The 57671-nt window shown below is 42.8% G+C and carries 59 protein-coding genes and 1 tRNA gene (2 of these 60 running past the window's edge); 42 read left to right on the top strand and 18 right to left on the bottom strand.

Annotated elements, in window-relative coordinates:
* Nucleotides 1-22 carry the end of a DUF6427 family protein gene (locus AM279_RS14385; RefSeq protein ID WP_054408728.1) on the top strand. The gene continues 908 nt to the left of window position 1, outside the view, so the window shows 22 of its 930 coding nt (coding positions 909-930); its start codon lies beyond the left edge, outside the window; it ends in the stop codon at nucleotides 20-22.
* Here the strand turns inward: AM279_RS14385 and upp are convergent.
* Nucleotides 17-670, bottom strand: coding sequence for a uracil phosphoribosyltransferase (upp, locus tag AM279_RS14380; protein ID WP_054408727.1), 654 nt, complete (start codon nucleotides 668-670; stop codon nucleotides 17-19). The genes AM279_RS14385 and upp overlap by 6 nt on opposite strands.
* A 67-nt stretch (nucleotides 671-737) precedes the next feature.
* On the opposite strand from upp, the gene AM279_RS14375 reads away from it, so the two are divergent.
* From AM279_RS14375 to AM279_RS14355, 5 genes are all read left to right on the top strand, one after another.
* Nucleotides 738-1343, top strand: a complete 606-nt coding sequence (locus AM279_RS14375; protein ID WP_054408726.1) for a DUF4254 domain-containing protein — start codon at nucleotides 738-740, stop codon at nucleotides 1341-1343.
* Nucleotides 1344-1383: 40 nt separating this feature from the next.
* Nucleotides 1384-2439, top strand: coding sequence for a glycosyltransferase family 9 protein (locus AM279_RS14370; RefSeq protein ID WP_054408725.1), 1056 nt, complete (start codon nucleotides 1384-1386; stop codon nucleotides 2437-2439).
* A gap of 134 nt (nucleotides 2440-2573) precedes the next feature.
* Entirely contained in the window at nucleotides 2574-2759 is a 186-nt protein-coding gene (gene tatA, locus AM279_RS14365; RefSeq protein WP_054408724.1) for a twin-arginine translocase TatA/TatE family subunit, read from the top strand.
* A gap of 309 nt (nucleotides 2760-3068) precedes the next feature.
* The gene (locus AM279_RS14360; protein ID WP_054408723.1) at nucleotides 3069-3629 is read left to right on the top strand and encodes an NADAR family protein; all 561 of its coding nucleotides are present in this window, start codon (nucleotides 3069-3071) and stop codon (nucleotides 3627-3629) included.
* A 560-nt stretch (nucleotides 3630-4189) separates the two neighbouring features.
* Nucleotides 4190-4948, top strand: coding sequence for a hypothetical protein (locus AM279_RS14355; RefSeq protein WP_143090393.1), 759 nt, complete (start codon nucleotides 4190-4192; stop codon nucleotides 4946-4948).
* Nucleotides 4949-5006: 58 nt separating this feature from the next.
* Here AM279_RS14355 and AM279_RS14350 read toward each other — a convergent pair whose 3' ends face one another.
* Nucleotides 5007-5408 carry a DUF5684 domain-containing protein gene (locus tag AM279_RS14350; RefSeq protein ID WP_054408721.1) on the bottom strand — a complete coding sequence of 134 codons (402 nt, stop codon included), beginning with the start codon at nucleotides 5406-5408 and terminating at the stop codon, nucleotides 5007-5009.
* 340 nt (nucleotides 5409-5748) lie between these two features.
* Nucleotides 5749-7869: a Tex family protein gene (locus AM279_RS14345; RefSeq protein ID WP_054408720.1), complete on the bottom strand. Its 2121-nt coding sequence runs from the start codon at nucleotides 7867-7869 to the stop codon at nucleotides 5749-5751.
* Between the two features lie 118 nt (nucleotides 7870-7987).
* Here AM279_RS14345 and AM279_RS14340 point away from each other — a divergent pair, with 118 nt between their 5' ends.
* From AM279_RS14340 to AM279_RS14300, 10 genes are all read left to right on the top strand, one after another.
* The gene (locus tag AM279_RS14340) at nucleotides 7988-8710 is read left to right on the top strand and encodes an HNH endonuclease (RefSeq protein WP_054408719.1); all 723 of its coding nucleotides are present in this window, start codon (nucleotides 7988-7990) and stop codon (nucleotides 8708-8710) included.
* Nucleotides 8711-8752: 42 nt separating this feature from the next.
* Nucleotides 8753-8899 (top strand): hypothetical protein, encoded by a 147-nt coding sequence (locus AM279_RS20680; RefSeq protein WP_160316455.1) that lies wholly within the window; start codon nucleotides 8753-8755, stop codon nucleotides 8897-8899.
* Nucleotides 8896-9384: a DUF6882 domain-containing protein gene (locus tag AM279_RS14335; protein WP_054408718.1), complete on the top strand. Its 489-nt coding sequence runs from the start codon at nucleotides 8896-8898 to the stop codon at nucleotides 9382-9384. The genes AM279_RS20680 and AM279_RS14335 overlap by 4 nt, the downstream gene beginning before the upstream one ends.
* Nucleotides 9385-9440: 56 nt before the next feature.
* Nucleotides 9441-9830 carry a hypothetical protein gene (locus AM279_RS14330; protein WP_054408717.1) on the top strand — a complete coding sequence of 130 codons (390 nt, stop codon included), beginning with the start codon at nucleotides 9441-9443 and terminating at the stop codon, nucleotides 9828-9830.
* A 66-nt stretch (nucleotides 9831-9896) separates the two neighbouring features.
* Nucleotides 9897-10319, top strand: a complete 423-nt coding sequence (locus AM279_RS14325; RefSeq protein WP_054408716.1) for a hypothetical protein — start codon at nucleotides 9897-9899, stop codon at nucleotides 10317-10319.
* 136 nt (nucleotides 10320-10455) lie between these two features.
* Nucleotides 10456-10806, top strand: coding sequence for a type II toxin-antitoxin system RelE/ParE family toxin (locus AM279_RS14320; RefSeq protein ID WP_054408715.1), 351 nt, complete (start codon nucleotides 10456-10458; stop codon nucleotides 10804-10806).
* Entirely contained in the window at nucleotides 10796-11125 is a 330-nt protein-coding gene (locus AM279_RS14315) for a helix-turn-helix domain-containing protein (protein ID WP_054408714.1), read from the top strand. The genes AM279_RS14320 and AM279_RS14315 overlap by 11 nt, the downstream gene beginning before the upstream one ends.
* 88 nt (nucleotides 11126-11213) lie before the next feature.
* On the top strand, nucleotides 11214-12077 hold the full coding sequence (locus tag AM279_RS14310) for a tyrosine-protein phosphatase (RefSeq protein WP_054408713.1): 864 nt from the start codon (nucleotides 11214-11216) through the stop codon (nucleotides 12075-12077).
* Nucleotides 12078-12160: 83 nt separating this feature from the next.
* A complete protein-coding gene (locus AM279_RS14305; RefSeq protein WP_054408712.1) occupies nucleotides 12161-12541 on the top strand; it encodes a PH domain-containing protein in 381 nt (126 codons plus the stop codon).
* A 196-nt stretch (nucleotides 12542-12737) separates the two neighbouring features.
* Complete coding sequence (locus AM279_RS14300; protein WP_143090394.1) at nucleotides 12738-13262, top strand: hypothetical protein; 525 nt, start codon at nucleotides 12738-12740, stop codon at nucleotides 13260-13262.
* A 56-nt stretch (nucleotides 13263-13318) separates the two neighbouring features.
* Here AM279_RS14300 and AM279_RS14295 read toward each other — a convergent pair whose 3' ends face one another.
* The 3 genes from AM279_RS14295 to AM279_RS14285 all read right to left on the bottom strand — a co-directional run bounded on the left by AM279_RS14295 (nucleotide 13319) and on the right by AM279_RS14285 (nucleotide 15407).
* Entirely contained in the window at nucleotides 13319-13882 is a 564-nt protein-coding gene (locus tag AM279_RS14295) for a helix-turn-helix domain-containing protein (RefSeq protein WP_054408710.1), read from the bottom strand.
* A 234-nt stretch (nucleotides 13883-14116) separates the two neighbouring features.
* Entirely contained in the window at nucleotides 14117-14548 is a 432-nt protein-coding gene (gene rpiB, locus AM279_RS14290) for a ribose 5-phosphate isomerase B (RefSeq protein ID WP_054408709.1), read from the bottom strand.
* A gap of 619 nt (nucleotides 14549-15167) precedes the next feature.
* A complete protein-coding gene (locus AM279_RS14285; protein WP_054408708.1) occupies nucleotides 15168-15407 on the bottom strand; it encodes a putative signal transducing protein in 240 nt (79 codons plus the stop codon).
* A 120-nt stretch (nucleotides 15408-15527) separates the two neighbouring features.
* Between AM279_RS14285 and rnr the strand changes: the two genes are divergently transcribed.
* The 7 genes from rnr to AM279_RS14250 all read left to right on the top strand — a co-directional run bounded on the left by rnr (nucleotide 15528) and on the right by AM279_RS14250 (nucleotide 22569).
* Nucleotides 15528-17714, top strand: coding sequence for a ribonuclease R (gene rnr / locus AM279_RS14280; protein ID WP_054408707.1), 2187 nt, complete (start codon nucleotides 15528-15530; stop codon nucleotides 17712-17714).
* A 227-nt stretch (nucleotides 17715-17941) separates the two neighbouring features.
* Nucleotides 17942-18613, top strand: coding sequence for a head GIN domain-containing protein (locus AM279_RS14275; protein ID WP_054408706.1), 672 nt, complete (start codon nucleotides 17942-17944; stop codon nucleotides 18611-18613).
* Nucleotides 18614-18874: 261 nt separating this feature from the next.
* Nucleotides 18875-19531, top strand: coding sequence for a GIN domain-containing protein (locus AM279_RS14270; RefSeq protein WP_054408705.1), 657 nt, complete (start codon nucleotides 18875-18877; stop codon nucleotides 19529-19531).
* A gap of 66 nt (nucleotides 19532-19597) precedes the next feature.
* Nucleotides 19598-20245, top strand: coding sequence for a GIN domain-containing protein (locus AM279_RS14265; protein WP_054408704.1), 648 nt, complete (start codon nucleotides 19598-19600; stop codon nucleotides 20243-20245).
* A gap of 115 nt (nucleotides 20246-20360) precedes the next feature.
* The gene (locus AM279_RS14260; RefSeq protein WP_054408703.1) at nucleotides 20361-20996 is read left to right on the top strand and encodes a GIN domain-containing protein; all 636 of its coding nucleotides are present in this window, start codon (nucleotides 20361-20363) and stop codon (nucleotides 20994-20996) included.
* A gap of 56 nt (nucleotides 20997-21052) precedes the next feature.
* A complete protein-coding gene (locus tag AM279_RS14255; RefSeq protein ID WP_054408702.1) occupies nucleotides 21053-21700 on the top strand; it encodes a GIN domain-containing protein in 648 nt (215 codons plus the stop codon).
* A gap of 179 nt (nucleotides 21701-21879) precedes the next feature.
* Complete coding sequence (locus AM279_RS14250; RefSeq protein WP_054408701.1) at nucleotides 21880-22569, top strand: LysE family translocator; 690 nt, start codon at nucleotides 21880-21882, stop codon at nucleotides 22567-22569.
* A gap of 114 nt (nucleotides 22570-22683) precedes the next feature.
* Here the strand turns inward: AM279_RS14250 and AM279_RS14245 are convergent.
* Together AM279_RS14245 and folB are read right to left on the bottom strand one after the other, a co-directional pair.
* A tRNA-Cys gene (locus AM279_RS14245) sits at nucleotides 22684-22754 on the bottom strand.
* 127 nt (nucleotides 22755-22881) lie between these two features.
* On the bottom strand, nucleotides 22882-23241 hold the full coding sequence (gene folB, locus AM279_RS14240; RefSeq protein ID WP_054408700.1) for a dihydroneopterin aldolase: 360 nt from the start codon (nucleotides 23239-23241) through the stop codon (nucleotides 22882-22884).
* Nucleotides 23242-23406: 165 nt separating this feature from the next.
* Here folB and AM279_RS14235 point away from each other — a divergent pair, with 165 nt between their 5' ends.
* The 6 genes from AM279_RS14235 to AM279_RS14215 all read left to right on the top strand — a co-directional run bounded on the left by AM279_RS14235 (nucleotide 23407) and on the right by AM279_RS14215 (nucleotide 27095).
* Entirely contained in the window at nucleotides 23407-25092 is a 1686-nt protein-coding gene (locus tag AM279_RS14235; protein ID WP_054408699.1) for a glutamine--tRNA ligase/YqeY domain fusion protein, read from the top strand.
* Nucleotides 25093-25625: 533 nt separating this feature from the next.
* Complete coding sequence (locus tag AM279_RS14230) at nucleotides 25626-25955, top strand: YtxH domain-containing protein (protein WP_054408698.1); 330 nt, start codon at nucleotides 25626-25628, stop codon at nucleotides 25953-25955.
* 15 nt (nucleotides 25956-25970) lie between these two features.
* Nucleotides 25971-26327 carry a hypothetical protein gene (locus AM279_RS14225; protein WP_054408697.1) on the top strand — a complete coding sequence of 119 codons (357 nt, stop codon included), beginning with the start codon at nucleotides 25971-25973 and terminating at the stop codon, nucleotides 26325-26327.
* A gap of 2 nt (nucleotides 26328-26329) precedes the next feature.
* Nucleotides 26330-26569, top strand: a complete 240-nt coding sequence (locus tag AM279_RS14220; RefSeq protein WP_054408696.1) for a DUF6327 family protein — start codon at nucleotides 26330-26332, stop codon at nucleotides 26567-26569.
* Nucleotides 26570-26706: 137 nt separating this feature from the next.
* Nucleotides 26707-26847 (top strand): hypothetical protein, encoded by a 141-nt coding sequence (locus AM279_RS20675; RefSeq protein ID WP_160316454.1) that lies wholly within the window; start codon nucleotides 26707-26709, stop codon nucleotides 26845-26847.
* A 2-nt stretch (nucleotides 26848-26849) separates the two neighbouring features.
* Nucleotides 26850-27095, top strand: a complete 246-nt coding sequence (locus tag AM279_RS14215; protein ID WP_054408695.1) for a hypothetical protein — start codon at nucleotides 26850-26852, stop codon at nucleotides 27093-27095.
* Nucleotides 27096-27164: 69 nt separating this feature from the next.
* On the opposite strand, the gene AM279_RS14210 is transcribed toward AM279_RS14215, so the two are convergent.
* The 3 genes from AM279_RS14210 to AM279_RS14200 form a co-directional block, all read right to left on the bottom strand.
* Nucleotides 27165-27485: an EF-hand domain-containing protein gene (locus AM279_RS14210; RefSeq protein WP_054408694.1), complete on the bottom strand. Its 321-nt coding sequence runs from the start codon at nucleotides 27483-27485 to the stop codon at nucleotides 27165-27167.
* Between the two features lie 110 nt (nucleotides 27486-27595).
* On the bottom strand, nucleotides 27596-28591 hold the full coding sequence (locus tag AM279_RS14205; protein ID WP_054408693.1) for an SPFH domain-containing protein: 996 nt from the start codon (nucleotides 28589-28591) through the stop codon (nucleotides 27596-27598).
* Nucleotides 28592-28748: 157 nt separating this feature from the next.
* A complete protein-coding gene (locus AM279_RS14200) occupies nucleotides 28749-29534 on the bottom strand; it encodes a hypothetical protein (RefSeq protein ID WP_054408692.1) in 786 nt (261 codons plus the stop codon).
* A 54-nt stretch (nucleotides 29535-29588) separates the two neighbouring features.
* On the opposite strand from AM279_RS14200, the gene AM279_RS14195 reads away from it, so the two are divergent.
* Complete coding sequence (locus AM279_RS14195) at nucleotides 29589-30257, top strand: hypothetical protein (RefSeq protein ID WP_054408691.1); 669 nt, start codon at nucleotides 29589-29591, stop codon at nucleotides 30255-30257.
* 32 nt (nucleotides 30258-30289) lie between these two features.
* Here the strand turns inward: AM279_RS14195 and gltX are convergent, their stop codons facing one another.
* The gene (gene gltX / locus AM279_RS14190) at nucleotides 30290-31804 is read right to left on the bottom strand and encodes a glutamate--tRNA ligase (RefSeq protein WP_054408690.1); all 1515 of its coding nucleotides are present in this window, start codon (nucleotides 31802-31804) and stop codon (nucleotides 30290-30292) included.
* 227 nt (nucleotides 31805-32031) lie between these two features.
* Between gltX and AM279_RS14185 the strand changes: the two genes are divergently transcribed.
* The 8 genes from AM279_RS14185 (at nucleotide 32032) to AM279_RS14150 (ending at nucleotide 44049) form a co-directional block, all read left to right on the top strand.
* Entirely contained in the window at nucleotides 32032-35382 is a 3351-nt protein-coding gene (locus AM279_RS14185) for a DUF4175 family protein (protein WP_054408689.1), read from the top strand.
* Nucleotides 35375-35800 (top strand): rRNA maturation RNase YbeY, encoded by a 426-nt coding sequence (ybeY, locus tag AM279_RS14180; RefSeq protein WP_054408688.1) that lies wholly within the window; start codon nucleotides 35375-35377, stop codon nucleotides 35798-35800. Before AM279_RS14185 ends, ybeY begins: the two co-directional genes overlap by 8 nt.
* A gap of 30 nt (nucleotides 35801-35830) precedes the next feature.
* Entirely contained in the window at nucleotides 35831-37246 is a 1416-nt protein-coding gene (locus tag AM279_RS14175; RefSeq protein WP_054408687.1) for a T9SS type A sorting domain-containing protein, read from the top strand.
* A gap of 148 nt (nucleotides 37247-37394) precedes the next feature.
* Complete coding sequence (mnmG, locus tag AM279_RS14170; RefSeq protein WP_054408686.1) at nucleotides 37395-39266, top strand: tRNA uridine-5-carboxymethylaminomethyl(34) synthesis enzyme MnmG; 1872 nt, start codon at nucleotides 37395-37397, stop codon at nucleotides 39264-39266.
* A gap of 11 nt (nucleotides 39267-39277) precedes the next feature.
* Nucleotides 39278-39790 carry a hypothetical protein gene (locus AM279_RS14165; protein ID WP_143090395.1) on the top strand — a complete coding sequence of 171 codons (513 nt, stop codon included), beginning with the start codon at nucleotides 39278-39280 and terminating at the stop codon, nucleotides 39788-39790.
* Entirely contained in the window at nucleotides 39791-40645 is an 855-nt protein-coding gene (locus AM279_RS14160) for a class I SAM-dependent methyltransferase (protein WP_054408684.1), read from the top strand. It abuts the gene before it with no gap.
* 451 nt (nucleotides 40646-41096) lie between these two features.
* Nucleotides 41097-41675, top strand: a complete 579-nt coding sequence (locus AM279_RS14155) for an OmpH family outer membrane protein (protein WP_054408683.1) — start codon at nucleotides 41097-41099, stop codon at nucleotides 41673-41675.
* Nucleotides 41676-41772: 97 nt separating this feature from the next.
* Nucleotides 41773-44049 carry a helix-turn-helix domain-containing protein gene (locus tag AM279_RS14150; RefSeq protein WP_054408682.1) on the top strand — a complete coding sequence of 759 codons (2277 nt, stop codon included), beginning with the start codon at nucleotides 41773-41775 and terminating at the stop codon, nucleotides 44047-44049.
* Between the two features lie 199 nt (nucleotides 44050-44248).
* Here the strand turns inward: AM279_RS14150 and AM279_RS14145 are convergent, their stop codons facing one another.
* From AM279_RS14145 to AM279_RS14125, 5 genes are all read right to left on the bottom strand, one after another.
* Nucleotides 44249-46474 carry a T9SS type A sorting domain-containing protein gene (locus AM279_RS14145; RefSeq protein ID WP_054408681.1) on the bottom strand — a complete coding sequence of 742 codons (2226 nt, stop codon included), beginning with the start codon at nucleotides 46472-46474 and terminating at the stop codon, nucleotides 44249-44251.
* Between the two features lie 156 nt (nucleotides 46475-46630).
* The gene (locus AM279_RS14140) at nucleotides 46631-48817 is read right to left on the bottom strand and encodes an Ig-like domain-containing protein (protein ID WP_082344238.1); all 2187 of its coding nucleotides are present in this window, start codon (nucleotides 48815-48817) and stop codon (nucleotides 46631-46633) included.
* 90 nt (nucleotides 48818-48907) lie between these two features.
* Nucleotides 48908-49297, bottom strand: a complete 390-nt coding sequence (locus AM279_RS14135) for a hypothetical protein (RefSeq protein WP_054408679.1) — start codon at nucleotides 49295-49297, stop codon at nucleotides 48908-48910.
* Nucleotides 49298-49316: 19 nt separating this feature from the next.
* On the bottom strand, nucleotides 49317-50465 hold the full coding sequence (locus tag AM279_RS14130; RefSeq protein WP_054408678.1) for a DNA polymerase III subunit: 1149 nt from the start codon (nucleotides 50463-50465) through the stop codon (nucleotides 49317-49319).
* A 58-nt stretch (nucleotides 50466-50523) separates the two neighbouring features.
* Nucleotides 50524-52005 carry a DUF3644 domain-containing protein gene (locus AM279_RS14125; protein ID WP_054408677.1) on the bottom strand — a complete coding sequence of 494 codons (1482 nt, stop codon included), beginning with the start codon at nucleotides 52003-52005 and terminating at the stop codon, nucleotides 50524-50526.
* A gap of 284 nt (nucleotides 52006-52289) precedes the next feature.
* Between AM279_RS14125 and AM279_RS14120 the strand changes: the two genes are divergently transcribed.
* The 4 genes from AM279_RS14120 to AM279_RS14105 all read left to right on the top strand — a co-directional run bounded on the left by AM279_RS14120 (nucleotide 52290) and on the right by AM279_RS14105 (nucleotide 56788).
* Nucleotides 52290-53477 carry a phosphoglycerate kinase gene (locus AM279_RS14120; protein ID WP_054408676.1) on the top strand — a complete coding sequence of 396 codons (1188 nt, stop codon included), beginning with the start codon at nucleotides 52290-52292 and terminating at the stop codon, nucleotides 53475-53477.
* 93 nt (nucleotides 53478-53570) lie between these two features.
* Nucleotides 53571-55304, top strand: coding sequence for a lytic transglycosylase domain-containing protein (locus tag AM279_RS14115; RefSeq protein WP_054408675.1), 1734 nt, complete (start codon nucleotides 53571-53573; stop codon nucleotides 55302-55304).
* Complete coding sequence (locus AM279_RS14110) at nucleotides 55305-56294, top strand: DUF4837 family protein (protein ID WP_054408674.1); 990 nt, start codon at nucleotides 55305-55307, stop codon at nucleotides 56292-56294.
* 38 nt (nucleotides 56295-56332) lie between these two features.
* Nucleotides 56333-56788, top strand: coding sequence for a GNAT family N-acetyltransferase (locus AM279_RS14105; protein ID WP_054408673.1), 456 nt, complete (start codon nucleotides 56333-56335; stop codon nucleotides 56786-56788).
* 78 nt (nucleotides 56789-56866) lie between these two features.
* Here AM279_RS14105 and AM279_RS14100 read toward each other — a convergent pair whose 3' ends face one another.
* On the bottom strand, nucleotides 56867-57671 hold the 3' portion of the coding sequence (locus AM279_RS14100; RefSeq protein WP_054408672.1) for an OmpA family protein. Its footprint extends 17 nt past the window's final position; the window shows 805 of its 822 coding nt (coding positions 18-822); its start codon lies beyond the right edge, outside the window — the gene reads right to left on this strand; it ends in the stop codon at nucleotides 56867-56869.

The following is a 57671-nucleotide window of genomic DNA, read 5'->3' as shown; positions in this document are numbered from 1 at the left end:
CATTTTTGTGTTGCAGCTATAACTTCACCCCATACGCCAAATCACCGGCATCGCCTAATCCCGGCACAATGTATTTCTTTTCGTTCAGGTGGCTGTCAAGGCTGGCTACCCAAAGGTGTACGCTATCGGGCAGGTGTTCCTGTAAATAAGCTACTCCCTCTGGCGCGGCAATAACCACGGCCAGGTGCACCTGTGCGGGGGTAAATTTTTCTGCCAGCTTTTTATACACCGCCTCTGCCGAGAACCCCGTGGCCAGCATGGGGTCGGCCAGTATAAGCGTCTTGCCCGTCAGGTTTGGCACCGCCATATACTCGGCTACAATTTCAAAATAATCATCGTTATTGGGGTGGTGGCGGTAGGCCGATACAAACCCATTTTCGGCACCATCAAAAAAAGACAGCAGCCCCTCGTGCAGTGCCAGCCCGGCGCGCAATATGCTGCATACCACCACCTCATCGGCAATAAAAGCCGTTTCCTTTACACCCAGCGGCGTGGTTACGGCAGCCGGGGCATAGTGCAGGTTTTTGCTTATTTCATAGGCCATAACTTCGCCTATGCGGTGCAGGTTTTGCCTGAAGCGCATACGGTCGCCCTGCACCCCTACATCGCGCAGCTGTGCCACAAAGTGGTTAAGGATACTGTTATTTTCTGAAAGGTAATGTACCGTCATATTGCAAAAAATAGTATATTTCAACCATAAATTTATTAAAAAACTATCTTTGTAAAAAATTTAGTATATGTTTTCATCACTTGCATTTCCTGTTTTTGAACAGAGTATTAACGATTACCACCAGTTTGACGATATTAACCAGCCTGTAAACAACCCTTTCCGCAAAGATAAGATTGAGCACCTGCTGTATGCCAAAAACTGGGTAGACACCGTACAGTGGCATTATGAAGACATAGTGCGCGACCCTAACATTGACCCGGTAGCGGCGCTGGACCTTAAGCGTAAAATAGACGCCAGCAACCAGGTGCGTACTGATATGGTAGAGTATATAGACAGCTATTTTCTTGAGCAGTATAAGCATATTACCCCTAAGGCAGATGCTAAAATAAACACCGAAAGCCCTGCCTGGGCCATAGACCGCCTTAGCATACTGGCCCTTAAAATATACCACATGCGCGAAGAGGCTACCCGCCCCGAGGCCACGCCCGAACACCGCGCAAAGTGCCAGGAAAAACTAAACGTGCTGCTGGAGCAAAAGAAAGACCTTAGCACCGCCATAGACGAACTGCTTGCCGATATTGAAGCCGGCAACAAATACATGAAAGTGTATAAGCAAATGAAAATGTATAACGACGAGGAACTAAACCCCGTATTGTACCAAAATAAAAAGTAAACTGACACTAAGCATTTAAGGTTATCCCCCTTTTCTTACAATGCCACACAAACACAAAGGTTACAAACACATACTCGTACTACGCTTTTCGGCAATGGGCGATGTAGCTATGACGGTGCCCGTTATACGGGCACTGGTACAGCAATATCCGCACCTTAAGATAACCGTAGTATCGCGCGTGCAGTACAAGCCGTTTTTTGACGGCCTGCCGCACGTAAGCTTTGCCGAGCCCGATTTTGAGCGCCGCCACAAGGGGCTTAAAGGCCTGCTAACGCTTTATAAAGACCTCAAGGCGCTGCACATACACGCCGTGGCCGATTTGCACAACGTGCTGCGCACAAAGGTGCTAACGTTTTTATTTAAGCGCCGCGGCAAAACTGTGGCAACGCTCGATAAGTTGCGCGATAAAAGGGCAGCGCTTACCGCACCGGTTAAAAAAGCGTTTGAACCCATGCCCCACGTTACACAGCAGTATGCAGCCGTGTTTGCCGGCCTGGGCCATGCGGTAGACCTTAGCAACCCGGTTTTCCCGGAGCGTGAACCCCTTACCGAAGACATTACAGGTACCATAGGCACTAAAACCGGCACCTGGATAGGCATTGCCCCGTTTGCACAGCACGCCGGCAAAGTATACCCAAAAGACCTTATGCAGCAGGTTATAGACAGCCTTGCCGCACAGGCCAATACTACAGTATTGCTTTTTGGCGGCGGTAAAGATGAGGCCCATTCGCTTAAAAGGTTTGCAGGTACAAAGCAAAACGTGGTGGTTATAGCCGGTGGCAAGCTTAACCTTAAGCAGGAACTAAAGGTTATAAACAACCTTGATGTAATGGTAAGTATGGACAGCGCTAACGGCCACATGGCAGCCATGCTGGGCACTAAGGTAATAACCCTTTGGGGTGCTACCCACCCCTACCTGGGCTTTGTGCCGTTTATGCAGCCCCAAAGCCGCCAGCTAATGGCCAACAGAGAACAATATCCTGCATTGCCCACATCGGTTTACGGAAATAAACAGGTTAAAGGCTATGAAGATGCCATGCGCACCATAACGCCCAATGCCGTTGTAGATAAGGTTAATGAGGTTTTAAAACAGTAATATTTTACGGGCAGCCACACAATCAATATGTTAATTTATTGCCTGTAAATAAAACCAGGCTTAAATATTTACCGTAAATTAGGGTGTGAATTTATTTTATAGTTAACTTTGTCGCGAATTAAAACATTAAAGTCATGGGTGGTAAATTTGGTTTAACAGAAATCCTTTTAATACTGGCAGTTGTAGTATTGCTGTTTGGCGGAAAAAAAATTCCGGAACTTATGAAAGGTTTAGGTACCGGTATTAAAGAATTTAAGAACGCTGCTAAAGACGAAAACACTGCACCTTCTAAAAAGGCACAGGAAGAAAATAAATTATAATATCTTTTTTTATTATAAAGGTTAGAATCCCCTGTTTAGGTTTAAATAGGGGATTCTTGTTTTAAAAAAGCTACTGAGCTACTGAGCTACTAAGTTATTTAGCTACTTAGCATTTTAACATACCACCGACCCTGAAAGGGTCGCGCATATTAGCCGGGGGCAACGCCCTCGGGCATTTTAAGGGCAGGAGTGGCATTCCCCTCCCCAGGAGGGGTGGCCGCAGGCCGGGGTGGCTTTCAAACATTTAAGATTTCAAACACCGCCCTAAATTAAACCGCCAATCCTTACCTTTACACAAACCAAACCACAATGCAAACCTACTCCTTACCGCAGCTTATAGCAGATTTAGAAAACGGCGCACAGCTAAAATACCTGTATTTTTGGGGCAACACCCCGGCACACAACAACACGGTAGATAAATCGTGCTTCAGCCAGTGGTATGATAGCCCGTTTACAGAGAATGGCATTACCTACAAAACCGCCGAGCACTACATGATGGCACAAAAGGCATCCCTTTTTGGCGATACCGAAATAGAAAAACAAATAATAAACAGCGTAAAGCCCGGCGAAGCCAAGGCACTGGGCCGCGAGGTTCGCAATTATGACGAACACCTGTGGGACACCCACAAGTTTGACATAGTAGTGCAGGGCAGCATACTTAAATTCAGCCAGAACAAAAACCTGGGCACCTACCTGCTTACCACGGGCGACAGGGTATTGGTAGAAGCCAGCCCCATAGATGCCATTTGGGGTGCAGGCCTTGCGGCAGATAACCCTGCCATACACAACCCCCGCGTGTGGCGCGGCACAAACCTTTTGGGCTTTGCCCTTATGGAAGCCCGTGATTATTTGCGCAAAAAAGGGTTGTAAGCAGGAGTGGTATTCCCCCTTTCGGATTGATTTTCAGGTCCCGTCATTACGAGGAGGAACGACGAAGTGATCTTTTAAACTACTGAGCAAATCGTCTTGTACCCTTATTTATTATGGACACACCGACCCTGAAGGGGTCGCGCATATTAGCCGGGGCAACGTCCTCGAAAGTATAGTAAAAAGCACTGTAGCTCCCTTTGTGTTCCNTTACTTGTTTGATAACATAGAAATCTTTGTGCCTTGATGTTTAAAATAGTATAGTCTTACATCAACCTTGAAAAAGCCGGTAGATATTATAAAGGTAAGATTGGCATTCCCACAAAGCTTTGTGGCCTTTAAAAGTAAAGGCTTCGTGAACGTAGTGCAAAAACTTGGTGGCCTTTGTGTCAAAAAATTAAACAGTACTTATACTGCCACACCAATACCGGCAGAGTGGATTCATCTCCCCCGGAGATCCCGATAGCTATCGGGAGAAGGGCTGGGTTGTAAATCATTTCAAAAATATTCAACCTCGATATTACGTTATACACTAAAAACCACAAATAAGCCTCTCTGCTGCCATGAAACCAACCTGCCTCACACTTATCCCGCTTTTTGCAGTTATGGGCTGTAAAGACGTAAAAACAGCAGAAAAACCCCTGCCCCAACCTGCACCCGTGCATGATTCGCTTCCACCTGCCCCATCACAGGCAAATGCAAAAGCCAGAAAAACATTTGAACCTTATGTAAGCGAGCAGTATGCTGACAGCACTCAAATAGGCATAAAAGGTAAAAATAAGGTGGAACTGAAGGTTATTACCTCACCCGACACGATGTATGCCGACATTAGGTTTTATGCGAAAGAAAACCAAAAATGGATAGAAAAACAGCACCTTACCTGGCCTTACGAGGCTACTGCCTGCAACCCTAAATATGCCGACTTTAATAACGACGGGCATAACGACTTTACCTTTAAAACAATAAACACCGCACGTGGCGGTAACGATGCCCGCATACTGTTTATGTATAACAAGCAGTCGGGGCTCTTAAAACCCATAAAAAACTCAGACAACTACTCCAACCTGCACTACAACAACAGGCTTAACTGTATAGATGCCTGGGCGCTTCACGGCGGTACCACTACATCGTTCCTAAGCATTGACGCCGACACCCTGCACCTTTTTGCCAGCGTCAACGTTTTTGACGGCCAGCTTGAAGTACATCGGTACAATAAAAACGGCAAAGAAACCCTTATACAGCAAAAAGCTTATAACGAAGATTTTCCGCGCTTTAAAAACTTTGACCCCCTTGAAGAATACACCGAAGCCGACTTTAAATAAAAAAACCCTCCTGTATGATGACAAGAGGGTTTCAGGTATTCAAATTTGGGTTAGTTAACTAAATCTTGTAAGGCTTGGCATCGGCGGGGTTTGTGTATACCGCGCTTTTATCAAACGCCAGTGCCGGAAAAAACACCTGCGGAAAAAAGATGCTCAGCACCGTATATTCTTCCTGCTTGCCAAACGCCCTTATAAAAAGGTTGAGCGCCCATATGGCCCATACTACCCCCGCAAGCGGAATAAGCATAAGCAGCAGCCACCACCACGGCTTATTTACCATTTTAAGCATAATATAAGCGCTATAAATGGGTATAAGCGCTTTCCAGCCCGGCTGGCCTGCCTTTGCAAACAGTTTCCAGAATGCCACCCCAAGTACCACCAATTGTACAAAAAATATAGCCAGGCAAGCCAGTATGGGCCTGTAGTCTATATTAAGTGCATCGAGTGCAGGGTTTTGCATTTTTTATTTTTTTCGGAATACGAATTTATACATTTACCCGAAACCTGCAAGCAAATTTTAGTTAGGCATGCATAATATTTATTTAGATTATGTATAAGGTTTTGTAGTTCAGTGGTTTGTGTTTTTAATGTTTTTGTCGTGCTCAGCGGAGCTCAGTGTTACAACTCACCCCGGCCTGCGGCCACCCCTCCGAGGGAGGGGAATGCCACTCATGCCCTTAAAATCCGTGTTAATCCGCTTTGTCACCCTGAGCTTGCCGAAGGGCGTGTCATCCGCGTTTCATTATAACGCGTACCGTGTAGCTCCCAACAACCATCAACCGGCAACTAACAACCAACAACTACAAAATCATCGTCAGCGCTACCCTTTTCCTGGCCTCATCTACCTCGGTTACTTTTACGGTAACGTGCTGGTGCAGTTTTACAACTTCGTTTACATCGCTTACAAAGCCCTCCTTAAGCTGCGAGATGTGCACCAGGCCGCTTTCCTTAATGCCTATGTCTACAAAGCAGCCAAAATTGGTAATGTTATTAACAATGCCGGGCAGCACCATGCCGGTACGCAGGTCGGCCATTGATTTAACGTTAGGGTCAAACTCAAACACCTTGGCCGACTTTCTTGGGTCAAGCCCCGGTTTTTCGAGTTCCTTAAGGATATCCTGCAGCGTAAGCTTGCCTATTTCGGGCGTAACATAGCCGTCTACATGTATTTTTTTGATGGCCTCCTTGTTGCTTACCAGGTCGGCCGTTTTGAGTTTTAAATCCTTTGCCATTTTCTCCACAATGGTATAGGCCTCCGGGTGTACGGCACTGTTATCCAGCGGGTTCTTTGCATTGGGAATACGAACGAACGCCGCCGCCTGCTGGTAGGCCTTCTCCCCCAACCTTGGGACTTTTTTAAGTTGCTTGCGGTCTTCAAACGGACCGTTCTCGCTTCGGTAGGCCACAATGTTTTCGGCAAGCTTCTCGCCTATGCCCGATACATATCCTAAAAGCGACTTACTGGCGGTATTGATGTTTACGCCAACGGAGTTCACGCAGCGCATTACCACGGTGTCGAGCTCGTCTTTAAGCTGGCTTTGGTCCACATCGTGCTGGTACTGCCCTACACCAATGGCTTTGGGTTCAATTTTTACAAGTTCGGCAAGCGGGTCGCTCAGGCGGCGGCCAATAGACACCGCACCCCTAACGGTAACGTCATACTGCCCAAACTCCTCGCGTGCAATTTTAGACGCCGAGTACACCGAAGCCCCGGCCTCGCTCACCACAAACACCTGCACAGGCTTGTCCCACGCAATTTTTTTGATGAAATGCTCTGTTTCGCGGCTGGCGGTACCGTTACCAATGGAAATTGCATCGATTTTGTAGGCGTTGACCATAGAGCGTATTTTTTTCATGGCAATGGCCGTTTCGTTTTGCGGCGCATGTGGGAAGATCGTTTCGTTATACAGCAGGCCGCCCTGCTCGTCAAGGCACACCACCTTACACCCCGTCCTAAAACCGGGGTCGATCGCCAAAATGCGCTTCTGCCCCAGCGGCGGTGCCAGCAACAACTGCTGAAGGTTGGCCGCAAACACCTGTATGGCAACGGCATCGGCTTTGGCCTTGGCCTCGCCCAGCACCTCGTTACTGATTGCCGGGCCCAGCAGGCGCTTGTAGCTGTCGTCTATCGCCAGGCGCAGCTGTGCGGCAGTTTCTCTCTTGTTTTTTATAATGGCCTGGTCTATAAAGTCAATCGCCTCATCATCATCAACCTCAACCTTAAATTTTATTACACCCTCATTTTCGGCACGAAGCATGGCCAGCAGGCGGTGCGACGGCGCTTTGGCAAGATTCTCGCTCCAGTCCAGGTACTGCTCAAATTTTTTGGCCTTCTCCGGGTCGCCACCCTTGGCTATTTTTGTGGTAATGGCTGCTTTGCGGCCAAAAATGCGGCGCATGCCTTTGCGCACGTACACGTTCTCGTTAATCCACTCTGCAATAATATCGCGTGCTCCTTGTAGCGCCTCGTCTTCATTGGCCACCTTGTCATTCAGGTACTTGCCGGCAAGGTAATCCATATCGTCGGCGTTTTGCGCCATGATAATCTTGGCCAACGGTTCCAGCCCCTTTTCGCGGGCGGCATCGGCACGGGTTTTCTTTTTCTTCTTAAAGGGCAGGTACAGGTCTTCCAGGTCGTTTAAATCAAAGCTGGCGGTTATTTTAGCACTTAGCTCAGGCGTAAGGGCGTTTTGCTCTGTAATAGCCTTTATAATGGCCTCCTTACGCTTTACAATGGCTTCGTAAGCCTGGTTGTATTTGGCAATCTGCTCTATGATAACCTCGTCAAGGTTGCCGGTTTTGTCCTTTCGGTAACGGGCAATAAAGGGTATGGTGCAGTCTTCAGCCAGCAGTTGTACGGTGGCCTCAATGCCCTTGGCCGGGGCGCTTACCAGCCCGGCTATGTATTGTATGTTTGTCATCGATAAGTGGAAATAAGGAATGCAAATATCAAGAAAAAGTTTTTGGGGCGGGTGGGGTGAGGGGAGATTTTTTGTGTAGGGAATTTTGTATGTTTGGGAGACTAAAAAACCTCATATCATGGAAGAAAAATTCCTAACTTGGATTAAATCAAATAACAATCATATAACTAAACCTGAAAAGTACTCATCCACAATAACGACAATTTCTAATCATTTTAAAAAATCATTCAATAAAGAAATTGATTTATATAAAATCATTGATTTTAGACAAGCTTCATTACTAAGGGATGAATATTTCAGTCGTGAAGAATTTATTTCAAAAAATGTAAAAGGCAATCGTATGTATAGTAGATCATTTGATTTATATATTGAATTTTTAGAATTAAATACTGATATGATTGATGAAGTCATTTTAAATAACATTAATAGTGATACATCATTAACTCAATCAGAAAAAACCACAATAATTTTAAGTAGGATTGGACAAGGAAAATATAGATCAGATTTAATAAATTTATGGAACACCTGTTCAATTTCAAAATTTAAGGATATAAGATTGTTAATAGCTTCACATATTAAACCTTGGAAAATCAGTAATAATTCTGAAAGAATAGATAAATTTAACGGACTATTACTATTACCAACTTATGATAAACTATTTGATCTTGGTTTTATATCATTTGAAGATTCTGGAAAAATTATTATTTCTAATGAAATAAGTGATCTTGATTTAATTGGTATAAATCCTAATATTAGGATTGATTTAAAACCTGAAAATATAAAATATATACATTATCACAGAGAAAATGTTTTCAGAAACAGCTTGCTTGCAACAACCTAAAAAGCACGCACAAATGTCCGCGCCAGCAAAAAAAACTCACACATGCAAAACAAACCAAACGACCATTTTAAACCCATGACGGTTGAAGAATTAAACCGCAGGATTGACCAGTCTGAAGACGACTTTAAAAACGGCAGGTATAAAACCAGTGCTGAGATGCTTGAGAAATTTAAGGATAAACAACCGTGACCTACCAAGACTTCGCCGCACAGTGCCACCAGGAGCTACACACCCTTCAGGACGAAATGCATACCCGCTACGATATAAACAGTTATGCCAACTGGTATTATGACCAGCAAACAGGGCTGTTTACGTTTTCAACAGGGGAGGAGCAACTCAATTTCAGGTATGCCGATGTGGGCTCGTTATCTGAAAAAAGCAACACATGGATGTGGGCTTGGCATAACGAAAGTGTATTAGCCAAAGCCCGTAAACCGGCTGAAACCATAAAGCAATATGGCGAAACCCATGGCTTTGAACAGCTTACCACTGGCGTTTTTGAAGCCGATGAATATGATGCCTGGGAATTTGCCGGTATAGCCCTGAAGCTGTTGGGCGGTATTGGCGTGTACAGGCCATATTCTGACAACCTTAAAAAATTTGTAATTTTACAGGAGGTAATCCCTAATGAAGAAGCACAGGCCATAAAAGAACGTAATTTAGAGAATAATTAGAGATACCTCAACTCCGCAAGCTCCGCTCAGCATGACAAAAACGTTTAATAATAACTATGTTCAGTTTCTTTAAAAAACGTCCCAAACAAGATGAACTTGTGGGCATTTGGCAAACCACTAACGAAGGCGGTTTCCATATTGTTATGGGAACTGAGCTGGTACTGAACGCTGATGGTACCGGAAACATGTACTCGTGGGGACAGGACGATGAAGAACCCTATGAATACCGCCACGAGGTACAATGGCGCCGCAAATCGGCCAATAGCATTGCCATTAAAACGGAAGGAGAGGAACATTTTACCGAAGTAAAATACAAAATAGAACCTTATAAAGGCTCGTACAATATAGTATATGATATGCTGTATGACCCCGCACATAGTATACCCTGGCGTAAAGAAAGCAGGGGATTTTGGACAGTGTATGAAGAACTGTATAGAAACAAGTAAAATGAGGTGCTTCGGCTCCGCTCAGCATGACAAAACCACTCCGCAAAACATAACAAACTCTCAACCATGAAAACAACACTTTTAAGCCTTTGCGTTGCCGCCCTGTTAACCTCGTGCGACGGTGCCTTTACCCATTACATTACCAATACCAACCAGGAGGTCGTAGATCAGCTGCGCAGCCCATCAGACAGCACATTTAGCCTTTCCGTTAACCGTATGACAGAATTAGTACCCAAAAAAAAGAGGATAGTGGTAACCACCAAAAAAGAAAACACCGGTGCTATAGCCGTAACGGTAAACGGAGAAAAACGCAGTATAAAAACAGGTCACAATGTTAATAACGGCCTGCACACCTATTACCTCTCTAAAATAAACATTAAAAACGGCGACAGCATCTCGGTAGACTGGGATTCCGAAACCTTTAATTTTGTAGTGCTGGATAGCGCAAAGCCTGCAATAAATTATTATATATCTGCTGCAAAAAAATAACCGCAACAGCCTTAAAGAGATTCTTCAACTCCACTGAGCATAACAAATCTCAAAACACTAAAAATCCGCCAAACGGCGGATTTTTTATTGCATCTAAAATTATTTTGTATCTTTGTAAGGAAACAAACCATCCTCAATGACAAAGTTTGAAGTGCTGTTTTTAACAGAGGCACGTGAGTTTTTAGTATCTCTTGATGAAAAAACACGCCGCAAAATAATTTTTAATATTGACAAAGCCAGGGTAAAAAATGATAACGAGCTCTTTAAAAAGCTAAAAGGCGAAATTTGGGAGTTCCGCACATTGTACAACACTAAGCACATCAGGATATTTGCATTTTGGGATAAAACAGACAAAGTAGAAACGCTGGTTCTGGCTACACATGGTATTATTAAAAAAACCGGGAAAACCCCTGAAAAGGAAATTGAAAAAGCAGAAAAAATAAGGGTCTTATACTTTGAATTAAAAAACAGGAATCATGGAAAATAAAGAGCTTCAGGTATTTACCTTCGACCAGATTAAAGACGAATTTATTGGTACAAAAGAAACGGTAAACAGGCAGGTATATGAGCAGGAACTTCAGCTTGAGGTATTAGGCGACCTGATAAAAAAAGTGCGCCTGGAGCGTAACCTTACACAGGAACAGCTTGGTAAGCTTATAGGTGTGCAAAGGGCGCAGATATCAAAGCTTGAAAACAATACTACCAATGTTACTTTAGATACTATTTTAAAAGTATTTGGCGCATTAAAAGCTAAAGTAAACTTTAATGTTGAACTGCAAAATGATGTGGTACAAATTGCTGTATAATTTCTGCCGCAACTAAATCTTAATCCTGCCCGAGCGGGATTTTTTTATATCCAAACCCTTCGTACCTTTAGCATTCAATACAATACCAATGCTAAGGAAATTTAGCTTCATCATACTGCTGGCGCTGGGCTCGTGCTCATCCTACAATTTTAAGCAGGCCGAAATGGCGCAAAACGTTACCGCTACAACCGTTACGGTTAAGGGTATTAACAACTTCCGTAACGTGGCGGGTATTACCAACAGCCAGGGCAAAACACTTAAAGACAGCCTTATATACCGCAGCGCCGACCTCAGTGCCCTCAAACCCAAACGCTTTTCGGCATTCACTAACCTGGGCATTAAAACGGTTATCGACCTGCGTACCGATGCCGAGGTGGCCCAAAAACCCGACGTAATTCCGCCCGGGGTGCAGTACCTGCGCCTTGCCGCGTTTGAAGACAAGGGCGATCAGCTCAACCAGGCGCGCACCCTTGTTTTAAAAGGCAAAGTAAACAGCACCGATGCCAATAACCGTATGCTGGCCTTTTACCGCGGCTACGTTACCGAAAAGCCCGATGTTATTAAAACCATTATACACCAGGTGTTAGATTCTGATGCACCTGTACTATACCACTGCACCGCCGGTAAAGACCGCACCGGCATTATCACTGCACTGGTATTAAAGGTGCTGCGTTTTGACGACAGTGTTATTTTTAATGAATACCTTACCAGCAACAACCAGCGTAAAAACCTCATAAACAAACGGTTGCGTAAGACTAATAACTTCCACTTTATCTTCCCGAAGATGGATATTGGCGTACTCGAAAAACTCAGCTGGATTGAAACCGCCTACCTGCAGGCCGCATTTGACGAAATTGAATCAAAATACGGGTCTGTAGACAACTACATCCACACCGTGCTGGGTATAAGCGAGGCAAAACGGCAGGTGTACATTGACCGGTTTACATATTAATCTTTTCAGCCTTTGGCGGAATTTTTTTGCCTTACCAATAGGTAAATCCGCTACATTTACCTAACTAAAATCAACAAACAATTATGGGACTTTTTTCTTCTTTACTGGGCAACGCCGGGGCAGTAGACCCCGCTAAACTTCAGGCCGAATACGGCCAGCTGCTAACCGATGGCGAGCAGATTGAAATAGGCTTTAAGCTTATTCGCGATACGTTTATTTTTACCAACAAGCGCATGATAATTATAGATGTGCAGGGCCTTACCGGTAAAAAAGTAGAGTATTTTAGCATTACCTACAAAAGCATTACCCGCTTTAGCATAGAAACATCGGGCACGTTTGACCTTGATGCCGAACTGAAAATATGGGTATCAAGCGAGGCCAACCCAAGCATCACCAAAAAATTCAACAAATCGGTTAACATATACGACGTGCAAAAAGTACTGGCACAGCACGTGTTGGGGTAGTTAATAATCCGGCATTTTTGTCATTCCGAACGAAGTTTGCGGAGTTGAGGAATCTCTCTTTTAAAATGTATTAAACCCAAAGATACTTCGGCTCCACTGCGTTCCGCTCAGCATGACAAACCGCAACCCTTATAAAAACAATAAATCCCGCCGTGGCGGGATTTATTGTAAATTAGTACACACCAACACCTTCTATATGAAATACTTCTTTTACACTGCCTGTATAGGCTTTTTAGTATGCCTTACTGTACATATTATTTCCATTCTTGGGATTAGCATAAATAATTCCGGCTTGTTTTTAGCAACATTGGGTCCTGGCGTTTTTATAGTGTTTATACCTTCTATAATACATCTAAAGAAAAAACAGCAAATGGAAGAATACAGGCGCACCGGCGAAATGCCTGCCATAAACTATTTTTCGCGTTCAAAAATTAATTTAGATTATGTGCCTGTTTGGGTAAAAATAGTAGGGATACTGCTCTTTGCTTATACAGCATTTAATTTTTATACAGCCCTGCACACCTCAGATGGAGGTATGCCCAATATTGAAAACGGCCAATATGTGCTTACAGATCACGGAAAACGTATAAAAACCATTACCCCGGCAGAATACACCTATTACAAAGCAAACGAAACAAGAATGTTCTCCGGCCACCTGCTGCTGTTTTATGTGGTTTCGGCATTTATATTATTTCCAAAGAAACAACACAATACGATATGATAGAATCCGGGTTTTAAAAAATAGTAAAACCATCATCCCGCATAGGCGGGATTTTGCTATTTTACAAAACGTATCAGCACCGGATACAACTGTTTCTCAGGGTTTTTCTTAACCCGTATTGCATTTACAACAGGCCATATTAGGTTGATTGCATATACAGCCATAGCCGCATAAGCATAATTATTTGCATACGCCTCCTTTGTAATTTTCAACAAAAAATAGGTAACTAACAGCACGTTAATAACAACCAGCCATACAATCTGAAAGTTTAAAATAGTGGCACCGTGCAGCTGTACTTCCTTTATCCTGTCGCGCTTGTTAAGCCATAAAATCAGCGGGAGTATAATATTACCAAACGGTATAAACACACCACCCAGTACCGAAAGGTGCAAAAATACCAGGTAGCCCGGGTCTTCAACCTTGCCATAATCCAGTATGCTTTCTACCGGCACACCCAGTGCTGCACATATACCCTGTAGTGAGTTGCCGCGCGGCTCGGTTTCATCCTTTTCTATACGTTGCAGAGTGCGCAGGTTTATCTTCGCCGCTTCCGATAGTTCTTCCTGTGTCAGCCCTTTTTGTTTCCTTATTTCGGCAATTTTTTTACCTACTGTTGTCATGTGGTTTTGTTTTAAAGATTATGCCGCAAAATTACCCCGGCCAGTGTGCCTTTGGTAACGGTTTTACTACGGCATTTTTACGGCATTTGTGTCAAACACCTGTAAAATAAGGGGTTTTTACTAACTTTTATAAAACCATATAAAAATGAAAATTCCGTCAGTTGATTGACGGAATTTATATAAATTGAGTCAGTACGTTGACGGAATTAATGTTAATTCAGTCAGTGCCTGATATTACATACAAGGCATTTTGTCAATACGGGTTTGGTGGCGGCCACCTTCAAAAGCCGTATTTAAAAAAGTGTCAACCATTGCCACAGCCTGTTCTTTGCTGGTAAAGCGGGCAGGTATGCTCAGTATGTTGGCATCGTTATGCTGGCGTGCCAGCTCAGTAATTTCTTTGGTCCAGCACAGTGCCGCGCGAATTTTCTGGTGCTTGTTGGCCGTCATGGCGGCGCCGTTACCGCTTCCGCAAATAATAATGCCAAACTCTACCGTACCGTTTTCAACATCGGTAGCCACCGGGTGAATAAAATCGGCATAGTCAACACTGTCTACCGTATCGGTTCCGTGGTTAATAACTTCATAACCCTTTGATTCAAGGTGCGCTACAATGGCTTTTTTATACTCCGGGCCGGCGTGGTCGTTGCCTATACTAATTTTCATATACTAATAAGTGTTGTATTGTTCAGGGCAAAGTTACGGCTTAAATAGGCATAAAACAATAACGCCGTAGCTATTAATAAGTTAGGGTGGGTTGCCTATTATATTACAAATAAATATGTTAAAATCCTACGGTGTTAGTAACTATTTAAATGCCCTGAAAATAAAGACACTACAAAATCAACAACTTTGTTGATAACTCTACAACCAAAAAACAAAGATTTTTTTAACCCGTATCCAAAAATTTATAAGGAGAAAAAGGTGCGAATTTTCCAAATAAATTTTTTGTAAACTTTTTGTTGTGTTATCAAAACGTTAACACGAGTTATTAACAACTATTAACAGGTAAAGTTTTCCATAACCCGGGTATAAAAACACAAATTAACCATTGTTAATAACCTGTAACGAAAAAAACGAAACCACCTCATTTTAAAATTTTTACACACTCTTAACATTGTTGAAACCTTTGTATAAAATTGTATAACTCTCAAAATGGGCAATCCCTTAAAAAGTTTTCCCACTTATCAACAAGCAATAATAACAATCAAAAATTTTTAAAATTTAAAAGAAAGATTTTTTATTATTTAATAACTGTTGAAAACTGTAAACCGGTTTTTCTGTTCTAAACTATTTTTAAATGGTTGTTGTATTTAAAACTGTCGAGTATATCTTTTACGGTAGGTAAGTCGTTTGGGTGAACCAGTAGCCTTATGCCGCCCAGGGCGTTTGCATACAGGGGTGCAAAGGCAGCCATGGTTTCGTTCTGGAAGTAAAAAGGTATGCCGGCATCCTGCAGCAGGTGCTTTAGTATGGCTATTTCGTGGGGGTAAGTAAATACGGCTGCGGTTACAAAATGTTCCATAGGCCTGTTAGTATTGTGTATATACTGTATAAAGTTACAGGTTTAAACGTTATTATTTCATTAAAGACTCTTATAATTCTGTTAGTAATTCGTATTTTTCCTGCAAATTTTAAAAGTTATATGAATAAGAAGAACGGAAAACCGTCAGTGAAGAAAGAAAAAGACTTTTCGCACAAAATTTACAAGATACTCTCTAAAGACCCTAATAAGTCATTCAACTACAAGCAGATAGCCGCAGCGCTGGAGCTTAACGACACCCAAAGCAGGAACCTGATTATCAAAGAACTGAAATTGCTTGCCGGTAAAGAAAAGATTGAAGAAACCGATAAAGGTAAATACCGTGTGATAAGCAAGGCCGACTATATAGAAGGCACAATTGATATGACCAGCCGCAAAACGGCCTATTTTGTATCGCCAGAGCTGGAAGATGATGTATTTATCCCTACCAATAACCTCAACAAAGCCCTTGATAAAGACAAGGTTAAGGTATATATATACAACCGCCGCCGTGGCCGCAGGCCTGAAGGCGAAGTGGTAGAAATTATTGAACGCCATAAGACTGAATTTGTGGGTGTTATAGACATCCAGAAAAATTTTGCCTTTGTAAGCACTGCCAATGCCAAGATGTATACCGATATTTTTATCCCAAAAAATAAAATAGGCGATGCCCAGCACGGCGATGTTGTTCTGGTTAAGATGGACGACTGGCCTGCCAAAGCCGACAGCCCTTTTGGTGAGGTGCTAAGGGTATTGGGCAAGCCCGGCGAACACAATACCGAAATTCACGCCATACTTGCCGAATACGGCCTGCCAAGCGATTTCCCTGTAGATGTTGAGGCCTATGCCCAGAAGATTGATACCGAAATTCACCCCGAAGAAATTGCCCGCAGGAGGGATATGCGTAATATCTTAACCTTTACTATCGACCCTAAAGATGCCAAGGATTTTGATGATGCACTGTCGTACCAAAAGCTGGAAAACGGTAATTATGAGGTAGGTATACACATTGCCGACGTAAGTTATTACCTGGAAGAAGGTACCATTCTTGATGCCGAGGCTTACAACCGTGCAACGTCTGTTTACCTGGTAGACAGGGTAGTGCCCATGCTGCCGGAAGTGCTGAGCAACTATGCGTGTTCGTTAAGGCCACATGAGGAGAAATATACTTTCTCGGCCATATTTGAAATTAACGAAAAGGCAGAGGTTAAAAACCAGTGGTTTGGCCGTACGGTTATTTATTCAGACCAGCGTTTTGCCTATGAGGAGGCCCAGCATATTATTGAAACCAAGGGCAATACAATACCTGCTGAAATATCATTGACAGGGGAGGAGTACACTGTACCTGCTGATATTCAGGATGCTACATTAAAGCTTGACGAGCTGGCTAAAATACTGCGCCGCAAGCGTATGGCAAACGGTGCTATTTCATTTGATAAAGTAGAAGTTAAATTCAACCTTGATGAAAATGCAGAACCGGTAGGTGTATACTTTAAAGTAGCCAAAGATGCCAACCACCTTATTGAAGAATTTATGCTTTTGGCTAACCGTAAGGTGGCCGAATTTATAGGTAAGCAGCGCCCTGAAAAGCCGTTTGTATACCGCATTCACGATGAGCCCGATGAAGACAAACTAATTAACCTGCAAACGGTTATCTCTAAGTTTGGCTATTCTATAAACTTTAAGTCTAAAGGAGATATCTCAAAATCGCTTAATAACCTTTTAACAGAAGTTCAGGGTAAAAAAGAGCAAAACCTGGTAGATACACTGGCCATTCGCAGTATGAGCAAGGCCAAATACAGTACGGATAACATAGGCCACTACGGCCTGGCGTTCGACTATTATTCGCACTTTACATCGCCTATACGACGTTACCCTGACGTTATGGCGCACAGGTTGCTGCAACACTATCTTGATGGTGCTAAAACCGCCGATAAAGAGCATTATGAAGAGCTTTGCGTGCACAGTAGCAATATGGAAAACCTGGCAGCCAATGCAGAGCGCGACAGCATCAAATATATGCAGGTTAAGTTTATGCTCGACCATAAAGATGAAGAGTTCCTGGGTGTAATATCGGGCGTTACAGAGTGGGGTATTTATGTAGAAATTGTAAGCAATAAGTGCGAAGGCATGTGCCGCATCCGCGAGATAAAAGACGATTACTACACCTTTGACGAAAAACAATATGCCCTTGTAGGCGAGGTTACCCACAACCTGCTACAGCTGGGCGACGAGGTTTGGGTTAAGGTTAAAAACGCCGACCTGGTTAAAAAACAGCTGGACTTTACGTTTCTCAGGAAGAATGAATAAAAGAAGCTGCTAAGCTTCTGAGTCACTGAGCTACTAAGCTTTTTTAGCTAAGCGGCTAAGAAGCTTAGTAGCTCAGTTGCTTTTTTATGGTACAAAATTTGCCTAAGTGTAACAAAAGGCAGTTTTTTCTGTCTTTACAGTATTATTGTCACCCTTTCCCAGCTATCGGGAGTCTAAGGGCACTTTAAGACTTTTTGACTTTAAACTTTTGACTTAAAAAAATCATCATGAAAAAATTAATCATTGCAGCATTTATTGGCTTTAGCCAGCTTATAACAGCACAGGTAAACAAGAGCCTGGGCGATTTTACCACCGTTCGCGCGTTCGACCAGATAACCGTAACGCTTGTAAAATCTACCGAAAACAAAATTGAAATACGCGGCGAAAAAGCCGGCGATGTAGAGGTGGTCAACAAAAACAACGACCTTAAAATACGCATGAAGTTTACAAAACTGCTTCAGGGCGAAGACGTTGAGGCAACTGTTTATTACAAAGGCAATATAGACCAGGTAGAAGCCAGCGAGGGCGCCTTTGTAAGCTCTGCCGATACCTTTAAGGGCACAGCCTTTAAAACCGATGCCAAAGAAGGCGCTACCGTAAAACTAAACCTTGAGGTAAGCAAGCTTAACAGCAATGCAGCTTCGGGCGGTATACTGGAGTTAAGCGGTACAGCTACCAACCATGATGTGGTGTTAAAATCAGGCGCTATACTTAAAGGCAAAAACCTGGAAACCAGCCAGACCGTTATTGCCATAAACGCCGGTGGCGAAGCCGATGTATATGCAACAGAACTTGTTGAGGCTAAAACCCGTGCCGGTGGCGATATAGACATTTATGGCAACCCTAAGCAGGTAAACGAAAGCAAAACCGCAGGCGGCCGAATCAATGTTATTAAATAAGGTACTGAGTTGCTAAGACACTGAGGTACTTAGTTTTTTATAACACTTTCTTCGGGTTCTGTCATTACTAGGAGGAACGACGAAGTAATCTTAGATAAACACAAACCGGGATTATTCCCGGTTTTTTTATACTCAGAACCTAAGTGCCTCAGCACCTCAGAAACTTTTTCCTCAAAAACTGTAACAATTTCTAAAACACGCTGTCTTTACCAGTAACAATCATTAAATCATTAAATTTTTCAATCATTAAATCAAAAAAATATGAAATCAATCTACACCCTTGCGGCTATAGCAACATTTGGCTTTGTATCGGCACAAAAAAACGAGCTGAGGGAATTCAGCACACTTGCCGTTACCGGTAAAATAAACCTTACATTCGTAAAAGCCACCACAAGCAGTATAGAAGTAACCAAAGGCAATGCCGGTAACCTTAAAATTGCCAGCGATGGAGAGAACACGGCGCTAAGCCTTGCAAAGGGTAACGAAGGTGTATCGGCCACTGTATATTATACTTCGGCCATGCAAAACCTGGCAGTAGGCGGTGGGGCAGAGGCCCATAGCAAAGACGCCTTTACCGGAACCGAATTTGCCCTTAGTGTGGCAGCAGGCTCTAAAGTACACTTTGTGACTGATGTTGAAACCCTGCAAACCGCAGCAGCTTCGGGCAGCGAAGTGGTTATTACGGGCAAGGCTAAGAAAATAGAGGCAGCCATAGCATCGGGCGCTAATTTTGATGCTAAAAAAGTAGAAGCCACTAAAGTAGAAATCACAATAGCAGCTGGCGCAAAAGCAGCTGTAAATGCTAAAGATGAAGTAAGTGTAAACGTGGCATCGGGCGGCGAACTTACCATTTACGGCAACCCTAAGCAGGTTAACGAGGTTAAGGCAGCCAACGGCGTTGTAAAAAGAGCCAAATAATTATTTTAAATTCTAAATTTTATATTTTGAATTACCTGAAGTCGAAAAATCTAATAATCGATAAAAATGAAAACCATCTATACCCTTGCTGCACTTACCTTTTTCGGACTGGCATCTGCACAGCAAACTATTAAAATAGAAGAGTTTGAAACCCTTGCCGTTAGTGGCGATGTGGTACTTACACTGGTACAGTCAAACGAAAGTAAGCTGGTTATAGCCAGTAACGAAGAAGATAACGAGGTAGAAGTAAAACAGGCAACCCATAGCCTTGCCATAAGCGGAGATGGAAAGGCAACCCTTTACTACAAAAAAGGTTTTCAGCACCTTGCCGCTGCAAGTGATGCCATTATAACCGGTAAAGACGAGCTAAAGGTAAAAGAGCTTACAATAGCTGTTGCCAGTGATGCTCATGTAGAGCTTAACATAAACGTAACAGCATTAAGTACAGCTGTTGCCAGCGATGCAGTTTTAACCCTTACCGGAAAAGCTACAGACCACAATGTGAGTGTAGACAGCGATGCAGTACTTAATGCCGAAAAACTTAAAACAACTAACACTACCGTAAACACAACTAACAATGCCGTGGCTAACATTACCGCCAGCCAAACCGTAAACGCAACTGCCGATACCAACTCAGTAATAGACATTCATGGCAGCCCTAAAATCGTTAACGAAACCGCTACTAATGAAGCGGTTATTAAAAGGTCTAAATAGTCACTTAGGTTCTGAGTCGCTTAGCTACTTAGTGGTCAGCCTGAGCTTGTCGAAGGCCGGCATAATTACAAAATCTTCAAATTTTTAAATCATTCAATCTTTAAATAACTTACGTATGAAAACCATCTACACCCTTGCTGCACTGGCTTTGTTTGGCATAGCCTCAGCACAAACCACAACCTCTGTAAGCAACTTTAAAAACCTTGCCGTTAATGGCGATGTACACGTTACGCTTATAAAATCATCTGAAAACAAACTGGTTATTACTGCCGACGACGACGAAGTGCAGGTAGACCAGGAAAATGATATGTTAAGCATTAGCGGAGACGGCCATGTAACCCTGTACTATAAAAACATAGAAACCCTTGCCGCATCTGAAGACTGTGTTGTTACCGGCAAAGATGTTATAACCGGCAAGCTGTTTACCCTTGTGGCTTCCAGTGATGCAAGGGTAACCCTTGAAATGAAAACCGACAAGCTGAATACCGTGGCTACCGAAGATGCGGTGGTAACACTTACAGGTTCGGTTAAAGAACATACCGTTGCCATACAGTCTGACGCTGTTTTAAAGGCTTCTGGGCTCGAAACAGATGTTACAAGTGTTACAGCATCATCTGACGCACACGCAGCTGTAAAAGCCAAAAAAGTAATAAACGCCCTGGCCGATAGCGATGCCGTTATAGAAATACACGGCAATCCCGAAAAAATAAACAATACAACCGATAGCGACGGCGTTATTAAAAAAGCTTAGTGTTTTCGGCACAATCTTTTATTTTTTTAAACCAATCAATCTTTAATAACTTACGTATGAAAACATTTTATATTACCGCCGCACTTGCCTTTTTCGGAATGGCATCGGCACAGCAAACCATTAAAGTAGAAGAATTTAAGAACCTTGCTGTTGTAGGCGATGTGGTGCTTACACTGGTAGAGTCTAACGAAAGCAAGCTTGTTGTAGATGGTAACGAAGAAGATAACGAGATAGAAGTACACCAGGAAGCCGGTAACCTTGTTATAACCGGTGATGGAAAGGCAACGCTTTACTACAAAAAAGGTTTTCAGCGCCTTGCGGCGTCTTCAGATGCTGCTGTAACCGGTAAAGACGAACTAAAAGTAAAAGAACTTTCTATATCAGTACACCAGGATGCCCATGTAGAACTTAACGTAAATGTAACGGCGCTGTTAACAGCTGCTTCCGGCGATGCCGTTGTAACCCTTACCGGAAGTGCAGTAGACCACAGCATAAGGGTAGACAGCGATGCAGTGCTTGATGCTGAAAAACTTAAAACAACAAACACCATAGTTACTGCGGTTAACGATGCAGTGGCTAATATTACAGCCAGTGGTGTGGTTAACGCCACTGCCGATGCCGACGCCGTAATAGCCATACACGGCAGCCCTGAAACCATTAACGAAACTGCTACTAACGATGCGGTTATTAAGAGGTCTAAATAAGGTTCTGAGGTGCTTAGGTACTGAGTTTAAAATATAGTTTCTGATAAAAACCGGGGGTTCAGGCTTCCGGTTTTTCTTTTTTAGGTACTGAGTTAAAAACCTTAGTACCTCAGAACCTAAGCACCTCAGAACCTTTTTCGATAAAAAATCGTAACTTGCCGCCTCCACAAACTTCATTAATGTTAGAAGACATTTTTACAGGCTCCATACCGCTGGGATTTTTTTTGAGCATAACGCCCGGCGCTGTTTTCTTTGTGCTTCTTGAAACAAGCGTTTTAAAGGGGTTTAAAGCCGCTGTAGCGTTTGATCTTGGCGCAATAACATCAGACATCCTTTTTATACTAATAGCTTATTTTAGCAGCTATAAATTGCTTCATAAGCTTAAAGACGAACCCGGCCTGTTTATCTTCGGGGGGCTCATTATGCTTATTTACGGCATTATATCCTACATAAAAATAAACAAGTCTGCCAAGAGCGAGCTTATAGACCACGCCAGTAAAGAAATTATCCGTAAAGATTATTTCAGCCTGTTTGCAAAGGGTTTTTTATTGAATTTCATCAACATAGGTGTACTGCTGTTCTGGTTGGGTATTATTATTACCTGGGGCCCTAAGCTTAATATGGATAACAGCCGTATCATGGTATTTTTTATAGGCACACTAACCATGTATTTTTTGGTAGATGTGTGCAAAATAATGCTGGCCAAGCAACTGCGCAGCAAGCTTACCATGAAAAATATAGTAAAAATAAAGCAGGGCATAAGCATTGTGATAATAGTTTTTGGCTCGTTCCTGGTAATACAGGGCTGGTTTCCGGAAATATTTAAACAGGCTATAGACAGGGTGGAGCAGCATAATGAAGCTCCTTAGCTTCTAAGCCGCTTAGCCACTGAGGTAAAAAAAGCTTAGTAACTAAGAAACTCAGCGGCTCAGTAGCTTTAAAAACAAAAAAGCATCCTGTAAAGGATGCTTTTTTGTTTGTTGAGGCATCTAGCGGATTCGAACCGCTGTAGCAGGTTTTGCAGACCTGTGCCTAGCCACTCGGCCAAGATGCCAGTATTTATTCGGATGGCAAATGTAAACAAATTTTTATATTGAAAGATTGAAAAATTTAAAAGATTAAAAAATTCTTTGCGTGGTTACTGCAATCTTTTAATTATTAAATCTTTAAATATTTTAATATCAGGCCCTAAACTCCTCCATCTGTATGGTTACTTCTTCCACGTCACCGCCAATGGGTGGGTTTAATTTAGAAACCTCAACATTGGCACGGCTTACCTGTGGCAATTCATCAAAAATACGCTTAATAATGCGGTGTGCCACATGCTCTAACAGCTTGCTGCGTATGGCCATTTCTTCCATCACAATCTTGTTAAGGTGCACATAGTCAACCGTATCAGCCAGCTCATCGCTAAGCATACTTTTGCGCAGGTCGGTTTTAATTTCAAGGTCAACACGGTAGTCACTGCCTATTTTGCTTTCCTCAACCAGGCAGCCGTGATAAGAAAAAGTGCGTATGTTTTTTAGTTTTATGGAGCTCATTTTTTTAGGTACTAAGGTTCTGAGGCGCTAAGGTACTGAGTTTTTTAGAAAGGTGCTAAGGTTCTTAGATACTAAGGTACTCAGCAAAAATTAAGTCACTAAGCACCTCAGAACCTTAGTACCTAAGCACCTTTTTTTTATCTTTGCCCAACTTATAAAAATACTATGTCTACCGAAGAGCGTTCACTCAATTTTATAGAACAAATAATAGAAGAAGACCTGGCTGCGGGCTTTGGTGCCGATAAGCTGCGTTTTCGCTTTCCGCCCGAGCCAAACGGCTACCTGCACGTGGGCCACGCCAGTTCAATATGCCTTAATTTTGGCCTTGGGCTTAAGTACAACGCCCCTGTAAACCTGCGTTTTGACGATACAAACCCTGCCAAAGAAGAGCAGGAGTATGTAGATGCTATTAAAAAAGACGTAGAGTGGCTGGGCTTTACATGGGATAAAGAGCTGTATGCCTCTGATTATTTCCAGGAGCTGTACCAGTGGGCCGTTGAGTTCATTAAAAAAGGTAAAGCCTATGTAGACAGCCAGTCATCTGAAGACATGGCCAAACAAAAAGGCACGCCAAACACACCGGGCACACACAGCCCGTACCGCGACCGTAGTGTAGACGAAAACCTTGCCCTTTTTGAAGGCATGAAAAACGGTGATTTTGAAGAAGGTACACACGTATTGCGTGCTAAAATAGATATGGCCAGCAGCAACATGCTTATGCGCGACCCTATTATGTACCGCATACTGCACAAGCACCACCACCGCACCGGCGAGAAGTGGAAAATATACCCTATGTATGACTGGGCCCATGGCGAAAGCGACTACCTTGAGGCAGTATCGCACTCGCTTTGTACGCTTGAATTCCTTATGCACAGGGAACTGTATGACTGGTTCCTTGACCAGATATACGACAACACAAAAACACGCCCTAAACAGCGCGAATTTGCACGCCGTAACCTGAGCCATACCGTTGTGAGCAAGCGTAAATTACTGCAACTGGTACAGGAAAAATATGTTACCGGATGGGACGACCCACGCATGAGCACCATTAGTGGTATGAGGAGAAGGGGTTACACGCCAAATTCAATACGTAATTTTGCCGATACCATTGGTATTGCTAAGCGCACCAACCTGGTAGATGTTAGCGTGTTAGAATTCTGTGTACGTGAAGATTTAAATAAAACCGCATCACGTGTTATGGCCGTGCTTGACCCGGTTAAGCTGGTAATAACTAACTATCCTGAAGGACAGGAAGAGTGGCTTGAAGCCGAAAACAACCCTGAAGATGAGTCAGCAGGTTTCCGTGAAGTGCCCTTTAGCCGTGAGCTGTACATAGAGCGCGAAGACTTTATGGAAAATGCCAACAGCAAGTATTTCCGCCTTACACTGGGTAAGGAAGTACGCCTTAAAAACGCCTACATTATTAAAGGTGAGAGCGTTGTTAAGGATGCCGATGGGAACATTACCGAAATCCACGCTACCTATGATACTGATTCGCGCAGTGGCAGCGGCTCTGAAGCCAGCCTTCGCAAGATAAAAGGTACCATACACTGGGTTAGCATACAACATGCCGTTAAAGCAGAAGTAAGGCTATATGACCGTTTATTTACACATGAAAACCCTGACGGCGATAAAGAAGTAGACTTTAAAACCTACATAAACCCCGATTCGCTACAGGTTATAACCGGCTACCTTGAACCATCGCTTAAAAGTGCTGAAGCCGGCGAACGCTATCAGTTTCAGCGCCTTGGCTATTTCTGTGTAGATACTGATACCAATGCAGAACAGCTGGTATTTAACAAAACAGTAGGCCTGCGCGATACATGGGCAAAGCTTGAAGCAAAAGAGTAGAGGAAGTTGCTAAGCTTCTTAGCTTATGAGCCACTTAGTTTATGAGGTTTGTCACGCTGAGCCTGTCGAAGCGCAACTGAGTGAGCATTCCCCTCCCTTGGGGGGGTGCCCGTAGGGCGGGGTGGCAGTCATTGCGAGGAGGAACGACGAAGCAATCTTTTTAAGTCATACAAAACCGGAAGCAACCCTTCCGGTTTTTTTATTCCCAAAAATTCTAAGTGGCTAAGAAGCTTAGCAGCTAAGGAGCTTTCCAATAGACTTACTCTATTATTAATAAAATCAATTAAAAATAAGTATATTATAATTTATAATTATTAAAACCGACCCTCATAAATCCATCCTGCTTCATTCTTTTTTGTAAGAAATACAAAGCCTCCAACTATCCTGCAAAAGCCCGCCAAACGGGCTTATTTTAATTTTTGCAATCTTTAGCGTTACGTTAACGGTCATTTAACATCCTACAAATGTTAAAATGCGCTATCTTTATAATATTGATTCATCAACGTAAATTATTAATTCAAAAAACTAATATTATGGCTGGTAAAACCGGAACAATTGTAGCAGTACTTGCAGGTGCTGCTGTGGGTGCTGCAATAGGCATTTTATTCGCACCTGATTCAGGATCTAAAACACGTAAAAAAATTAAAGACGGTGTAAGCACCAAGGCAGATGAAATTAAAGACAAGCTTGCCGAGCTTACCGAAACCGTTAAAAGCAAATTTGGCCATGCCAAGCAAGACCTTGAGAGTAGCCTTGACAGCCTTGTAACAAGCGCTAAAGATGAGGCCGATGATGTAATTGCCACACTTGAGCGCAAGCTTGAAGAGCTTAAAAAAGGAGCTAAAAACGCTGCTAAGGCATAATTATAAACCACCGCTATGGCATTTGAAGAGATAAAGGAAAACGCAGAAGACTTAAAAAATGAGGCTAAAAGGCTTATTGATGCTAACCTGAAGTATTACAAGCTTTGGGGCTTTAAGCTGCTCATGAAGTCTACAGCCATGATGCTCAAGCTGTTTTTGCTTGCCACCATGCTGGTTATAGTTACCCTTTTCTTTTCAATAGCGCTGGCGCTGGCCTTTGGCTACTGGTTTGATAATTTTGCACTGGGCTTTTTGGCAGTAGGTTTTATATACCTTATTATGGCCATTGTAATTTACAAGGTTCAGGATAAGATTGTAGAAGGCCCGCTTATTGCCACCTTCTCTAAAATGTTATTTAAAAAATACGAATAGCCATGCCCGTTACTAAGATATACAACAGCTTTGCCGAAATAAACCAGGACCTCGAAATTTTAAAGCTTGAGAAAGACCTGGCCTATGCCCGCTTTAAAAAAGACCTTAATGAGGCTAAAGACAGCCTTACAGTTGAAAATATAGTAGGTGAGAAGCCCATGAGGGTTGCAAAGCTTTTAGGGGCCTTTAGCGGGCCTATTAAGAGCGCTGCCCTTACCTGGATTTTCAAGAAGATTTTTTAAGAAAGCTTCTTAGCCACTAAGCATATAAGCCGTACTGCACAAGTATGGCTTTTTTATTGTATTTAAAGCTAAGTAATTAAGCGTCTCAGGAGCTTAGTAGCTTTTTACTATATTTGCTGTAACCAAGCATATCCTCTATGGAAACAATAATCACTGATTTTAGCATAAGCCTATTTTTTTGGCAGCTGTTTAATATACTGCTGGCAGTATTCTTTATTTATTTTATGGTAAAAGTTATCAAGTACATTAACAACAGGCAAAAGCTGCAAAACAGGTAATTATGAAACAGGAAATACTTTTAGAAGATAAAATAGCTAACGCCTATGCTATGTTTGTCCTTATTTTAATGCCTACTTTCAGTAAGTGGCTGCCTGTTTGGTGTATAGCTTTAGTAGGAGCCGGTGCATTTATATTTGCAACCAGAAAATTCATCCGCAATAAAAACGAAGGCAAAAGCAACGTAAGGTTTTATATAGGGCTGGGCTTTATAGCGTTATCTGTTATAATGGGCATTTTCTTTTGGTAAGAAACTACCCTAAAACATTAAAGCCGTACTTATTAACAGTACGGCTTTTTCTATTATTTAAGCAGTGGCTTATTTTTGTTTAGGCTTAAGAACAGCTTTTTTATCTTGCCTGAATTCTTTTTTGTCTTTCAGGTAAGCTTTTAATTCCGGCTTTTCAACAAAGTTATCTTTGTTTGTATCTATCTCTGCAAAATGTTCATTAAGGTATCCCTTAGGGCCTTTTTCGGCCTCAGCCTTGCTAATTTTTCCGTCTTTATCGGTATCAATATCTTCAAAAGCATCTTTAGCTTTTTGAAGCCTTTCTCCCTTTATCACTTTTTCCTGTGCCACAGCTCCTGCGGTGGTAAATAATCCTGCCATAAGCAGCAGGGCAAAAACTTTTTTATTCATAATGCTATAATTTTATTGTTTACCGGTTTAGATTCACAATCTGTGCCGAAGTTTAATCTAAAACGCTAATTTAACAAAAAAGGCTTTCAGTATTGAAAGCCTTTTTATAATTATACCTCAGTATTTTCAGGTGCTGTACCGGTTTCATCGGGGTTTTTGTAGTCAGGCTTTTTATATCCTGATTTGTCTTTATCCTTACGCGGTTTCTGCATGCTGTTGTTTACCTGTCCGCTTGCCGCAAAAGAAACAATCATGTTATTAAGCATATCGCTTGCCGCCTGTGGCGAGTTAGGCAGTAGTATAAGGTTACTGTTAGTGTCGCCGCCTATGGCCTGTAGTGTGTCATAATGCTGCGTTACCACAATTAGTGCCGATGCCTCCTGGCTGTTAATACCCACTTGGTTAAGGGTATCAACACTTTCTACAAGGCCGCGTGCAATTTCACGGCGCTGGTCTGCAATACCCTGTCCCTGTAGCCTTTTGCTTTCGGCCTCAGCCTTAGCTTTTGCTACTATACGAATGCGTTGTGCTTCAGCCTCATATTCAGCAGCTGATTTCTCACGGTCGGCCGCGTTAATGCGGTTCATGGCGTGTTTTACCTGCGGGTCCGGGTCAATATCGGTAATCAGGGCGTTTATAATATCATAACCATAGGTGGTCATGGCTTCGTTAAGTTCGCGTTTTACAGCAATGGCTATATCGTCTTTACGCTCAAAAACATCATCAAGTTTAAGTTTGGGCACCTCGGCACGCACTACGTCAAACACGTAGCTGGTTATCTGGTCGTGCGGGTATTGCAGCTTGTAGAATGCCTCATATTCTTTTTGCTGTATTACCTTAAACTGTACTGAAACCTTCATTTTTACAAACACGTTCTCTTTGGTCTTGGTTTCAATAATAACATCAAGCTGCTGGATTTTAAGGTTAATCTTGCCGGCTATTTTATCTACCACCGGAATTTTAAGCTGTAAGCCCGCCTGGCGCACCGAAAGGAATTTACCAAAACGTTCTACCACCACAGCCGTTTGCTGTTTAACGGTAAAGAACGACGAGAAAAAGATTACTACTAAAATAAAAAGAACAATGTAAATAGGAATGCTTTCCATAATGTATTGATTGTTGGATTTAAAGTACTAACACAATAGTGTGTATATATTATACGCACAATTTGTGTAAATGTTACCAATAACTGCAAAACATTATGTAAAGGTAATATCAGGGCCATAAAAAAAGCCTCCGCATTTGGGAGGCTTCTGTTTGGTTTTAAGGTATGTAAGTAAACTTTCCGTTTAGGCTATACTGGCTGTTTATGTAAGTATCGCAAAATGTAAAGGTTATGGTGCCGTTGTTGTTTTCAACAAAAACAAATTCGCCGTCAGGGGCAAGGGTACCGCTGTTGTCCTGGCCATTGGTGCTAAATAATATCCTTACCTTCCATACAGAGGGGGTATCTTCATTCTTAAATATTTGTGTTGTAGAGTAGGTTCCTGTTGCCGGCGGTTGCTGGTGTGTTTCATAAAACTGTAGGGTAACCACGGTATTATTGGCAAGTGGCTCTGTAAAATACTGTATATTACCGTTATCATAATTAAGCCAGCTGGTTTCTTTTACCACATCGTTAACCGTAAGTGTTGCCGTTCCTGTAGCTATCTGGTTATCCAGCTCCGGGCTGCACGAAGACGGCAGTGTAGTAAAGGTAACAACCTCGCCATATCCTGTACCGTTGCTGTTAGTGCCAAAAGCCCTGTAATAATAGGTGGTATTATCCTGTAGCTCATCATACACCCCATAAAATACACCCTCTCCTGTTCCGGCAACAACTTTAATGTCGTTAACAGTAGGCAGTGCAGATGTAGTGCTTAATACCACTCCGTTTTCGGTTACGCGGCTACCGGCATCGTTATATACCTCGCCACCTATTTCGGCATGGGTATCCTGAATATTGATGGCTTCAAAAGTAGTTACAAGCGGAGTAGCAGTAATAATATTTTCAACACCACATGATGTTAGCACTAATGGCAATGAAAACAGCAGAATTTTTTTTTTCATGAGAAGAATATTTAGCCGCAAAAATATGATATTTGCCGTTCAGAACTTCTCAACATGAAAAAATTTCTCCTCCTGGGCATTTGTTTACAAGCATTTTGTCTATTTGCACAAAATAAACGCACCTTTGGCCTTACTGCCGGCATAAACGAATATTATGCAAGCCCCACGTTTATAACTTCTAAATCAGGCACGGGTTTATCTGCCGGGTTAGTAAAGGGGTTCAGGCTTTCTAAAAAATCAGATTTAGTGTTTGAAGGCAGCTTTATATGGTTCAATACCAAATTTTATGGGCAGGACATGAGGCAAAACGACCCGGAATGGATTAAGTTTAACAGTAAGCGTGTGGGGTTATCGGCTTTGTATTATTATGACCTGCTGCGCCTTAAAAAAGAAAACATTACGTTTGGCCTGCATGCCGGGCCAACGGTTACCTACATCAATAATTTTACTATGCCCGAAAAAGAAAGCATGTATTATGAGCTTTACCCGTATGATTATCCGGCAGGTAACATGAAAATATCGTCAGTTAAAGGTGAGCACCTTAATGCATTTGCCACAGTGGGCCTAAATGTGTACCATAACAACATGGAGCTTAACTTTCGCTACAATTTTGCTATAAACAGCCCGTATAGAAAGCTTGATACAAATACCGGGGCCATAAATATTGGTGGTAAAGATGATTTTGCATCAATTACATTTACCTACTATTTCTTTAACAGATAAAAAAAGCCTCCCAAATTTGGGAGGCTTTTTGTTTATCCTAAAACTTCGGCAGCTTTGTTTATCCTGCCTATGGTTTCTTCTTTGCCTATTATCTCGATGATATCAAACAGGTGGGGGCCTTTTAAATCGCCTACAAGCGCTAAACGCAGCGGAGGCATAACTTTACCCATACCCAGGCCTTTTTGTTCAATCCAGGCCTTTACAACGCTTTCTGTATTGGCAGATGTAAAATCAAGCGTGTTTACCAAAATATCAGCCAGTTCTTTAAGTATGGCACCGGTTTCGGGCTTCCATTGTTTTGCTACTGCTTTTTCTTCAAAAGATGATGGCGTAACAAAAAAGTAGTCGCTTAATGCCCAAAGTTCACTGGCAAAAGTGGCACGCTCTTTAACAAGGCCTACCACTTTTTCAACAACTTCTATAGACTTGTTAATACCCTGTTCAACCAGGTGGTGGTTCAGTTCAGTAGCCAGTACGTGGTTATCTGCCCTTTGGAAATACTGGTGGTTAAACCACTTGTTCTTCTCCGGGTCAAACTTGGCGCCTGCCTTATGCACACGCTCAAGGTCAAACAGCTGCACCAGTTCATCAAGCGTAAAGAGTTCCTGCTCAGTGCCCGGGTTCCAGCCCAGCAGCGCCAGGAAGTTTACCACTGCCTCAGGTAAAAAGCCCTGCTCACGGTAACCCATAGACGATGTTCCGTCGGCATTATTCCATTGCAGCGGGAAAACCGGGAAGCCCAGCTTATCGCCATCGCGCTTGCTCAGCTTGCCGTTGCCCACAGGCTTAAGTATAAGCGGAAGGTGTGCAAACTGTGGTGCATCCCATCCAAAAGCCTTATACAGTAATTCGTGCAGCGGCATACTTGGCAGCCATTCCTCTCCACGGATAACGTGAGAGGTTTCCATAAGGTGGTCGTCTACAATATTGGCCAGGTGATACGTTGGCATACCATCGCTTTTAAACAACACCTTGTCATCAAGCAGGTTAGTATCAAACTTTATATCCCCACGGATAATATCGTGTAAAAACAACGTTTCTCCGGCAGGTATCTTAAAACGGATAACATAATCCTCGCCGGCCTGTATGCGCTTTTGCACTTCTTCTGCCGGAAGGCTCAATGAATTATCCAGTGTTCCACGGGTCGCATGGTTGTATATAAACGTTTTGCCTTCGGCTTCATCGGCTTTGCGCAGTTCGTCAAGCTTTTCAGCGCTGTCAAAAGCATAATACGCCCAGCCGCTGTTAATAAGCTGCTGTGCATATTGTGCATACATTTCTTTACGCTCACTCTGGCGGTAAGGGCCAAACTTTTCGTTTACACCCACACCTTCGTCAAACGGTATGCCCAGCCAGTTAAGGGCTTCTACAATATATTCTTCAGCGCCGGGCACAAAGCGGTTTTGGTCGGTATCTTCAATACGCAGGTAAAAAGTACCGCCGTGTTTTTTGGCAAATAAGTAATTAAAAAGGGCAGTGCGCACACCGCCAATGTGCAACGGGCCTGTAGGGCTGGGTGCAAAACGCACGCGTACCGGTCTTGACATGGCTAATAGATTTGTTTAAAGGTGCAAAGATAGGTATTTGGATTTTTGGATTATTCGATGATTCGATTTTTCGACTAACTGCAAAATACACTCTCAAACCATCAAACCATCGAACAATCGAACAATCGAATCATCGAATCATCGAACAATCCAAAATTAACGCCTCTGCATCATAAGAATTTATATCTTTATCGGTTATAAACAATTACACGTAATTTATAAACATTTTGGAAGCAAAATCCCTCATATACGCCAAACTCGAAGCCTTTATCAGGAAGTTTTACACAAACGAGGTTATCCGTGGAACAATTTTGTTTACCGCCCTCGGCCTGTTGTATTTTATTTTTACGCTACTCCTGGAGTACTTTTTATGGCTGCCCCAGGGCGGGCGTACAGCGCTCTTCTGGATTTTTATTTTGGTAGAAGCCATTCTCCTGGCACGGTTTATTTTGTTTCCGGTTTTTAAATTGTTCAAATTGCAAAAAGGCATAGGCTATAAAGAGGCTTCAACTATAATAGGCAACCACTTTAGCGAGGTAAGCGACAGGCTAACCAATTTCCTGCAACTTAGTAACGAGGTTCAGCAAAGTGAACTGCTGCTGGCATCTATCGAGCAAAAGGCAAACAGCCTACAGCCTATACCATTTACCAATGCCATAAATTTTAAAAAGAATTCAAAGTACCTGCCGTATGCTGCTGTACCGGTACTGCTTATTTTGTTTTTCCTTATCAGCGGAAACAGCAAGGTAATTACCCAAAGCTTTGATAGGGTTGTGCACTACAACACGCACTATGCACCACCGGCCCCGTTTGAATTTATTGTGGTGAATAACCCACTTATTGCACAACAGGGCGCCGACTTTACCCTTGAGATTAAAACACAGGGCAGCGTTATTCCGGAAAATGCCATGATAAACATAGGCAGCGAAAACTATTACCTGGAAAATGTAAAGCCCGGCATATTTACCTATACGTTTGAAAAGCCAACAAAAGCCGTCAGCTTTCAGCTTTCAGCCAATAACGTAACCTCTCAGCCGTATGAGCTAAATGTGGTGGCCGTGCCTACCATTGCCAATTTTGAGATGGTGCTTAACTTTCCGGCCTACCTTGGCAAAAAACAGGAGGTAGTACAGGGTACAGGCAACGCCGTAGTGCCCGATGGTACTAAAGTTACCTGGAAAGTAAACGCTGTGGCCACTACCGACATACAATTTAGCCATGATGGTGCACAACAGGCCTTTGTAAAGGAAGATAACACCTTTACGCTTAGCAAAACCATCCTGCAAAATACCGAATACCAAATACTTACCAGCAACAGCAAGGTTAAAAACCATGAAAAGCTGCAATATCAAATCACTACGGTTAAAGATCAGTACCCTACCATTAGCGTACAAAGCGCCCCCGATAGTCTTAACCTGAAAAAAGATTATATACTGGGCCAGCTGAGCGATGACTATGGCCTTACCAAACTACAAATTGTATACTACCCGCAGGATAACCCTAATGCTGCCAGGCGTGGAACACTACCCGTAAAGCGCGAACCGGTTGACCGTTTTTACTACAGCTTCCCCACGGGGCTCGATGTTAAGGCCGGGGTAGATTATGAATACTATTTTGAGGTTTTTGATAACGATGCCGTGCACAACTATAAGAGCACAAAGTCGTCGGTTTTCTCACACCGCGAACTTACCCAGTCCGAAAAAGAAGACAAGGCATTGCAGGAACAAAACAGCAATATCAACAGCCTGGAGAATGCCATTAAAAACCAGGATAAGCAAATGGGGGAGATGGACAAGCTTCAGAAAATGGGTAAGGAAAAAAAGGAGCTTGACTTTAAAGACCAGAAAAAGGTTGATGATTTTATTAAACGTCAGCAAATGCAGGAACAGCGCCAGCAGGAACTGAGTAAAAAACTGCACGAAAACCTGGACCAGTTTATGCCGGAAAAGGAAGACGAGTTTAAGCAGGAGCTTATGAAACGCCTTGAGAAAAACGAAGCAGAAGCCCAAAAAAATGAAAAGCTTCTGGAAGAGCTTAAGGAATTAAATAAAAAACTGAGCGAGGAAGAACTGTTCGAAAAAATGGATCAGTTTAAGAAAAACGCCAAGAGCCAGATTAAAAACCTGGAGCAGCTGGTAGAACTTACCAAGCGTTATTATGTAGAAAAAAAGGCAGAACAAATTGCTGAGAAACTGCAACAGCTTGCCGAAAAGCAGGATAAGCTGAGCGAGAATAAAGATAACAATGCACAAAAACAAGACCAGCTGAATAAAGAATTTAACCAGCTGCAAAAGGAAATGCGCGAGCTCGATAAGCAAAACCAGGAACTGGCCAAGCCTATGGATATACCTGCCGATGAGAAAAAGGAGCAGGGTGTAAAGAGCGATATGGACGATGCCAAAAAGGAACTTCAAAAAGAAGAACAGCAGGAGCAAAACAGCGATAAGCAAAACGAGCAGCAAAAGGAAGAACAGAAAAAAAGCAAGCAAAAGGCAAAGAACAAACAGAAATCGGCTTCAGAAAAAATGAAGCAAATGGGTGCCGATATGATGCAAAGCATGATGGGCGGCGAAATGGAAATGCTTCAGGAAGATGTAAAAATGCTACGCCAGATTCTGGATAACCTGTTGGCTTATTCATTTTCGCAGGAAGATGTAATGGGTCAGTTTCGTGGCAACAACAGGCATTCATCAAACTTTGCTAAAAACCTAAAGCGCCAACAGGATTTAAAGCAACAGTTCCGCCATGTAGACGACAGCCTTTTTGCCATGTCACTACGCAACCCGCGCATTAGCGAAGACATTACCAAAGAGGTGGGCAACGTGCATTATTATGTTGATAAGGCACTGGCCGACCTTGCCGAAAATGCAGTAGGCCGTGGCGTAAGCAACCAGCAATATGCCATAACATCGGCTAATAAGCTGGCCGACTTTTTAAGCGATATGCTCAACAACATGCAAATGGAAATGAATGGCCAGGGCATGGGTGGCGGCAAGTCTAAACAGGGTCAGCAGGGCAATGAGCCGCAGCTTGGCGATATCATTCAAAAGCAGGAAGGGCTTTCTAAAAAAATGCAGGAAGGCATGAAAGGTAAAGACGGTAAAGGCAAGCAGGGTGAGGGTCAACCAGGAGGTGAAGGCCAGGGTGGAGAAGGAGAAGGCAGCGAGGGAGATGCCGGTAAAATACTGGAAATTTATAAAGAGCAGCAGCAACTGCGCGAACAGCTACAGCAAATGCTGGAAAAAGAAGGCATGGGCGGCAATGGCCAGGCAGCGGCTAAAAAAATGAAAGACATAGAAAAGCAGTTGCTCAATAAAGGTTTCGACAACCAAACACTGGAAAAAATGCAAAACCTGAAGCACGAATTGCTAAAGCTTGAAAATGCCATGAAGCAGCAGGGGCAGGACAACAAACGCCAAAGCCAAACCAATAAAAAAGACTATAATAACACCAGTAACCAACTGCCTGAAGCCCTAAAGGAATATTTAAACGGCGTAGAGATATTAAACAGGCAATCACTACCTTTGCGCCCTAATTTCAACCAAAAGGTTCAGCAATACTTTAAAAACAATGATTAGCTTTAACTACGAAACCGGATTTGATTTAGATAACGAACAGGAATATGCCGACTGGATTGGCCGTGTGCTGGAATCCGAAGACAAGACGGAAGGCGAAATAAATTACATTTTTTGTGATGATGCCTACCTGCTTGAAAAGAATATTGAGTTCTTAAACCACGACACGCTTACCGATATTATTAGTTTTGATTATACCATGGGCAACCTGATTAGCGGCGATATTTTTATATCTGTTGAAAGGGTAAAAGACAACGCCATTGATTTTAAAGTTGACTTTATTGATGAGCTTAAACGTGTAATGGTACACGGTGTTTTACACTATTGTGGCTATACCGACAAAACCGAAGAAGGCGAGCAGGAAATGCGCGCTAAAGAAGATGAAAAGCTGGCTATGTTTAACGACCAAACTGAAGTTTAACCAATCATAATTAATTATAAATCCTCATAAATGAAGAAGTTTTTTACATTATCTGCTTTTGTATGTTCGCTGGCGTTATCTGCACAAACGCTAGCATTAGATGCTGATTTTAATCAGGGGGGTACAGGAGTAACCAATGGTGCAGTAATAAACGATGTTTTTCTTTTGAACGGCGGCAAGATTTTAATAGGCGGCGGTAGTTACTTTAATTCTTATAACGGAATCCCTGTTGCTGATTTTGCATGCCTTAATCAGGATGGTTCTTTAGACGAATCTTTCAACATTAGTCTTCCTGGTGGGGTAGCATGCATAGCTGGTGCTGATGATAAAATTTATGTTGGAGGGGCTTTTTCTAACTGTAACGGAAATCCGGTTAACCAGATTATAAGGTTAAACAGTGATGGTAGTCTTGATTCTGAATTCACATCTTCGGTTGTGTTTGACAGCACCCCCGGTCTTGTAAAGGTTATTTACAGTATAGCTGTAGATGCAAACGGTAAGATTCTTGTGGGAGGGGATTTTAAAACGCCTGAAGGCAACAGGTACACAATTATCCGTTTGAATGCTGATGGCTCATTAGATACTACGTTTGCCTATAATGGAGATTATAATGGTGTACTTACAAAAGCTGATGAAATTATTGTTTTGGCTGACAACAAGATTTTGGTAGCCGGAAACATGAATGATGACAGTGATACTCTTTATAAAGGCCTAATAAGGCTTAATGAAAACGGTACTATTGATACTACATTTAATTCTAAGTATTATGTTAGGGGTGTTGTACATGATGTAGTTTTAGAGTATGATGGCAAGATAGTTGCAGCCGGTTTTTTTGATGTTCCTACAGGTAATACTGTTGCAACCTTAATCAGACTTAATGATGATGGTAGTATAGATGAGTCTTTTTCGGTTACTACTGCTCAAAATAGTTATTCTGCCAATAGAATTTTAGATATTGAAAAGTATAATGGGAAATATCTGGTTTCTGGTAAGTTTGATGCTTATGGAGATCATGAAGTTCATGATATGGCATTGATTAATTATGATGGCAGTATTGATACTTCATTTAGTATTGGCGCAGGTGTTGACTTCCATTTAACGAAAGCTGTTGCACTGAATGATGGCAAAATATTGGCTGCTGGTAGCTTTATGCAGTTTAATGGAGAATCAAAGAGAGGTATAGTGCGATTAATTGGCACCGTTGTGGGTGGTAACAAATTTACGGAAGCATCGTCTTTTGTTTATAAGGCAAACGATTGTTTTAATATTGTTTCAGACAATGAAATTGCTAATGTAAGTATTTATGATGTGTCAGGTAAACTGATCTATACTGCACAAGCGGAAAGTAACAATTTAGCACTTGAAAACACTTTTAGCAATGGTGTTTTCTTTGTTAATGTTAGTTATCAAAACGGTAGTACATCTCAACATAAGATATTGAATTAACTTTGTTCCACGTGAAACATCGTGATACAATACCACAAACAACGTTCCACGTGGAACGTTTTAAAATTGAATTAAATTTGTGTTCCACGTGGAACACAAAACAAAAATAACCGTTTCACGTTCCACGTGGAACAAATGAGAAAAGAAAATGTTTCTGGAAGAATATGATGTAATAGTGGTGGGTGCGGGTCACGCAGGCAGCGAAGCTGCCGCCGCCGCGGCAAATATGGGGTGCAGTACATTGCTGGTTACCATGAGCTTGCAAAACATAGCCCAAATGTCGTGCAATCCCGCTATGGGAGGTATTGCAAAAGGGCAAATTGTGCGCGAAATCGACGCCCTTGGCGGGTATAGCGGTATTGTGACAGACAAGACTGCAATTCAGTTCAAGATGCTGAACAAGTCAAAAGGGCCTGCCATGTGGAGCCCGCGTGCACAAAGCGACCGCATGCGCTTTGCCGAAGAGTGGAGGCTTATGCTGGAGGGTACAAAAAACCTCGACTTTTACCAGGAAATGGTAAAGGGGTTGATTATAGAAAACGGCTGTATAAGGGGTGTTAAAACATCTCTGGGGCTCGAAATAAAAGGTAAAACCGTAGTGCTTACAAACGGCACATTCCTAAATGGGTTAATCCATATTGGGGAGAAACAGTTTGGCGGTGGCAGGGCAGGAGAGGGTGCTGCTTACGGCATTACCGAAGACCTGGTTAAAGCGGGCTTTACTGCCGGCAGGATGAAAACCGGTACGCCGCCGCGTGTTGATGGCCGCTCTTTGGATTATTCTAAGATGATAGAGCAGCCAGGCGATGTAAACCCTGATAAATTCTCTTACCTTGATACAACCAAGCCGCTTGTAGAGCAGCGTTCATGCTTTATGACTTACACAAGTGAGGAAGTACACAACCAGCTGCGCGAAGGGTTTGACCGTTCGCCAATGTTTAACGGGCGCATCAAAAGCCTTGGGCCGCGCTACTGCCCGTCTATAGAAGATAAAATTAACCGTTTTGCCGATAAAGACCGCCACCAGCTGTTTGTAGAACCAGAGGGATGGAATACGGTTGAAGTATATGTAAACGGCTTTAGCACCTCCCTTCCGGAGGACGTGCAGTTTAAAGCGCTGCGCAGTGTTGCAGGCTTTGAGAATGTAAAATTCTTCCGTCCAGGATATGCTATTGAGTACGATTATTTCCCGCCTACACAGCTTAAGCATACGCTTGAAACCAAGCTTGTGGAAGGGTTGTATTTTGCCGGGCAGATTAACGGTACTACAGGCTATGAAGAAGCTGCATCACAGGGCTTAATGGCAGGTATAAACGCTGCGCTTAAAGTGCAGGAGAAAGACCCATTCATTCTTAAGCGTAATGAGGCGTATATAGGCGTTCTTATAGACGATCTTATTACCAAAGGAACCGAAGAGCCGTACCGTATGTTTACCAGCCGTGCTGAGTACCGCACGCTGCTGCGCCAGGACAATGCTGATTTTAGGCTTACACCGCGTTCGTTTGAAATTGGCCTAGCATCTGAAACGCGCCTGCGCCGTATGGAAAAGAAACGCGATGAGAGCGATGCTTTTGTGAACTTCTTCCGTGAAACAAGCCTAACGGTAGATGAAGCCAACCCGGTGCTTATAGAAAAGGAGTCGGCGCCCATTGTGCAGTCTGATAAAATGTTTAAGATATTCAGTCGCCCGCAAATTGAGCTTGAGGATATTTTAAAGTTTGAAAAAGTGACCAATTATATTGCTGCACACAACCTGGATAGGGAAGTGGTAGAGCAGGCCGAAGTCCAGGTTAAGTACAGCGGTTATATTGAAAAAGAAAAAAACAATGCTGATAAGCTTAACCGCCTTGAGGATGTAAAAATTCCGGCCGACTTTGATTATGATAAAATTAAGTCGCTATCCTATGAGGCTCGTGAAAAGATGAAAAAAATACGCCCCGTTACTATTTCGCAGGCAAGCCGCATTAGTGGTGTGTCTCCGGCCGATGTTTCGGTGCTTTTAATACATATGGGACGATAATGGTGTTTCACGTGGAACGAATTTTAAAAACCCTCTCTTGGAAAGGGTTTTTGGTGTTTTTAGTGGTGGCCCTGTGTAGCGCCTCTTGCATTACGCAGCGGGGCAACCTGCAAATAGTAGATTATACACTTTTGCCTAACGGAAAACAAACCCTTGGGCATGATGAAGGCCTTACGGCGTTTATTTTTGAGAATAATCCGCGAAAGCGCCCTTTTGTGCAGTTTTTGGCCGATAAGTACGGAATAGGTACCTATGAAGACGTACAGTATAACGTTGACCTCGATGGGCACACGTTTACCGTTTATTTATATGATACTGCCGAGCTCAATAAATATTTTGATATGAGCCAGTTTATGGTTACCCAAAATGAAACCGATGCTAACATTGTGGGCAGTACCGCTAAATTTCTTGGCCTTTCTATAGTAGATGACTATAACCAGGATTGTTTGCTTAGCAACTCGCTATATCAAAACATTGCTGTAAAATATCTTTTAAACTTAAAGAACGAATATTATAACCTGTAAATGGATTTTACAAATAAACCGGTTTACATTACCGTAAAAGACCATTCTGTTTCACGTGAAACATTTCAGCTGCTCCTTGACCAGGAGCTTCAGCTTTTAAAAACCCATCCGCAACCCGCACTTCAGGACTTGGGCAAATATTATGAAAGCGACGATTATATTAGCCATACCGATGGCAAACGTTCGCTTTTTGAAAAACTGTACCACACTGTTAAGCAAAAAGCCCTGCGCGATAAGATTAAGCTTGTACAACGGTTTCAGCCCGCAAAAGGCGAAATACTGGATATTGGTGCCGGTACGGGCGATTTTCTTGTGGTGGCAAAACAAAACGGCTGGAACATTACCGGTGTAGAACCCAGCCCCAAGGCAAAAGATATTGCAAAAGGTAAAGGAGTCGTATTTGCCGAAGATTTGGCTTCAATTGCCTCGCACAGCAAAGATGTAATAACCATGTGGCATGTTTTAGAGCACGTGCCCGATGTGCAGGCCCAGATTGCCGAATTAAAACGCATACTGAAACCAACCGGTACATTAATTGTGGCGGTGCCCAATTATAAATCGCACGATGCGCAATACTACAAAGAATTTTGGGCAGCTTATGATGTGCCCCGTCACCTGTGGCATTTTAGTAAAACAAGCATCCAAAAACTTTTCGCGGCACAGCAAATGGATTTGGTACAAACCCTACCTATGAAATTTGATAGTTTTTATGTAAGCCTGCTTTCAGAAAAATACAAAACCGGAAAAATGAATTTTGTGGCTGGTTTTTGGCGCGGATTGCAGTCAAACCTCAAAGGGAGCCAAAATGGCGAGTATTCGTCGCATATTTACGTGCTGCAGAACACTAAAAATTAAAATAAGCGCTTTTACGGCGCTTTTTTGCTTTAAAACGTGCCGTTGGGTTGGCTTTTTTAGAAAACGGCTTAAAACGCTTTATTTAAAGCCGCTTTTTAAAGAAATTGCTTATAATGGTTGCTATTTTTAATAAAGAAAATTTATAGTGAGAAAAATGGCGTTTTTATAAGTACATCGCTTCGTTCCTCCCGATGACAGACCAAAATATTCGGTAATTTATGATCAACGTCATCGCAAGGAACAAAGCAATCTTTGGAGGTGTTAAATTCAGGCTAGTCACCCTGAGCGTGTCGAAGGCCGGTTTGTCATCGCGAGGAACGAAGCGATCTTAAATCAGGACAATTTTTACTCATGCCCAATTTATATAACCTCTTAACGAAAAAATAAAAAAACGCATTAATCAATATAAATTTCTATTTTTACCAAAATTTTTTAAAACCTCATTACCAAAATGAAAAAAATGTTTTTGATGGCCGCTGCGGCACTTGTTATGTTTTCGTGCAATAAAGAAGAAGGCAAGACTGCTGCGTCTGCCGGTTTTAAAACGGCTTATGTAGATATCCAGAAAATATCTGAAGACTACGAAGAATTTAAAGACCTTGAAAGCAAACTTAAAATAAAGCAGGAAGAGCTTGGCCGTGGCCTTGCACAGAAAGCGCAACAGTGGAAACTTGATTATGCTGAGGCTCAGCAGCTTTCGGCTTCTAAAGGCCCGCAATGGAGCCAGCTTAAAGGCCAGGAACTGCAAAAACGTGAGCAGGATATAGCTGCCGAACAGCAAACCCTTGGCAAGCAAATGCAGGATGAAGTGCTGGCACAAAACGACAGCGTTTCTAAAAAAATCAAGAAGCACATTGAGGCATATGGCAAGAAAAACGGGTATGATTATATCTACTCTACATCTGATGTATCGTCTATAATATATGCTAAAGATGGCTATAATATTACAGACCAGATACTTAAGGAACTAAACGACAACTACAAATCAACCAGGCCGGCTGAGCCCGCTAAGGAAGAGAAGAAAAAATAATATTTATGCCCCCGCCAAGCGGGGGTATTTTTTTGCAAACCCTTTTTAGTTTGTAAGAAAAAAATACTACATTTAACGAAAATTTTAAAACCCTCACATGCAGGACTTTTCAGCAGCAGCACAATATGCCTTACGTTTTATAAACCAAACCAGCCGATCGGTATTCCTTACCGGAAAAGCCGGCACGGGTAAAACCACGCTGCTGCGCGAAATTATCCGCACAACGCATAAAAATGTGGCTGTAGTGGCACCTACGGGCATTGCTGCACTCAACGCTGGGGGAGTAACCATACACAGTATGTTCCAGCTGCCTTTTGGCGGCTTTTTACCGGTACACGGCCAGCCACCACACCTGTCTGATACTGTGCGTTTTGAAACCAAAGACACCCTTGTCAGGCATTTTATGCTACGAGGTGAAAAAAAAGCTGTTATCCAAAACCTGGAACTGCTGGTTATAGACGAGGTAAGTATGTTGCGCGCCGACCTGCTTGATGCCATAGACTACATGCTGCGTACCGTGCGCCGCAGGCAAATTCCCTACGGTGGGGTGCAGGTGCTCTATATAGGCGACCTGCTGCAATTGCCGCCCGTAGTGCGTAATGACGAGTGGAATGTTTTACAGCAGTATTACCGTGGCAAGTTTTTCTTTCACAGCCATGTGGTGCAGCAAAACCCGCCGGTATATATTGAACTCGACAAGATTTACCGCCAGAAAGACGACCGCTTTATAGGCGTGCTCAACAACCTGAGAAACAACGTTATAACCAATAACGACCTCAAGGTGTTGAACGAGTTTGTACAGCCCGGTTTTGACCTGAGTAAAAATCCCGGCTACATTACCCTTACCACGCACAACCACAAGGCAGATTCTATGAATGCCACATCGCTCACAGAGCTGAAAGGTAAGGAGCACGTGTTTATGCCTGATATTGTGGGTGATTTCCCGGAGAAGATTTACCCGGTAGACCCGGCGCTGAAACTCAAAGTAGGCGCACAGGTTATGTTTATTAAAAACGACCTTTCGCCCGAAAAGAAATATTTTAACGGAAAGATTGGGATTATTAAGTCGCTGGGAGACGGCGAGATACTGGTGCATTTCCCTGAAGAGAACGTTACTATTGAAGCTGAAAAATACGAGTGGGAAAACGTAAAGTACACCGTAAACGATACCACCAAGGAGATAGAGGAGGAGGTTCTGGGTACGTTTGTACACTATCCGCTGCGTTTAGCATGGGCCATAACCGTGCACAAGAGCCAGGGATTAACGTTTGACAAAGCTGTACTTGATGTATCGCACGTTTTTATGCCGGGACAGGCCTATGTTGCCCTGAGCCGTTTGCGTTCGTTAGAGGGGCTTATTTTGCTTTCTCCGATGCGTATGAACGGCATTAGTAACGATGAGGAAGTGATGGAATACGCCAAACGCCGCGCCGAAGACAACCAGCTGGAGCAGTCGCTTAAAGACGAAACGCTGCTGTTTACGGCTAACTTCCTTAAAGACAGCTTTAACTGGAACCGCCTGGCCGAAGAATGGCAAAAACATAAAATGAGCTACCTGGGCGAGGGCGAAAAATCGGTCAAGGCACCGCACCGCCAGTGGGCGCACCAGCAGGAAGACCGTATTTACAGCATTATAGACGCCTCGCAAAAATTTGTGGCACAGTTGCAACGCCTTTTTACCCAGCCTGAACCTGATTTGGCTTTTATTAACGAAAGGGTAGTGGCCGCGGTTAATTATTTCTTTCCATTTATGGATGCGCTGGCCACCAGCCTCTATACCAAGATAGAGGAGGTAAAACGCCTGAAACGTGCCAGGGCTTATTTTGATGAACTGTCTGACCTTGAAGAACTTCAAACTAACTCCCTGCTCAGGCTTATGAAAAGTAAACGCCTTATGGAGGTAGTGCAAAGTGGCCAGACGGTGAGCCGTGAAACCCTTATAAGCCCTGAAATACAGGAGTATAAGTCTAAGAAAATCGCCGCCATTAAAGAAATAATGAAACTTAACCCGGTAAGCATTATTGAGGAAGAAGGCGAGGAGTATGAGCGTTATACACCAAAAAACAAGGTTAAGAAGGAACCAAAAAAATCTACCCTTACCGAAACTTTTGAACTGTACCAGCAGCAAATGACCATAAAAGAGATTGCCGCACACCGCAAGCTTACCGAAACCACCATACAGAGCCATTTTGCGAAGCTTATAGAAGACGGAAAGGTGCAGTTGGGCGATATTATGCCCGAAGACAAAATAAGGGCGCTAAAGGCCGCATTTAAAGATTTTAAAGATGAAACGCTTACGCAGATGAAAGAAAAGCTGGGCGATGCTTTTACTTTTGGCGAATTGAGGCTGTACAAAGCCAGCATTGCGGAATAAAAAGGATAGTTTGTCATTCTGACCGAAGCGCGGCGGAGTGAAGGAATTTCTTTATGAGGATACAATTAATGTACACGTTTACCACAAGCTATTCTATCAGTGCATAAGCTTTATCCGAACTAACAAGCAATGACAAACCTAATATAATAAAAAAGGCAGCTCTTATGTGAGCTGCCTTTTCTGTATTTGTAATGTTATATTATTTCTTTACCACTAATACGCTGCCTGTTGCTTTGCCTATGGTAGCCTTAACCACATAGTTGCCGGCCTGTAACGCCGCCATGTTCAGGGTGTTGTTTGTGCTGTTCCACGTGGCGCTAACCTGCTGGCCCAGCATGTTGTAAACGGCTACGCTTGTAATTTCCTGCCCCGCAGAAAGGGTAAGTACACTGCCCACCGGGTTAGGGTATGCCAGAACCTGTAGTGCTGAAAAATCCTGTAGACCCACAGTTTGCTGAAGCTCATAAGCACCCATGTCTACAATACTGTTGTTATAAATGCGGGGGTTACCGGCAAGATCGGTTATAATGGTAGTAAGGTCAGGTGTTTGTCCGGCATCAAAGTAGGTATTGTTACCAGTATTGCGGGCCGGGCTTTGTGCGGTAAGGGCAAAATTGCCTGCTGCTGCATCTGCAAAAAGCGGGTCGCCCTGCACGTTGTTTCCGCCATCTGTTCCGGTATATTCCCAGGTTTCAGCTGTGCCGCCTATAAGGCTGTAGGTATAAACCGGTATGGCGTTGTTAAAGTTAAATACCTCGTGGCTTACTTCTTCGCTTGCGGTATTGCCATAAATTATTGAATTACGCACAATAGGAGAAGAGCCGTCGCTTGCTAAGCCGCCGCCGTGTATGGTAGCCTCGTTTGCCGAAATGGTTGTGTTTGTAAGTACCGGTACTGCGTTGTCAAAATTATAAATACCACCGCCGTAGTTAGCCGTGTTGCCGGCAAAAAGGCAGTTAGTAAATACCGGGCTTACGTTTTGCCTGTTTTGTACACCGCCGCCATTGCCATCGGTTGCGGTATTGCTTAAAAATTCAACATTGGTAAACACCGGGTTTGCACCGTTAAAGTTAAATACGCCACCGCCACCTGGTGCAGTATTTTCAGAGAATACAGAACCTGTAACCAGTGCATCTCCGCCGGTCCAGTTGGCCATGCCGCCGCCCACTCCTGTGGCGCTATTGTTGCTAAAGTTTACACCGTTTAAAACCGGAACCGACTGGTAGTTATAAAAGCCGCCGCCGTTGCCGTCTACAGCCTGGTTTTCTAAGATATTTACATCTGTAAGCGAAACGTTGCTGTTTCCATCTGCAAAAATACCCCCACCGGTAGCTGCTGTATTATCAGCAATATCTGAGTTTGTAATAATAACAGACGCATTTGTAGTATTATACAGGCCGCCACCGTTTGTAGCTGCGCTGTTTCCGGTAATGCTTACTTCGTTAAAAACAGGTAATGAGTTGTTGCTAAACACACCGCCGCCGCCGCCCACGGTTGCAAAGTTGCCCGATATGGTACAGTCTGTAAAGCTGGGGTTACTGCCCGTAAGGTTATAAACGCCGGCACCGGCATCTGCCCTGTTATTGCTTATGGTTACGCCGCTAAAACCGGGTTCTACGGTTTCCCAGTTGTAAACACCACCGCCCAGCTGTGCCACATTTTGGTTAAAAACCACATTGTTGTATGTTGCATCAGATAGGTAACGGTTGTAGGCACCCCCGCCATAAACGGCATAATTGCCGGTTATAATAAGGTTGGCATAAGTAGGTGCGCTTGAGTTGCGGTTTATAATGCCGCCACCGGCATAGCGGTATATATCATATTCATACACAATGCTGAAACTAAAGGCAGGGTCGTTAGCATTACCCCCGGTAATGGTAAAACCATCAAGGCGTGTAGCACTGTTTATAGGGTCTTCATCCCATGCTACGGTAACAATAACGTGGTAGGCATTTTCGGCATTGTTTGCAATGTTAAGTGTGTCTCCGCTAAACTCAAATGCATCGTCTCCGTTAAAATCGGCGCTTAATATACTGGCATTTGCCGTTATGCCCAGGTCGCGTTGCGACAGGGTTATTTCGGTACCTGCAAAGCCGCCATACACCTGTACACTGTCTTTAAGCACAAAGGCATTATCGCGGTCATTAGGCGTAATAACGGTTACATCGCTGGCCTTTCGGTTGGGCTTGTAAGTGCCTCCGGCTACCCAAATGGTATCGCCTTTAACCGAGTTATTAATCATAAGCTGGATGTCGTTAGACGCATTGTCCCAGCTGGAACCATCGGCAGTACCTGCGGGTGCAGGCTTAACAAAACGCTTGGTTTGGGCAGAGGTTTCTGTTGCAAAAAACAGCGACCCGGCCAGCAGGAGCAATGCCGCGGCACGATTGCCCGCAATGTTGATAACGGGGGTAATTTTTTTCATAAGCGATTAGGTTGTTTTTATAGTACTACAAAGTTGGGCAAAAAAGGGTTATGATATTAGGGAATAGCCATTTTTTACAATGTTTTTTGAAAATCCTTTTAAGGCATAAAAATATAATGGCTGTTGTTAAGACAGCCATTATATTTTTATGTTAACTTATTGCTTTAGTATCAGCAAACTTTGGGTGTTGGCAGGAGTTGTAATTTTTATAATGTAACTGCCTGCCTGTAATGCAGAGAGGTTAAGAGCAAGGGTAGTATCGGCTGTTTCATGGCTTAGCACCTGTTTACCACTTACGTCATAAGCTTCAACACGGCTTATAATGTTTTTATGTTTAATATTTAGTATATCGGAAACAGGATTTGGATAATAAGTAATGTTATCATTTTTAAATTCCGTTGTATCTAGTATAAGGAGAGCTAAAATCGAAATATATCCAGAACTGGTTTGCCCATTAACAGTTTGTGTTGCATAGTAAGTTTCGCCACTTTCAAGTTCAGTTCCGGGAGGAAGCTGGTTTGTGCCGGCGGCAGCGTCTTCAGCAGTAGCATACCAGCTAACTATAGCATTCTCAATAGTTTCTATTTCAAGGTCTTCAATAGTGGGTGTTTCACCAGCAGGTATAGTAATAGTTTGTTCTGTTTCGCCTCCCGGAACCGGAACCGGCAAAACCGTTACTTCAACAGCAAGGCGATCACCTTCACAGTTATCGATAGTTTGCGAAACATAATAGATGCCACTATTTAATAGTGTTTCATCTTCAAGGGCTTCGCCACCTGTTGCAGCGGCATACCATTGCAGGTTTGTTCCTGTAGCCTGTAAATCAGCTACATCTGCAAACCCATAAAGTGTTTGGTTGTCTGCCTCGGGTGTGCCTGCTAAAATGTAAGATACGGTAATTTCTGTACGCGTGCTCTCATAATCTCCCAAAACGTTAGAAACATAATAAATGCCGGGTGTAAATTCTGACGACGGGGCCAGGGGTGAACCGCCTTCGGCCAATGTGTACCAGCGCTGACCAGTTCCGGCATTGGCATAATCATTTACAGTTGAACCTGGGCATATTGATAGTGTGCTATTGGCAGGCGGGGTAAGGATAAGGCGCATAAAACCGGGTACCGCAGTACCATTAAAATCTGTAAAAGCTCCCATGGTTATAAGTTTACCTTCATTTGTAGGCTCCATATAAAGTATGGCTCCATTAGTGCCGGTTCCAGCATCAAAATCTGTATATAATGTGCCGTCTTCATTTATCATATAAATATTATGCAGTGGTGTGCTGGCCCCACCAAACGACTCTGCGTAAGTATTTATTTTTCCCGCAGCTAAAAATTTGTTGCCCATAGGCAATATCCTTTTAATATACAGGGGGTCTATGCCCGTGCCATACATATAGCTCACATTAAAGCTTTCATCAAGGCTTAAGTCATCAAGGTTAATGCGTATTATAGGGTTTTGCTTGGGGCCTGAATCAGGTTCAAAATACTCTTCATACCGTCCTACTGCTAAAATTTTATTACCAGGCAGTTCTATGGCATCATAATACACCCCCCTCATTGGGTTGTTAACCGGTGTGTTGCTTTGAAACCCGTTTCCATGAAACAATAATCCAAAATAAAACCAATAAACGCCATTATTACCCATTTCACCACCAAACATTTTCATGCCATTTGAAAGGGCCTTCACAAAAAATGGAGGTTGGGTGAGTTGAAAATCAGATACATTAAAGTAGGTTTCATAATTTGCCTCAACAAACTCTCCATCGGCCAATAATTCTACAAAATTAAGGCCAGCTGCTTCAAAATAAGAAGGCACAGAAATACAGCCTGTAATCCATAAATGCCCATTTGGACGGATGTTTATATAGCTAATAGCAGGGGTGCCATAATTTGTATACATATTTACCTGGGTAGCGAGTACAAAAGAATTGTCCAGAGAGCCATCGCTGTTAAGCCTGCATATACTACTCTTGCCGGTTCCGTTGTAAGAGGTAAAGCTGCCGCCTATCATAATTTTATTTTCGGCTGTAAGGGCTATTGTTTTTATAAATGCTGCGTTAGGCAGTACCCCTGTTCCCGGGTCAAAGTCGGTGTCAAGCGAGCCATCAGCATTTAGCCGTGCTATCCCTTTCCTGGCTATACCGTTGTAAGAAGTAAATTTACCCCCTATAAGTATCTTGCCATCAGGCTGTATTAACGATACAAGCACGTCGCCGCCGGCCGGGCCGGCGCCCGAAGCGTTAAAATCGGGGTCTACCATAAGGGTTTGTGCCCCGGCAAACAGGCTGGTAAACAAACACACCGCAAAGCTAAAGCTTCGGATTAAGGATAAAGGAGTTTTCATGTAATTTTAGGTTAATTAGTTTTTTATAAAAATACTTTAAAGCTGATGATATATTTGATTTTTATAAAAATTGTTTATTCAAAAAAATAATTACACCCACGTAAGCAGCAGTATGGCCGGTATAAAGTAAATTACAATAGTGCGGGCGCCGTCATAATCTTTAGCCAGGCGCTGGCCCAGCAATAAAAACAGCAGGGTTATGGCGCTTGCAATACCGGCTATTTCGGCAAAAGCGGTGCCTTCGCCCATGAGCAGTTTTATAATGCCAATTACCGAAAACGCACCCGCCAGTATTTCTAAAACCAGTATAAGCGCCAGCGATTGCGGTACTGCGTTTTTAATTATGGTATTGGCAAAGTGGCCTTTAAGCCAGCCCAGGTTGCCCTTCCAGTCGTTTATTTTGTCGTAGCCCGACTGAATAAAAGTTATGGCAAAAAACGCCAGGGTAATAATTATTGCAGGGTGTAATTGTGTTTCCATATACTTGTTTTAGTGATGTTTATTTTTTGTGGATAAGCCTTGTAAGCTTTATCGATAGGTCGGTTAATACAATCTTGGCGTTGCCGTTGCGCTCTATGTGATACAGGGCATCGCTAAGTTCTTTAAAAATATCGTTTATGTTGGTACCGTTTACAAAGGGCGCAAAATTTTCGAGTTTGAATTTATCTACCGTAGGTTCCATGTATACCAGCTGTTTGGCATTGTAGTTAAGCAGCATGGCCTGGCGGAACATATCAATACAAAAATTAAGGAACTGTTTTTGTGCCTCGCGGCCTATGCCGGCAATCTGTTCGCTCCAGGCAATCAGGTCGTGTATGGCGGCGGCGTTGCCCTTAGCACGAAAAGCCGCGCGCACCCACATTACAAACCACTCCTCAAACGGAAGTTCGTCATCGGTCTTATGCAGTATGTGCAGGGCTTTGTTGTAGTTGCCCTGTGCCTGGTGTGCCAGTTTCATGGCGGCGTTGGGCTCTATTTTTTCACGTGAAACTAAACCATTGGCAATAACCTGCTCGGGCAATGCATTAAAATGCAGCACCTGGCAGCGGCTCAGTATGGTTTGCAGTATGTCGTCTTCGCTTTCGGCAATAAGCAGGAATACCGTTTTTTGCGGGGGTTCCTCAAGCAGCTTAAGCAGCTTGTTGGCCGTGGCAGTGTTCATTTTATCGGCCTGCCAGATAATCATAATCTTATACCCTCCCTCAAACGCCTTAAGCGAAAGCGCCTTAACAATCTCGGTAGCCTCATCAACACCTATCTGGCCCTGTTTGTTGGCAATGTCTATTTTCTTGTACCAGTCAAACAGCCCGCCGTATGGGTTTTGGGTAACAAACTCGCGCCAGTGCTTTAAAAAGTTGGCGCTCACGGGGTGGCTTTTTACCTCGCTGTTGCTCGAAACCGGAAAAACAAAGTGCAAATCAGGGTGTTGCAGGTGCTCAAACTTAAGGTTGCAGGCGGCATTGCCGTTGGTGTTTTCGCCGCCGGTATTGGCGCACAAAACATAACGTGCATAAGCAATGGCCATGGGCAGTGTGCCGCAGCCCTCTGGGCCTATAAACAGCTGCGCGTGGGGTATACGGCCACTATTGGCACTGGTGGCCAAATGGCTTTTTATATGCTCCTGGCCTAAAATTTCTGAAAATAGCATAGAGCAAAGATAGGAGAAAGTTTTTTAGGAGTTTAAGCGCTAAGTTGTAGTATTAGGTTTATTTAATTATAGATTTGATATCTCTACTTTTTAACTCAGCGATAAGATTTTTGTTATTTATGATTAAATCGCCATAGGAAATGTAGTCAAGTTCTCTTATCGCAGCATTTAGTTTTTCTCCATGAAATTGAAGTAAGCATTTATTAGAAAGCGTTTTTTTTGCAAGCCTATCGTCATTAAAAAAATCAATATATGTTTTGTCGCAAAGAGCTTTATTATCAGTCGCTTTAAGGCATCTAAAAATTGGGTTTGATTGCTTGCTTTTAACCATGTCCGAATAAGTGTAAAAATAATTTGGTTTTTGTGATTGACCCTTAAATTTAAAATTAAAGAAATCATCAAATAAAGTTATTGCTTCCTCACCAAGTAGAATTATTATTTTGATTAAATTCAGCATCTTTTGTGCTTTGCCATCTGAACATACTTCTATTAAAATGTCAATTGCATTTTTAGGTGGTAATTTTGTAAACCAATATAAAAAAGGTAAATTATTTGACTGTATAAGAGCAGTTTTTGTGAATAAGTCAAATGATTCTATTGTGTATTTGACATGCTGTCTCTCGGAATAGATTCTAAAATATAGATGATCACCTAAAATGAATTTTGATTTATCTTTTGACAAAATGTTGTTTACATCCACTATGTTATTGATCTCATCGAAAATACCATCTTGTAATTCTTCATAAAATGCTTTTCCATGAGTTTCAGACTCATTACGGGACACAGTTAAGCTACTACTATTCTTGGAGATAATAACATTTTCAAACTCTTTTTTAGTAGATATTACTAACTGATTTGATTTACTATTGTCAATTCCAGCTATTATATCTGCATTTTTAAGTCTATTAATATTTGTCAAATTCATTTTAAAGTCAATAAACACTGTATCATCTATATTTTCATTGTTCAATTTGCGTGTTGAATCAATAATTGTTTTTATGAACTCAACAACTTCGTTTGTAGAATTATTGAGAAGGGATTCATTCGAAATGTAATCTACAGGTGACACCGGCTTGCGAAAGCCTATTGGTAAAAGTATGAGATCTGCTTGTTTAGATAAATCAATTTTAAATTGATTTTTCATAAACAAACTGTAAAATACAATATTTTTCGTTATCAAGGCGAAAATTATTGGATCTAATTCTTTAATAAAAAAATGTGCTACTTTGTTTCGGTAACCATACAATATTTTTAAATTTTCGACTGTTGGATTGAAATCTTTACCAAGCTGTTGCGATGCACTATTAAGGCAATTATCGAATTGTTTTGTAGTGCCATCTTCATTGAATAATTTAATTTTTTTGTGGAATTTATATAGGTAAGCTTTTAATGCTAATTCCCAAGAGTTTAAAATTAATAGTACAACAACTTCATATCTATATGAGAATGTAGGTTTATTATGTATTTCAATAGCGGAATACATACCTGAAATTGAATTCTTGACCAGATTTTTGGCAATTGGAGGTTTTCTTTTTTTCATATGAGGAGAATTAACAATGCACTAATTTAACAAATTTCGCGTCACATTTAAAAAATGAATAAAATTTTCCTCAAACGTTTTCTTTCCTCCCTTCCCCAAAAATCTCATTACAAAAAACTACCCTTTTGCTGCTAAATTGTAAATTTAACACCGTGTTAAAATACAGTAAAACAAAGAGTTGCGTGTTGCTTACAAATGTTTGTCAACATTCATTTGGCTTTTTATTAACAATAAATCCTATATTTGCCTTTCATCAATTTTAAGCAAAACAACAAACAAACTTTATGAAAACCCTGCAAGACATTAATTTTAACGGTAAGAAAGCTATAATCCGTGTTGATTTTAACGTGCCTCTGGATGAGCAATTTAACGTAACCGACACTACCCGTATTGAAGCTGCTAAACCTACTATCGATAAAATTCTTGCAGATGGCGGAAGCGTTATCCTTATGAGCCACCTGGGCCGCCCAAAAGGCAAAGAGGAAAAATACAGCCTTAAGCATATTGTAGCCAAAACATCTGAAATACTGGGTGTTGAAGTTAAGTTTGTTAACGATTGCATAGGCGCTGAGGCTGAAGAAGCTGCAGCTAACCTTAAAGCGGGCGAAGTACTGCTTTTAGAAAACCTTCGTTTTTACGCTGAGGAAGAAGCAGGCGATGAAGCTTTTGCCGAAAAACTGGCTAAACTGGGCGATGTGTATGTTAACGATGCCTTTGGTACCGCGCACCGTGCACACGCTTCTACAACGATTATAGCAAATTATTTCCCTGAAAATAAAGTATTTGGCACACTGCTTGCCAAGGAGATCGACAGCCTTGACAAAGTGCTTAAAAACAGCCAGAGCCCCGTTACCGCTGTACTTGGCGGCAGCAAGGTTTCAAGCAAAATTACCGTTATCGAGAACATTCTTGACAAGGTAGACCACCTGATTATAGGCGGTGGTATGACCTATACGTTTATCAAGGCACAGGGCGGCAACGTGGGCGATTCTATCTGCGAGCTTGACAAGCTTGACCTGGCACTTGATATCCTTAAAAAAGCGAAAGAAAATAACGTTGAGGTACACATTCCGGTAGACGTTATTGCGGCTGATAAATTTGGCAATGACGCTAACACACAGGTGGTAGACGTTAACCAGATTCCTGACGGATGGCAGGGCCTTGACGCAGGACCTAAGTCTCTTGAGAACTTTAAAGAAGTGATACTTAAGAGCAAAACAATACTATGGAACGGCCCACTGGGCGTGTTTGAGATGGAAAACTTTGCCAAAGGAACAATTTCTCTTGGCGAGTATATTGGTGAGGCTACAGAAAAAGGCGCTTTCTCGCTTGTAGGCGGTGGCGACTCTGTAGCAGCAGTTAAGCAGTTTGGCCTTGAGCCGCGCATGAGCTATGTAAGCACCGGCGGTGGCGCCATGCTTGAAATGCTTGAAGGAAAAACACTTCCCGGCATTGCTGCCATACAGGGATAGTGTTAAAGTTTACAATACATTATCATTTTTTAAGTTATCAATCAGTGTTGCTTTGCAATACGTTATAATTAACTTTCTCGCAAAGAGTGAATTATGAATAAAAGAAGAACATTGGCGTTTGTTTTTGCCGCTGTATCATGGGCCGGTTTTGCCCAGGAAAGCGCAGATGCAACCGTAGCACCGGCACCCGAAGTTAAATTATCATACCTTGATTCAATCAAGGCATCGTTTGTGCGCCACCCTGAAATGGCTCGTATAGACAGCCTGTGGATGAAAGAAATGGGCAACGAAGACCTGTTTGCAGATATGCAAAGCGACCTTGCCAAAATTAATCCTGATGATGAGGTAGCCGATTTTAGTTTCAATACAGAGTTGTTTAAAAAAAGGCTGGAAAAGATGGACGCGCGTTCGCCATTCCATATCGAGTACAACAAAGGCCTGGAAAACATTGTAAAAGCTTATCTTAAAAACCGCCCAAGGAGTTATGAAAGGCTAATGGCAATATCAGAATACTACTTCCCTATGTTTGAAGAGTACCTGGCCAAATACAATGTGCCTATCGAAATAAAATACCTTGCGGTTATTGAAAGTGCACTTAACCCGCGCGCCAAGAGCCATGTGGGTGCTACCGGCCTGTGGCAGTTTATGTACCCAACAGGCAAGCAGTACAACCTTGAGGTAAACAGCTATGTAGATGAACGTTGCGACCCGCTCAAGGCTACGGAGGCAGCATGCCAGTACCTTAGCAGCCTGTATAACATTTTTGGCGACTGGGACCTTGTGCTTGCGTCTTACAACGCCGGCCCGGGTAACGTTACCAAAGCAATACGCCGCAGCGGCGAATACCGCAACTACTGGAACATCCGCAAAAACCTGCCAAAGGAAACACAGGCCTACAACCCTACGTTCCTTGCCACAATGTATATTTATGAATATGCAAAAGAGCACGGCATAAAGGCAAAAAGGGCACCGCTTACGTATTTTGAAACCGATACCGTTATGGTAAAGCGCCAAATGTCGTTTAAGCAAATAGCAAGCGTGCTTGATGTGCCGGTTAGCCAACTGCAGTTCCTTAACCCTATTTATAAGCTCGATGTAATACCTTACCAGGCAGATAAGGCACACTACCTGCGCCTGCCTAAAGATAAGCTGGGCCTTTTTGTAAGTAATGAGGCGGCTGTTTATGCTTACATAGACCACGAAGCAGATCTTCGTGAAAAACCATACTTTAAGGCTGCACCAGAAAGGGAAGAGGCTTATGCCGCTACAACACCGTCTAAAAAGTCTAAGAAGAAAACAAACAGCAAAACTCAGAGCTATACCGTTAAGCGCGGCGATAACCTTGGGGCTATATCTAACAAATATGGCGTTAGTGTTGCCGAGCTTAAGCAATGGAACAAGATTAAGGGCAACAACATACAGGTGGGGCAAAAGCTTAAAATTGTAAAAACCATTACCGTTACTGAACCGGTTGTAGAAGAAGCCATTGCCGAAGCGCCTAAAAAGCCTGAAACCAAAACAACCGCTAAAGACGCTAAAGCTAAAACAGCCGATAAAGACAACACTGAAGATGCCATTGCCCTTAACACAGCCGAGGCCGAAGAGGCTATTGCCGCTGTTGAAGCCAAGCCGGCTATCGTTAAAAAACAAAAAGACATCAGCACGTATGAAGATGCCCGTATGTACATAGTACAAAAAGGCGACTCACTGTTTAGCATTGCTAAAAAACATCCGGGTGTTACGGTAGAAAACCTTAAAAACTGGAACAAAATAAACGGCAACAGCATTACCCCGGGCATGAAGCTTAAGGTAGAAGAAACAAACTAAATGCTTACAGCAAAAAACATAAAAATATATGGGGCCGCAATAGTGGCCCTTTTGCTTTTTGGCGCCTGCCAGGGCACAGATGGTGCCGCAGATGCCTCTCAGGGTAACCTCAACGAGATTTCGATTATTGTGAGTGATGTAATGTGGAACGGCGAGGTGGGCGACAGCCTGCGCAAAAAACTGGCCGCACCCGTAGAGGGCCTGGTGCAGGAAGAGCCGCTTTTTACCCTTAACCAGTACCGTGAAGAAACCTTTACCGGAGATGTGCGCAACGGCCGTAATATTATCTACATAAAAAAAGACGACGAGCGCACCTATGGCTTTCGCCAGAACAGCTACTGCAAGCCCCAGAATGTATTTACCATTTCGGGCAAGAGTACCACTGATTTGCTGGACCTTATCAGCCTGCACGGCGATGAGATTATCCGCTCCATTAAAAAGACCGAAATTGCTGAAACGCAACAGCGCAACAAAACTGAAGGCCTGCGCGATACGCTTGCCTTTGCAAAAAATTATGGCGTTAAGATAAACGTGCCCCTATCATACAAAAGGGCGCTTTCTAACGGTAGTTTTACCTGGCTGAAGAAGGAAATACGCGGGGGTAATACCAACCTGCTTATGTATACCGTGCCTTATGAAACCCTTGAGCACAACCGCGATTTTATAAATAACATTATTAAAATGCGTGACAGCATAGGCAGCAAATACATACACGGCAAAGAACCGGGCACCTACATGGTTACAGAGGTATCTTATATGCCCAGTATGTTTACCACCAGCTTTAACGATAAACGCGCCTTTGAAACCCGTGGCAACTGGGAAATGTCTCATGATTTTATGAAGGGTGTGTTTATGAACTATGCCATCCGCAATGATGAGCGCCACTGCTACCTGATAATTGAGGGCTTTATCTACAGCCCATCGGCACCTAAGCGCGACCTGATTATGGAGCTTGAAAGCATTATTGAGTCGGCTACATTTGTAAAGTAACCCGCTTACTTCAAAAATAACAACTAAACAATTTACGATTGACCCCAATATTTAAAATAAAGCCATTTGCGGCACTTTCTGCTGCTGAGGTATACCAAGTGTTGCAACTGCGCAGCGAAGTGTTTGTAGTGGAACAGAATTGCGTTTACCAGGATATAGACGGTAAAGATGATAAGGCACTGCACCTAATAGGCACCATAGATAGCAAAATAGTGGCTTATGCGCGCCTTTTTGCACCCGGGTATTACTTTGATAACGCTTCAATAGGCAGGGTAGTAGTAAGCCCGCAGTATCGTGCGCACAAATTTGGCCACCTCCTCATGACAGCAGCTATTGCCGGTGTAGAAACACATTTTAACACAAAAGAAATTACCATATCAGCCCAGCTGTACCTTAAAAAGTTTTATGAGGGCCATGGTTTTGTACAGCAGGGGGAAGGGTATCTGGAGGATGATATACCACATATTAGGATGGATTTCAGATTTATGAATTAAGATTTCAGATTTTTCGAGCTACACTCATACCGGCTCGGCTTGTAATTCAATCTGAAATCTTAATTCATAAATCTGAAATCAGTTTTTCGTAATAACCAGCTCTACCCGGCGGTCATACTCGCTGCCTTTGCCAAGGGGCACGGTGTTGCCATAGCCCTTGTAGGTCATGCGCTCGGGGCCTATTTTTTTGCTTATAAAGAATTTGTATACCGTGTAGGCGCGGTTTTTAGAGAGTTCGCGCTTGCGGGTATCTTTATCAATAGCCTCTTTTTGAAAGGTGGGCGTGCAGCATATATGCCCCTGTATTTCAAAGTTGAGGTTCTTGTATTTTTGCAGCAGTCGGGCAATTTTTTCAAGCTCCTGGCGCGATTTTGGCGTAAGCTTGCTGCTGCCTCGTTCAAAAAGAATATTTTCAAGGTATATGTGGTCGCCCACCACCATGTCTTTTTTAATGGCATTATAATAGCCCGGCTCCAGTTTTATGGGCGGCGCTGGCTTAAAATTAACCAGTATGTCTACACGGCGGTTTTTAGAACGGGCTTCGGTAACGTCTTCAATATCTTCGTCTATTAAAATGCGGCCTTTGCCCTCTATGGTAACAATAATCTTGTTTTTAATGCCGCGTGCTATAAGCGTATCGCGAATGGTATTGGCACGGTTTGTAGACAGCTTAAAGTTGTATTCGTCTTTACCGCGGTCATCGCAATAGCCAAAAATCTGTATGGTTTCTATACGGCTGGTATCTATAGCCTTTACAAAATTTACCATGTTAACACCCTGCTTGGGGTCGAGGTTGAACTTATCAAACTCAAAATAAACCGAAAAAACCGTTTCTTCCTGCGCCATGGTGCGGCACAGGGGCAGTATAAAAAGGAGGGCAAGC

This window comes from Flavobacterium akiainvivens (assembly GCF_001278115.1).
GTDB lineage: Bacteria > Bacteroidota > Bacteroidia > Flavobacteriales > Flavobacteriaceae > Flavobacterium > Flavobacterium akiainvivens.
This window is presented reverse-complemented; position numbering and strand designations above follow the sequence as displayed.

Coding starts and splice junctions, on each gene's coding strand:
- upp (WP_054408727.1), bottom strand. CDS start 670: ATGACGGTACATTACCTTTCAGAAAATAACAGTATCCTTAACCACTTT.
- AM279_RS14375 (WP_054408726.1), top strand. CDS start 738: ATGTTTTCATCACTTGCATTTCCTGTTTTTGAACAGAGTATTAACGAT.
- AM279_RS14370 (WP_054408725.1), top strand. CDS start 1,384: ATGCCACACAAACACAAAGGTTACAAACACATACTCGTACTACGCTTT.
- tatA (WP_054408724.1), top strand. CDS start 2,574: ATGGGTGGTAAATTTGGTTTAACAGAAATCCTTTTAATACTGGCAGTT.
- AM279_RS14360 (WP_054408723.1), top strand. CDS start 3,069: ATGCAAACCTACTCCTTACCGCAGCTTATAGCAGATTTAGAAAACGGC.
- AM279_RS14355 (WP_143090393.1), top strand. CDS start 4,190: ATGAAACCAACCTGCCTCACACTTATCCCGCTTTTTGCAGTTATGGGC.
- AM279_RS14350 (WP_054408721.1), bottom strand. CDS start 5,408: ATGCAAAACCCTGCACTCGATGCACTTAATATAGACTACAGGCCCATA.
- AM279_RS14345 (WP_054408720.1), bottom strand. CDS start 7,869: ATGACAAACATACAATACATAGCCGGGCTGGTAAGCGCCCCGGCCAAG.
- AM279_RS14340 (WP_054408719.1), top strand. CDS start 7,988: ATGGAAGAAAAATTCCTAACTTGGATTAAATCAAATAACAATCATATA.
- AM279_RS20680 (WP_160316455.1), top strand. CDS start 8,753: ATGCAAAACAAACCAAACGACCATTTTAAACCCATGACGGTTGAAGAA.
- AM279_RS14330 (WP_054408717.1), top strand. CDS start 9,441: ATGTTCAGTTTCTTTAAAAAACGTCCCAAACAAGATGAACTTGTGGGC.
- AM279_RS14325 (WP_054408716.1), top strand. CDS start 9,897: ATGAAAACAACACTTTTAAGCCTTTGCGTTGCCGCCCTGTTAACCTCG.
- AM279_RS14320 (WP_054408715.1), top strand. CDS start 10,456: ATGACAAAGTTTGAAGTGCTGTTTTTAACAGAGGCACGTGAGTTTTTA.
- AM279_RS14315 (WP_054408714.1), top strand. CDS start 10,796: ATGGAAAATAAAGAGCTTCAGGTATTTACCTTCGACCAGATTAAAGAC.
- AM279_RS14310 (WP_054408713.1), top strand. CDS start 11,214: ATGCTAAGGAAATTTAGCTTCATCATACTGCTGGCGCTGGGCTCGTGC.
- AM279_RS14305 (WP_054408712.1), top strand. CDS start 12,161: ATGGGACTTTTTTCTTCTTTACTGGGCAACGCCGGGGCAGTAGACCCC.
- AM279_RS14300 (WP_143090394.1), top strand. CDS start 12,738: ATGAAATACTTCTTTTACACTGCCTGTATAGGCTTTTTAGTATGCCTT.
- AM279_RS14295 (WP_054408710.1), bottom strand. CDS start 13,882: ATGACAACAGTAGGTAAAAAAATTGCCGAAATAAGGAAACAAAAAGGG.
- rpiB (WP_054408709.1), bottom strand. CDS start 14,548: ATGAAAATTAGTATAGGCAACGACCACGCCGGCCCGGAGTATAAAAAA.
- AM279_RS14285 (WP_054408708.1), bottom strand. CDS start 15,407: ATGGAACATTTTGTAACCGCAGCCGTATTTACTTACCCCCACGAAATA.
- rnr (WP_054408707.1), top strand. CDS start 15,528: ATGAATAAGAAGAACGGAAAACCGTCAGTGAAGAAAGAAAAAGACTTT.
- AM279_RS14275 (WP_054408706.1), top strand. CDS start 17,942: ATGAAAAAATTAATCATTGCAGCATTTATTGGCTTTAGCCAGCTTATA.
- AM279_RS14270 (WP_054408705.1), top strand. CDS start 18,875: ATGAAATCAATCTACACCCTTGCGGCTATAGCAACATTTGGCTTTGTA.
- AM279_RS14265 (WP_054408704.1), top strand. CDS start 19,598: ATGAAAACCATCTATACCCTTGCTGCACTTACCTTTTTCGGACTGGCA.
- AM279_RS14260 (WP_054408703.1), top strand. CDS start 20,361: ATGAAAACCATCTACACCCTTGCTGCACTGGCTTTGTTTGGCATAGCC.
- AM279_RS14255 (WP_054408702.1), top strand. CDS start 21,053: ATGAAAACATTTTATATTACCGCCGCACTTGCCTTTTTCGGAATGGCA.
- AM279_RS14250 (WP_054408701.1), top strand. CDS start 21,880: ATGTTAGAAGACATTTTTACAGGCTCCATACCGCTGGGATTTTTTTTG.
- folB (WP_054408700.1), bottom strand. CDS start 23,241: ATGAGCTCCATAAAACTAAAAAACATACGCACTTTTTCTTATCACGGC.
- AM279_RS14235 (WP_054408699.1), top strand. CDS start 23,407: ATGTCTACCGAAGAGCGTTCACTCAATTTTATAGAACAAATAATAGAA.
- AM279_RS14230 (WP_054408698.1), top strand. CDS start 25,626: ATGGCTGGTAAAACCGGAACAATTGTAGCAGTACTTGCAGGTGCTGCT.
- AM279_RS14225 (WP_054408697.1), top strand. CDS start 25,971: ATGGCATTTGAAGAGATAAAGGAAAACGCAGAAGACTTAAAAAATGAG.
- AM279_RS14220 (WP_054408696.1), top strand. CDS start 26,330: ATGCCCGTTACTAAGATATACAACAGCTTTGCCGAAATAAACCAGGAC.
- AM279_RS20675 (WP_160316454.1), top strand. CDS start 26,707: ATGGAAACAATAATCACTGATTTTAGCATAAGCCTATTTTTTTGGCAG.
- AM279_RS14215 (WP_054408695.1), top strand. CDS start 26,850: ATGAAACAGGAAATACTTTTAGAAGATAAAATAGCTAACGCCTATGCT.
- AM279_RS14210 (WP_054408694.1), bottom strand. CDS start 27,485: ATGAATAAAAAAGTTTTTGCCCTGCTGCTTATGGCAGGATTATTTACC.
- AM279_RS14205 (WP_054408693.1), bottom strand. CDS start 28,591: ATGGAAAGCATTCCTATTTACATTGTTCTTTTTATTTTAGTAGTAATC.
- AM279_RS14200 (WP_054408692.1), bottom strand. CDS start 29,534: ATGAAAAAAAAAATTCTGCTGTTTTCATTGCCATTAGTGCTAACATCA.
- AM279_RS14195 (WP_054408691.1), top strand. CDS start 29,589: ATGAAAAAATTTCTCCTCCTGGGCATTTGTTTACAAGCATTTTGTCTA.
- gltX (WP_054408690.1), bottom strand. CDS start 31,804: ATGTCAAGACCGGTACGCGTGCGTTTTGCACCCAGCCCTACAGGCCCG.
- ybeY (WP_054408688.1), top strand. CDS start 35,375: ATGATTAGCTTTAACTACGAAACCGGATTTGATTTAGATAACGAACAG.
- AM279_RS14175 (WP_054408687.1), top strand. CDS start 35,831: ATGAAGAAGTTTTTTACATTATCTGCTTTTGTATGTTCGCTGGCGTTA.
- mnmG (WP_054408686.1), top strand. CDS start 37,395: ATGTTTCTGGAAGAATATGATGTAATAGTGGTGGGTGCGGGTCACGCA.
- AM279_RS14160 (WP_054408684.1), top strand. CDS start 39,791: ATGGATTTTACAAATAAACCGGTTTACATTACCGTAAAAGACCATTCT.
- AM279_RS14155 (WP_054408683.1), top strand. CDS start 41,097: ATGAAAAAAATGTTTTTGATGGCCGCTGCGGCACTTGTTATGTTTTCG.
- AM279_RS14150 (WP_054408682.1), top strand. CDS start 41,773: ATGCAGGACTTTTCAGCAGCAGCACAATATGCCTTACGTTTTATAAAC.
- AM279_RS14145 (WP_054408681.1), bottom strand. CDS start 46,474: ATGAAAAAAATTACCCCCGTTATCAACATTGCGGGCAATCGTGCCGCG.
- AM279_RS14140 (WP_082344238.1), bottom strand. CDS start 48,817: ATGAAAACTCCTTTATCCTTAATCCGAAGCTTTAGCTTTGCGGTGTGT.
- AM279_RS14135 (WP_054408679.1), bottom strand. CDS start 49,297: ATGGAAACACAATTACACCCTGCAATAATTATTACCCTGGCGTTTTTT.
- AM279_RS14130 (WP_054408678.1), bottom strand. CDS start 50,465: ATGCTATTTTCAGAAATTTTAGGCCAGGAGCATATAAAAAGCCATTTG.
- AM279_RS14125 (WP_054408677.1), bottom strand. CDS start 52,005: ATGAAAAAAAGAAAACCTCCAATTGCCAAAAATCTGGTCAAGAATTCA.
- AM279_RS14120 (WP_054408676.1), top strand. CDS start 52,290: ATGAAAACCCTGCAAGACATTAATTTTAACGGTAAGAAAGCTATAATC.
- AM279_RS14115 (WP_054408675.1), top strand. CDS start 53,571: ATGAATAAAAGAAGAACATTGGCGTTTGTTTTTGCCGCTGTATCATGG.
- AM279_RS14110 (WP_054408674.1), top strand. CDS start 55,305: ATGCTTACAGCAAAAAACATAAAAATATATGGGGCCGCAATAGTGGCC.